Origin of the sequence: Sphingobacterium sp. HSC-15S19 (genome assembly GCF_050433745.1) — a bacterium.
Taxonomy (GTDB): domain Bacteria; phylum Bacteroidota; class Bacteroidia; order Sphingobacteriales; family Sphingobacteriaceae; genus Sphingobacterium; species Sphingobacterium siyangense.
Window position 1 is genome coordinate 57,672 of the sequence record NZ_JBNPWQ010000021.1, and the last position, 57,252, is coordinate 114,923.

At 39.4% G+C, this 57,252-nt stretch carries 51 protein-coding genes (1 of these 51 cut by a window edge); 32 read left to right on the forward strand and 19 right to left on the reverse strand.

Annotated features, from left to right (window positions below; all coding sequences use genetic code 11):
* The 13 genes from rsmH to L1283_RS17440 all read left to right on the forward strand — a co-directional run.
* Positions 1-481, forward strand: partial view of a 16S rRNA (cytosine(1402)-N(4))-methyltransferase RsmH gene (gene rsmH, locus L1283_RS17380; protein WP_145328209.1) — the 3' portion only. The gene continues 434 nt to the left of window position 1, outside the view; the window shows 481 of its 915 coding nt (coding positions 435-915); the start codon falls outside the window, past its left edge; the stop codon is at positions 479-481.
* Positions 482-496: 15 nt separating this feature from the next.
* The gene (locus L1283_RS17385; protein ID WP_075991280.1) at positions 497-910 is read left to right on the forward strand and encodes an FtsL-like putative cell division protein; all 414 of its coding nucleotides are present in this window, start codon (positions 497-499) and stop codon (positions 908-910) included.
* Positions 911-918: 8 nt separating this feature from the next.
* Positions 919-3,036, forward strand: coding sequence for a penicillin-binding protein (locus L1283_RS17390; RefSeq protein WP_286710334.1), 2,118 nt, complete (start codon positions 919-921; stop codon positions 3,034-3,036).
* A complete protein-coding gene (locus L1283_RS17395; protein ID WP_088160417.1) occupies positions 3,036-4,496 on the forward strand; it encodes a UDP-N-acetylmuramoyl-L-alanyl-D-glutamate--2,6-diaminopimelate ligase in 1,461 nt (486 codons plus the stop codon). Before L1283_RS17390 ends, L1283_RS17395 begins: the two co-directional genes overlap by 1 nt.
* Before the next feature lie 4 nt (positions 4,497-4,500).
* Positions 4,501-5,745 carry a phospho-N-acetylmuramoyl-pentapeptide-transferase gene (gene mraY, locus L1283_RS17400; RefSeq protein ID WP_201665954.1) on the forward strand — a complete coding sequence of 415 codons (1,245 nt, stop codon included), beginning with the start codon at positions 4,501-4,503 and terminating at the stop codon, positions 5,743-5,745.
* Positions 5,746-5,747: 2 nt separating this feature from the next.
* Positions 5,748-7,121 carry a UDP-N-acetylmuramoyl-L-alanine--D-glutamate ligase gene (gene murD / locus L1283_RS17405; RefSeq protein WP_286710369.1) on the forward strand — a complete coding sequence of 458 codons (1,374 nt, stop codon included), beginning with the start codon at positions 5,748-5,750 and terminating at the stop codon, positions 7,119-7,121.
* Between the two features lie 30 nt (positions 7,122-7,151).
* Positions 7,152-8,357, forward strand: coding sequence for an FtsW/RodA/SpoVE family cell cycle protein (locus L1283_RS17410; protein WP_145328211.1), 1,206 nt, complete (start codon positions 7,152-7,154; stop codon positions 8,355-8,357).
* Positions 8,358-8,370: 13 nt separating this feature from the next.
* A complete protein-coding gene (gene murG / locus L1283_RS17415; RefSeq protein ID WP_145328212.1) occupies positions 8,371-9,474 on the forward strand; it encodes an undecaprenyldiphospho-muramoylpentapeptide beta-N-acetylglucosaminyltransferase in 1,104 nt (367 codons plus the stop codon).
* A 7-nt stretch (positions 9,475-9,481) separates the two neighbouring features.
* Entirely contained in the window at positions 9,482-10,837 is a 1,356-nt protein-coding gene (gene murC / locus L1283_RS17420) for a UDP-N-acetylmuramate--L-alanine ligase (protein ID WP_286735916.1), read from the forward strand.
* A complete protein-coding gene (locus tag L1283_RS17425; protein WP_120335351.1) occupies positions 10,830-11,666 on the forward strand; it encodes a cell division protein FtsQ/DivIB in 837 nt (278 codons plus the stop codon). The genes murC and L1283_RS17425 overlap by 8 nt, the downstream gene beginning before the upstream one ends.
* Before the next feature lie 25 nt (positions 11,667-11,691).
* Positions 11,692-13,068, forward strand: a complete 1,377-nt coding sequence (ftsA, locus tag L1283_RS17430; protein WP_070564959.1) for a cell division protein FtsA — start codon at positions 11,692-11,694, stop codon at positions 13,066-13,068.
* 140 nt (positions 13,069-13,208) lie between these two features.
* Entirely contained in the window at positions 13,209-14,906 is a 1,698-nt protein-coding gene (gene ftsZ / locus L1283_RS17435) for a cell division protein FtsZ (RefSeq protein WP_088160422.1), read from the forward strand.
* Between the two features lie 88 nt (positions 14,907-14,994).
* Positions 14,995-16,137, forward strand: a complete 1,143-nt coding sequence (locus L1283_RS17440) for a sugar phosphate isomerase/epimerase family protein (RefSeq protein WP_248933074.1) — start codon at positions 14,995-14,997, stop codon at positions 16,135-16,137.
* Between the two features lie 29 nt (positions 16,138-16,166).
* Here L1283_RS17440 and L1283_RS17445 read toward each other — a convergent pair whose 3' ends face one another.
* Positions 16,167-16,808 (reverse strand): response regulator transcription factor, encoded by a 642-nt coding sequence (locus tag L1283_RS17445; protein WP_120335355.1) that lies wholly within the window; start codon positions 16,806-16,808, stop codon positions 16,167-16,169.
* A 277-nt stretch (positions 16,809-17,085) separates the two neighbouring features.
* Here L1283_RS17445 and mscL point away from each other — a divergent pair, with 277 nt between their 5' ends.
* The 5 genes from mscL (at position 17,086) to tsaB (ending at position 19,307) form a co-directional block, all read left to right on the forward strand.
* Positions 17,086-17,493, forward strand: a complete 408-nt coding sequence (mscL, locus tag L1283_RS17450) for a large-conductance mechanosensitive channel protein MscL (RefSeq protein WP_046673978.1) — start codon at positions 17,086-17,088, stop codon at positions 17,491-17,493.
* Between the two features lie 239 nt (positions 17,494-17,732).
* Positions 17,733-17,891, forward strand: a complete 159-nt coding sequence (gene rpmH, locus L1283_RS17455) for a 50S ribosomal protein L34 (RefSeq protein WP_075991291.1) — start codon at positions 17,733-17,735, stop codon at positions 17,889-17,891.
* Positions 17,892-17,951: 60 nt separating this feature from the next.
* Positions 17,952-18,368: a ribonuclease P protein component gene (locus L1283_RS17460; RefSeq protein ID WP_286710330.1), complete on the forward strand. Its 417-nt coding sequence runs from the start codon at positions 17,952-17,954 to the stop codon at positions 18,366-18,368.
* Positions 18,331-18,585: a membrane protein insertion efficiency factor YidD gene (gene yidD / locus L1283_RS17465; protein ID WP_075991293.1), complete on the forward strand. Its 255-nt coding sequence runs from the start codon at positions 18,331-18,333 to the stop codon at positions 18,583-18,585. Before L1283_RS17460 ends, yidD begins: the two co-directional genes overlap by 38 nt.
* 14 nt (positions 18,586-18,599) lie before the next feature.
* Positions 18,600-19,307, forward strand: coding sequence for a tRNA (adenosine(37)-N6)-threonylcarbamoyltransferase complex dimerization subunit type 1 TsaB (tsaB, locus tag L1283_RS17470; protein WP_145328215.1), 708 nt, complete (start codon positions 18,600-18,602; stop codon positions 19,305-19,307).
* Here the strand turns inward: tsaB and L1283_RS17475 are convergent.
* Both L1283_RS17475 and L1283_RS17480 read right to left on the reverse strand, forming a co-directional pair.
* The gene (locus tag L1283_RS17475; protein WP_088160427.1) at positions 19,302-20,207 is read right to left on the reverse strand and encodes a magnesium transporter CorA family protein; all 906 of its coding nucleotides are present in this window, start codon (positions 20,205-20,207) and stop codon (positions 19,302-19,304) included. The two genes, tsaB and L1283_RS17475, sit on opposite strands and share 6 nt — an antisense overlap.
* 88 nt (positions 20,208-20,295) lie before the next feature.
* The gene (locus L1283_RS17480; RefSeq protein ID WP_088160428.1) at positions 20,296-20,913 is read right to left on the reverse strand and encodes an OmpH family outer membrane protein; all 618 of its coding nucleotides are present in this window, start codon (positions 20,911-20,913) and stop codon (positions 20,296-20,298) included.
* 191 nt (positions 20,914-21,104) lie between these two features.
* Between L1283_RS17480 and gyrB the strand changes: the two genes are divergently transcribed.
* The 4 genes from gyrB (at position 21,105) to L1283_RS17500 (ending at position 29,237) form a co-directional block, all read left to right on the forward strand.
* Positions 21,105-23,063 (forward strand): DNA topoisomerase (ATP-hydrolyzing) subunit B, encoded by a 1,959-nt coding sequence (gene gyrB, locus L1283_RS17485; RefSeq protein ID WP_088160429.1) that lies wholly within the window; start codon positions 21,105-21,107, stop codon positions 23,061-23,063.
* 158 nt (positions 23,064-23,221) lie between these two features.
* Complete coding sequence (locus L1283_RS17490; protein WP_145328216.1) at positions 23,222-25,258, forward strand: helix-hairpin-helix domain-containing protein; 2,037 nt, start codon at positions 23,222-23,224, stop codon at positions 25,256-25,258.
* A gap of 95 nt (positions 25,259-25,353) precedes the next feature.
* Positions 25,354-27,339: a ComEC/Rec2 family competence protein gene (locus tag L1283_RS17495; RefSeq protein ID WP_158638879.1), complete on the forward strand. Its 1,986-nt coding sequence runs from the start codon at positions 25,354-25,356 to the stop codon at positions 27,337-27,339.
* Positions 27,336-29,237, forward strand: coding sequence for a RecQ family ATP-dependent DNA helicase (locus tag L1283_RS17500; protein ID WP_145328218.1), 1,902 nt, complete (start codon positions 27,336-27,338; stop codon positions 29,235-29,237). The genes L1283_RS17495 and L1283_RS17500 overlap by 4 nt, the downstream gene beginning before the upstream one ends.
* 1 nt (position 29,238) lies before the next feature.
* Here the strand turns inward: L1283_RS17500 and L1283_RS17505 are convergent, their stop codons facing one another.
* From L1283_RS17505 to L1283_RS17530, 6 genes are all read right to left on the reverse strand, one after another.
* Positions 29,239-30,078 carry a sulfurtransferase gene (locus L1283_RS17505; RefSeq protein WP_088160433.1) on the reverse strand — a complete coding sequence of 280 codons (840 nt, stop codon included), beginning with the start codon at positions 30,076-30,078 and terminating at the stop codon, positions 29,239-29,241.
* A 100-nt stretch (positions 30,079-30,178) separates the two neighbouring features.
* A complete protein-coding gene (gene rpsA, locus L1283_RS17510; protein ID WP_075991301.1) occupies positions 30,179-32,110 on the reverse strand; it encodes a 30S ribosomal protein S1 in 1,932 nt (643 codons plus the stop codon).
* Between the two features lie 228 nt (positions 32,111-32,338).
* A complete protein-coding gene (locus L1283_RS17515) occupies positions 32,339-33,304 on the reverse strand; it encodes a YihY/virulence factor BrkB family protein (protein ID WP_145330312.1) in 966 nt (321 codons plus the stop codon).
* 1 nt (position 33,305) lies between these two features.
* Entirely contained in the window at positions 33,306-33,713 is a 408-nt protein-coding gene (locus L1283_RS17520) for an acyl-CoA thioesterase (protein WP_075991303.1), read from the reverse strand.
* Positions 33,713-34,753: an endolytic transglycosylase MltG gene (gene mltG, locus L1283_RS17525; protein WP_088160436.1), complete on the reverse strand. Its 1,041-nt coding sequence runs from the start codon at positions 34,751-34,753 to the stop codon at positions 33,713-33,715. The genes L1283_RS17520 and mltG overlap by 1 nt, the downstream gene beginning before the upstream one ends.
* Before the next feature lie 143 nt (positions 34,754-34,896).
* The gene (locus L1283_RS17530) at positions 34,897-35,883 is read right to left on the reverse strand and encodes a PASTA domain-containing protein (RefSeq protein ID WP_075991305.1); all 987 of its coding nucleotides are present in this window, start codon (positions 35,881-35,883) and stop codon (positions 34,897-34,899) included.
* Between the two features lie 146 nt (positions 35,884-36,029).
* On the opposite strand from L1283_RS17530, the gene L1283_RS17535 reads away from it, so the two are divergent.
* Positions 36,030-37,037, forward strand: a complete 1,008-nt coding sequence (locus tag L1283_RS17535; RefSeq protein WP_145330310.1) for a D-alanine--D-alanine ligase family protein — start codon at positions 36,030-36,032, stop codon at positions 37,035-37,037.
* 116 nt (positions 37,038-37,153) lie between these two features.
* Here L1283_RS17535 and L1283_RS17540 read toward each other — a convergent pair whose 3' ends face one another.
* From L1283_RS17540 to L1283_RS17550, 3 genes are all read right to left on the reverse strand, one after another.
* Positions 37,154-38,362: a serine hydrolase gene (locus L1283_RS17540; protein WP_244294564.1), complete on the reverse strand. Its 1,209-nt coding sequence runs from the start codon at positions 38,360-38,362 to the stop codon at positions 37,154-37,156.
* A 168-nt stretch (positions 38,363-38,530) separates the two neighbouring features.
* The gene (locus tag L1283_RS17545) at positions 38,531-39,025 is read right to left on the reverse strand and encodes a dihydrofolate reductase (RefSeq protein ID WP_205399454.1); all 495 of its coding nucleotides are present in this window, start codon (positions 39,023-39,025) and stop codon (positions 38,531-38,533) included.
* Between the two features lie 65 nt (positions 39,026-39,090).
* Positions 39,091-39,912 carry a thymidylate synthase gene (locus L1283_RS17550; protein ID WP_088160441.1) on the reverse strand — a complete coding sequence of 274 codons (822 nt, stop codon included), beginning with the start codon at positions 39,910-39,912 and terminating at the stop codon, positions 39,091-39,093.
* 267 nt (positions 39,913-40,179) lie between these two features.
* On the opposite strand from L1283_RS17550, the gene mtaB reads away from it, so the two are divergent.
* Positions 40,180-41,502: a tRNA (N(6)-L-threonylcarbamoyladenosine(37)-C(2))-methylthiotransferase MtaB gene (gene mtaB / locus L1283_RS17555; RefSeq protein ID WP_075991309.1), complete on the forward strand. Its 1,323-nt coding sequence runs from the start codon at positions 40,180-40,182 to the stop codon at positions 41,500-41,502.
* 117 nt (positions 41,503-41,619) lie between these two features.
* On the opposite strand, the gene L1283_RS17560 is transcribed toward mtaB, so the two are convergent.
* Positions 41,620-42,516 carry an EamA family transporter gene (locus L1283_RS17560; protein WP_286709339.1) on the reverse strand — a complete coding sequence of 299 codons (897 nt, stop codon included), beginning with the start codon at positions 42,514-42,516 and terminating at the stop codon, positions 41,620-41,622.
* Between the two features lie 324 nt (positions 42,517-42,840).
* On the opposite strand from L1283_RS17560, the gene L1283_RS17565 reads away from it, so the two are divergent.
* The 3 genes from L1283_RS17565 to L1283_RS17575 all read left to right on the forward strand — a co-directional run bounded on the left by L1283_RS17565 (position 42,841) and on the right by L1283_RS17575 (position 45,909).
* Positions 42,841-43,413: a C40 family peptidase gene (locus L1283_RS17565; RefSeq protein ID WP_075991311.1), complete on the forward strand. Its 573-nt coding sequence runs from the start codon at positions 42,841-42,843 to the stop codon at positions 43,411-43,413.
* A 175-nt stretch (positions 43,414-43,588) separates the two neighbouring features.
* Entirely contained in the window at positions 43,589-44,008 is a 420-nt protein-coding gene (locus tag L1283_RS17570) for a hypothetical protein (RefSeq protein WP_075994657.1), read from the forward strand.
* Positions 44,009-44,349: 341 nt separating this feature from the next.
* The gene (locus L1283_RS17575; RefSeq protein ID WP_286709340.1) at positions 44,350-45,909 is read left to right on the forward strand and encodes a calcineurin-like phosphoesterase family protein; all 1,560 of its coding nucleotides are present in this window, start codon (positions 44,350-44,352) and stop codon (positions 45,907-45,909) included.
* Between the two features lie 386 nt (positions 45,910-46,295).
* Here the strand turns inward: L1283_RS17575 and L1283_RS17580 are convergent, their stop codons facing one another.
* The 5 genes from L1283_RS17580 to L1283_RS17600 all read right to left on the reverse strand — a co-directional run bounded on the left by L1283_RS17580 (position 46,296) and on the right by L1283_RS17600 (position 51,551).
* The gene (locus L1283_RS17580; RefSeq protein WP_201665904.1) at positions 46,296-47,621 is read right to left on the reverse strand and encodes a mechanosensitive ion channel family protein; all 1,326 of its coding nucleotides are present in this window, start codon (positions 47,619-47,621) and stop codon (positions 46,296-46,298) included.
* Positions 47,622-47,660: 39 nt separating this feature from the next.
* Positions 47,661-49,031 carry a nucleoside permease gene (locus tag L1283_RS17585; RefSeq protein WP_075991314.1) on the reverse strand — a complete coding sequence of 457 codons (1,371 nt, stop codon included), beginning with the start codon at positions 49,029-49,031 and terminating at the stop codon, positions 47,661-47,663.
* A gap of 45 nt (positions 49,032-49,076) precedes the next feature.
* Complete coding sequence (locus L1283_RS17590; protein ID WP_088160444.1) at positions 49,077-49,703, reverse strand: bifunctional nuclease domain-containing protein; 627 nt, start codon at positions 49,701-49,703, stop codon at positions 49,077-49,079.
* A 115-nt stretch (positions 49,704-49,818) separates the two neighbouring features.
* Entirely contained in the window at positions 49,819-50,793 is a 975-nt protein-coding gene (locus tag L1283_RS17595; protein ID WP_075991316.1) for an electron transfer flavoprotein subunit alpha/FixB family protein, read from the reverse strand.
* Positions 50,794-50,813: 20 nt separating this feature from the next.
* Positions 50,814-51,551, reverse strand: coding sequence for an electron transfer flavoprotein subunit beta/FixA family protein (locus L1283_RS17600; protein ID WP_286803116.1), 738 nt, complete (start codon positions 51,549-51,551; stop codon positions 50,814-50,816).
* Positions 51,552-51,952: 401 nt separating this feature from the next.
* Here L1283_RS17600 and L1283_RS17605 point away from each other — a divergent pair, with 401 nt between their 5' ends.
* From L1283_RS17605 to L1283_RS17615, 3 genes are all read left to right on the forward strand, one after another.
* Complete coding sequence (locus tag L1283_RS17605) at positions 51,953-52,285, forward strand: tetratricopeptide repeat protein (RefSeq protein ID WP_182982806.1); 333 nt, start codon at positions 51,953-51,955, stop codon at positions 52,283-52,285.
* An 84-nt stretch (positions 52,286-52,369) separates the two neighbouring features.
* Entirely contained in the window at positions 52,370-52,789 is a 420-nt protein-coding gene (locus tag L1283_RS17610) for a copper resistance protein NlpE (RefSeq protein WP_429626365.1), read from the forward strand.
* Positions 52,790-53,081: 292 nt separating this feature from the next.
* Positions 53,082-53,264, forward strand: coding sequence for a hypothetical protein (locus L1283_RS17615; RefSeq protein ID WP_157698375.1), 183 nt, complete (start codon positions 53,082-53,084; stop codon positions 53,262-53,264).
* Between the two features lie 94 nt (positions 53,265-53,358).
* Here the strand turns inward: L1283_RS17615 and L1283_RS17620 are convergent, their stop codons facing one another.
* Entirely contained in the window at positions 53,359-54,495 is a 1,137-nt protein-coding gene (locus L1283_RS17620) for a cysteine desulfurase family protein (RefSeq protein WP_429626366.1), read from the reverse strand.
* 981 nt (positions 54,496-55,476) lie between these two features.
* Here L1283_RS17620 and L1283_RS17625 point away from each other — a divergent pair.
* Both L1283_RS17625 and L1283_RS17630 read left to right on the forward strand, forming a co-directional pair.
* Entirely contained in the window at positions 55,477-55,674 is a 198-nt protein-coding gene (locus L1283_RS17625; protein WP_286735894.1) for a phage integrase SAM-like domain-containing protein, read from the forward strand.
* Positions 55,675-56,143: 469 nt separating this feature from the next.
* Entirely contained in the window at positions 56,144-56,809 is a 666-nt protein-coding gene (locus L1283_RS17630) for a hypothetical protein (RefSeq protein WP_286735893.1), read from the forward strand.
* Positions 56,810-57,252 lie beyond the last annotated feature (443 nt).

The window sequence follows — 57,252 nt, forward strand, 5'->3', positions numbered from 1 at the left end:
CCGCATTTTTGGGATGTATGGTGAAATCATGAATGCCAAGTCGCTTGCGAAAACAATTGTTACTGCACGTTTGGCACAGCCAATCCAGACTGTTGCCGAATTGAAAGAGGTGATTCAACGGATGGTTCCGAAAGGTAAAGAACATAAGTATCATGCGCAGGTATTTCAGGCGCTTCGTATAGAAGTGAATCGCGAGTTGGAAGCCTTACAGGAGTTTTTGTTGCAAACAGTTGATGTGTTACATGTTGAAGGTCGATTGGCGGTGATGTCCTATCATTCTCTGGAGGATCGTTTGGTCAAAAATTTTATGGCCAAAGGAAAGTTTAAAGGAGAAGTTGAAAAGGATTTTTTTGGAAATGAAATTAAGCCATTTCATGTGTTGAGCCGTAAAGCAATTACGGCATCTGCGCAAGAGTTGGCGTTAAATAATAGATCGCGCAGTGCGAAACTGCGTATTGCTGAAAAGTTGGATTTGTCTTAAAAATGGAGCGAGAGGATGAGCAGAAATACGATAAGACAGAAAGAATTGAGTGAAGAAGTTCAGGAGGAACTACAAGAAACTGTCGAAGAAAAGGCGGAACAAACAGAAGCGTTTATTAAAACGCTTTTTACCGTTGGAGACCTTTCGTTAAATAAAATATTGCAGTACTTGCCGTTTGGAGCTTTTATCGCCTTTCTGATGTTGTTGTATATTTCCAATCGTCATTTTGCAGAGCGAACTATTCGGAGTATCGATAAAGTGAGTAAAGAGGTGAAGGAGTTGGGCTGGGATCATAAATCGCTCTCCGCCGAACTGATGAAAATGTCTACACAGACAGAAATTGCCAAACGTGTAGATTCGCTGGGATTGAAAGAGCGTGTGGAGCCACCGATCAAAGTTGAAGTTATAGAGAATAAGGAAGATAAATAGGAAGAGTTATGAGTATCAGAAATACGATTCTTGTTCGTGTCTATTTTGCTTTTGGGCTTATCGTACTACTTGCGTTTTTGGTATTTGGAAAAATGACAAAGTTGCAGTATGTCGATGGAGAGCATTGGAAAGCTTTAGCGGATAGCCTTTCTATTCAGGAACGAGAGGTGGAGGCTGCTCGTGGTAATATCTATTCAAATGACGGAAGCTTGTTGGCTACATCAGTGCCTGAATATGAGCTTCGTTTTGATGCAATGGCTATTCCGGAAGAGGATGAAGAGTATTTCAATTTGAAAGTTGACTCCTTGGCTATTAAACTTGCTGATTTTTTTAAAGATAAATCATCGCGGCAGTATTTGACATTATTAAAACAGGCGCGCAATAAAAAACAACGCTACTTGTTGCTCAAACGTAATGTGTCACATCAGGATTTAAAACGGGTAAAACAATTTCCTTTACTTAAATCTGCTCGTGTCAACAAGGAACGTTTTCCAAGTTGTTTGATTACTGATAGGCAGAATAAGCGCATTTTACCTTTTGTCAATCTCGCTGCGAGGACCATCGGTTATAAAAATGTGAAAGAAGATATTCATGTTGGACTGGAAGGTGCGTATGGAGAATATATCGACGGAAAAAGCGGGAAGAGGTTAATGCAGCGTATTGCCGGTGGGGTATGGATTCCTGTCAACAAAGATATTGAGGTTGCTCCGGTTGATGGGTCTGATATTATCTCGACCATTGATGTGAATATGCAGGATATGGCGCAAAGGGCCCTGGAGAAGCAGATGATTACAAGTAACGCGGATGAGGGCTGTGTTGTGATGATGGAGGTGAAAACAGGAGAGGTGCGTGCGGTGGCCAATTTTATGCGTGATAAAGATGGGGTCTATCGTGAAAAGTTCAATCTTGCAATTGCGCAAAGTGCAGATCCAGGTTCAACATTTAAGTTGGCTTCTTATTTGGCTTTGATTGATGATAAGAAAATAGACTCGAGTACAACAGTGAATATTGGTAATGGTAATTGGCCAATTTACAAGCATACCATTCGTGATTCACATGCGCCTAAGAAGTCTATAATTTCTGCGAAAAGGGCCTTTGAGGAATCGTCGAATGTGGGTGTTACTAAGTTTGTTTATCAGGCTTATAAAGATAACCCAGATCAGTTTACATCAAAACTGCATTCTTTTGGTTTTGGAAAAACGCTAGATCTGCAGATTCCAGGCGAAGGAGTTCCCTTGGTGAAAACATCAAAAAGTAAAAGCTGGAGTGGGTTGTCGCTGGTACAGATGGCTTACGGCTATGAAATGAAAATTACGCCATTGCAAACGTTGACATTTTATAATGCTGTCGCAAATAATGGTAAGTTGATAGCGCCGCTATTTGTTAAAGAAATTCGGCATTTAGGAAATACAATTCAAACGTTTCAAGCGAAAGTCATTAATGAAAAGATCGCCTCGGATCATGCTTTAGCAGAGGTGCGGGGAATGATGGAAGGCGTTATGACTGAAGGGACAGGTAGAAGTGTTGCTAGCCCATTGTATAGCTCTGGTGGTAAAACAGGAACGGCACAGATGGCTGATGGCTCGAGAGGGTACGGTGCTAGACGATATCAATCTTCATTTGCTGGGTATTTTCCAGCTGAAGATCCAAAATATTCCATTATTGTCGTGATTCGTAATCCGAGAAATGGATATTATGGGGCATCGATTGCAGGTCCTGTATTTAAAGAGCTTGCAGACATGGTATATGCAAACGATATGGAGATGGAGGGAAAAAAGACGTTTAAAGCAGTTAATGTGGGCGGAAGAATGCCATTGACTTTGCAGGGGTCGAAGGAAGCTAGTAAAAAAGTGTACGATAAATTGGGGATTAATACCGTGAATTGGGATACGATTGCGCGGGGAGAGGTGGATACCTCGACACGAGGCGTACCATTCATAGATTTAAAATATAAAGAAGGAATCGTTCCAAATGTTGTCGGAATGGGATTGATGGATGCTTTATATGTTGTGGAGAATGCAGGATTTAAAGCGCACGTGACAGGAAAAGGAAGAGTTGGAATGCAGTCGTTAGCTGCAGGACAGAAACTGGCTTTTGGAACGGCGATAAATTTAGAACTTAAGTAATGATGGATTTAAAAAAAGTATTGCATGCTATTCCTGTACAGCAGGTTGTAGGGAACCTTGAAGAGGTCGATGTGCACTCTTTGTGCTTTGATTCCAGAAAAGTGGAGTTGGGAAGTTTGTTTATCGCAGTGCGAGGTGTTCAAACAGATGGTCATTTGTTTGTAGACAAGGCAATTACTTCGGGAGCAAGAGCAGTTATTGTAGAGGAGTTGCCAAAAGAGACGTTAGACTCTGTTGCCTATATTTTAGTAGCCGATTCGGCATATGCTTTGGGTGTGGCTGCCGCTAATTTTTACGGAAATCCTTCGGAACAGTTGAAGTTGGTCGGTGTGACCGGCACAAATGGTAAAACGACAGTAGCTACATTGTTGTTTCAGCTGTTTACTGAGTTGGGCTACCATGTAGGCTTATTATCTACGGTGCAAAACCAGATTGGAACGAAGATTATACCAGCAACACATACAACACCGGACCCTATTCAATTGAATAAATTGTTACGGGATATGGTTGATGATGGCTGTGACTATGCATTTATGGAGGTTAGTTCACATGCTGTCGTTCAGGAACGTATTGCAGGCTTGGTGTTTGCGGGTGCAATATTCACAAATATTACGCATGATCACCTTGATTTTCATAAAACTTTTGATAACTATATTAAAGCGAAAAAGAAGTTTTTTGATGATTTGGATGCGAATGCTTTTGCTTTGACGAATGCTGACGATAGAAATGGCCAGGTCATGCTTCAAAATACAGTGGCACATCGGAAAAGCTATGGCTTGCGTTCTGGTGCAGATTTTAAAGCAAAGGTGATCGAAAGCCATTTCGATGGTATGTTGATGAGTGTTGACGGACAGGAAGTATGGGTGAAATTGATCGGCGATTTCAATGCATATAACCTTTTGGCGGTTTATGCTGCCGCTATCTTGCTTGAGCAGGAAACGGTGAAAGTGTTGACCGCACTTAGTACCTTGAAAGGAGCAGAAGGACGATTTGAAACGATGAAATCGGCTTCGGGTGTTTTTGGAATTGTAGACTACGCGCATACACCTGATGCGGTTGAAAATGTGTTGAAGACTATAAGTTCATTGCGACGCCCAGAGCAAAAAATCATTACGGTGTTAGGATGCGGCGGCGATCGGGATAAGACCAAAAGACCTGAAATGGCAGAGGCGGCTCTGCGTTATAGTGACCGTTTTTTAATTACATCTGATAATCCGCGGACGGAAGATCCTTATCAGATTATTAGAGATATCGAAGCTGGTGTGGCAGCAGACCAAAAGGCGAAGACGCTTTCTATAGCGGATCGTAAAGAAGCCATACGCACAGCATATCAGCTGGCTAATCCGGGGGATATTATCCTAGTGGCAGGAAAAGGGCATGAGAAATATCAAGATGTAAATGGTGTGAAACATCATTTTGATGATAAAGAAGTTTTAGAGAATACATTTAACGAACAATAGAAATATGTTGTACCATCTTTTTACGTGGCTTAGCGAATATATTCATATACCTGGAGGAGGTTTGTTTCAATACATCTCCTTTCGGACATCTATGGCCGTAATCGCTTCATTGATTATTACCACGGTTTTTGGGGGAAAATTGATTCAATTCTTGCATAATAAGCAAGTCGGAGAGACAATTCGTGATTTGGGGCTTGAAGGAGAAAAAAAGAAAGCTGGTACGCCAACAATGGGTGGGATCATCATCATTGCAGGTATCCTTATCCCGACCTTATTATTTGCAAAATTGACGAATATCTATGTGATTATCATGATTGTGACAACACTTTGGATGGGCGCAATTGGATTTTTAGATGATTATATAAAGGTTTTTAGACATAATAAAGATGGATTGGCTGGTAAGTTTAAGGTTGTTGGACAAGTAGGTTTGGGAGCCATAATTGCTTGTACGATGTACTTTCATCCGGATATTGTTGTTCGAAAAGGCGTGGATAAACCAACCTCTACCAAGCCCGTTGAAGTGGTTATCAATGAAGGCACAGGTGAGAAGACCTATGCTGAAAACGTGAAATCATCTAAGACAAATATTCCGTTTTATAAAAATAACGAGTTTGATTATGCTAAGGTGTTTAAAATATTCGGACTACAGAGCGATTATCTGACTTTCGTCGTCTTTTTAGTTGTCGTTATTTTTATCGTTACGGCCGTTTCAAACGGTGCAAATATTACGGACGGTATCGATGGTTTAGCCACGAGTACATCCGCTATCATTGGTGTTACTTTAGCCATTTTGGCGTACGTGTCAGGTAACGTAATCTTTTCGGATTACCTCAATATTATGTATATCCCCAATTCCGGAGAACTCGTGATTTTCGCCGGGGCATTTGTGGGGGCTTGCGTAGGTTTCTTATGGTATAACACGTATCCTGCCCAAGTTTTTATGGGTGATACGGGAAGTTTGGCAATAGGAGGTATAATTGCTGCTTTTGCTATCCTGATTCGGAAAGAACTGTTGATTCCGATTTTATGTGGTGTATTTCTGTTGGAAAACCTGTCGGTTATTCTTCAAGTGTCGTATTTCAAATACACGAAGAAGAAATATGGTGAGGGTAGACGGATCTTTTTGATGTCGCCATTACATCACCATTTTCAGAAGAAGGGGTATCACGAAGCGAAAATTGTAACACGTTTTGTTATTGTAGGAATCATATTGGCCATTCTTACTATTGTAACATTGAAAATTAGATAATGATGTCAAACATTGCAACAATATATTATCCTCAATCTGGACGTTTGGTCATTTTAGGCGCCGGCGAAAGCGGTGTTGGAACGGCTATTCTTGGAAAAGAAAAGGGATTTGATGTATTTGTATCAGATAAAGGACTGATTGCGGACCACTATAAGGAACAATTGAAAGCCGAGGGAATAGCTTTTGAAGAAGGTAACCACGATGAAGAACGGATTTTGAATGCCGCTTTGGTTGTGAAGAGCCCCGGTATTCCAGAGACGGTGCCTTTGGTGGTCGCTCTGAAAGCAAAGAATATACCCGTGATTGCAGAAATTGAATTTGCGGCACAATATACCGATGCAAAGTTAATCTGTATTACAGGATCAAACGGAAAGTCTACGACGACGATGTTGACTTATGAAATGCTTAAGCATGGCGGTTTAAATGTTGGATTGGCCGGTAATATTGGAAAGAGCTTTGCGCTTCAGGTAGCTAAAGAACAGTTTGATTGCTATGTCTTGGAAATATCAAGCTTTATGCTGGACGATATGTACCATTTTAGAGCAGATGTTGCTGTTATATTGAATATTACGCCTGATCATTTGGATCGCTATGACCATAAAATGGAAAATTATGTGGATTCAAAATTCAGGATGATTCAGAATCAAACGGAGAACGATTATTTTATATACTGTCTGGACGATCCAGAAACAATTAAAGGATTGGAAAGACATCATAGTAAAGGGATCTATTTGCCTTTTACACAGGAACAACTTGTTGAATTGGGCGCTTATTTAAATGCCAATAAAACAATAATTATTAATACACCAAATAACGATACATTCACTATGAGAGCTGAGGAATTGTCATTGCAGGGGAAGCATAATATTTATAATAGCATGGCTTCTGGGTTAATTGCGAAAGTGCAGGAATTGAGAAATCAAGTGATGAAAGAGAGCATGGGCTCGTATGTGAATATTCCACATCGCCTGGAACATGTCGCCTGTATCGGCGGTGTAAATTACATTAACGATTCAAAGGCAACGAATGTAAATTCGGTATGGTATGCTTTGGAAAGTTTCTCTACACCAATCGTATTGTTATTAGGAGGTGTAGATAAAGGAAATGATTACAGTATGCTTGCTGATTTGGTCAAAGACAAAGTGCGCGCTATTGTTTGTTTGGGAAAAGATACGGCTGCAATTCATAAAGCATTTGAACAAGATGTGGAGATCATTGTCAACAGTACCTCCATGCAAGATGCCGTGGTATTGTCTTCACACCTGGCCCAAAAAGGTGATACCGTCTTATTGTCTCCTGCTTGTGCTAGTTTTGATTGGTTCAAAAACTATGAAGATCGTGGCGATAAATTTAAAGCGGCTGTAATGGAATTATAAATGGTGTAACCCAATAAGAGGAGGAAGGATATGCTACAGAATATAATGTCTAAATTGAAGGGTGATCGATGGATATGGATCATTGTGATTATCTTATCGGGATGGTCACTCTTGGCTGTATACAGTTCGGTGGGTACGTTGGCGTATAAAGAAGGGAAGGGAACAGAAATGTATTTGTTAAAGCACTTCTCTATTATCGCTATTGGCTTTGTCCTCATGTATCTTTCTCACAAGTTGGATTATCGGTATTATGCAGGGATTTCCAAAATCTTAATGGGAATTACAATTCCCTTATTGCTATTCACCTTAGCTTTTGGAAGTAGCGTAAACCAGGCCAGTCGTTGGTTGACCATACCAGGTATTGGGATGACATTCCAAACGTCAGATTTAGCAAAACTGTCATTGATTGTTTTTCTTGCACGGATGTTATCCCGGAAACAGGAGGAGATCAAAGATGTGAAAAAGTCATTTTTGCCCATCATGGGGTCCGTATGTGGGGTTTTCGTGTTGATTGCATGGGCCAACATGTCCACTGCGATTATGCTATTTGGAGTGAGTGTTTTATTGCTTTTGATCGGGAGGATATCCTTTAAACAGATTGCTATTGTATCTGCTGGGGTTGTTTTGCTAGGAATTATAGTCGTTTCTATTGGTCCTCGGCGTGCAACCTATTATAGTCGTGTGAAGTCTTTTTTTGGTGTAGAGAAGAAAGATGAAACGACGCCGGTATCCTTCCAGGATGATAAAAATTATCAGGCAAACAATGCGAAAATTGCGATAGCAACGGGTGGGCTTTTTGGAAAAGGACCTGGAAATAGCGTGCAGCGTAATGTGTTGCCGCATCCTTACTCAGATTTTATATATGCTATTATTATAGAGGAGTACGGGACAGTCGGTGGGGTAATCCTGCTATTTCTATATCTGGCCTTTATGTATCGATGTATACGTATTGTCACGATGAGTCCCAAAGCTTTCGGTACTTTTCTGGCAGCGGGTTTGGGATTTAGTTTGACGATTCAGGCCCTAGCAAATATGGCTGTTGCTGTAGGCTTAGGACCAGTTACGGGGGTTCCGCTTCCACTCGTGAGTATGGGAGGAACATCTATTTTATTTACGAGTGTCGCTTTAGGAATTATCCTGAGTGTGAGCAGAAATATTGAAGAATTAAAAGGTAAAGAAGAGCTGGATGAAAAGCCTAAACCGAAAAAAGTGGTTATAGGATCAATTCCAGCATAATAAAAAATTGAGCATGGCAATTCGTGTAATTATTAGTGGTGGTGGAACCGGAGGACATATCTTTCCGGCGATTTCAATTGCAAATGCACTGAAGGCAATGGATCCTGCAAATGAAATTCTATTTGTGGGTGCCAATGGCCGGATGGAAATGGATAAAGTGCCAGCTGCCGGTTATCAAATTATTGGACTTGATATCCAGGGGATCAATAGAAAACAGCTGTGGAAAAATATCTTCTTGCCATTTAAGCTTATGAAAAGCTTGAATATGGCAAAAAGTGTAATTAAGGATTTTAGACCGGATGTGGCTGTAGGTGTAGGGGGCTTTGCCTCCGGACCTTTGTTAATGATGGCGAATAAATTGGGCGTGCCAACCGTTGTACAGGAACAAAATTCCTATGCAGGTGTGACCAATAAAAAAGTTGGGGCAAAGGCAGCAAAAATATGTGTCGCCTATGAGGGGATGGAGCAATTTTTTCCTGCGGAGAAGCTGTTACTCACAGGGAATCCAATAAGACGTGAGTCTATAGCGATTGCAGGGAAAAGAGAAGAAGCTTTAACGTTCTTTGGGTTAGATCCACACAAAAAGACAATTTTGGTGCTCGGTGGAAGTTTGGGGGCTAAAACATTAAATGAAAGTGTGCTTGCTTACCTAAATGAATTAAAGGGAGAGGATGTGCAAGTAATCTGGCAATGCGGTAGTTTCTATGTCGAAAAGTTGCAGGAAGAGTTAGCGGGGAAATTGCCACAGAATATTAAGATGTTGGCCTTTTTACAACGTATGGACTATGCTTATGCAGCGGCAGATTTAATTATTAGCCGCGCCGGAGCGGGTACGATTTCTGAGCTCTGTGTAGTCGGTAAGCCTGTTATCCTTGTGCCTTCGCCCAATGTGGCCGAAGACCATCAGACCAAAAATGCAATGGCATTGGTCAATAAGGGGGCTGCATTGTTGGTTAAGGATAGTGATGCAAAAAAAGACCTGGTGCCTGCTGCTTTAACTTTATTAAAAGACGCAGATCATGTCGCACAATTAAGTGAAAATATTAAAAAACTCGGTAAGTTGAATGCTGACGTGCAGATTGCCGAGGAGGTGTATAAATTGGTAAATAAAAAATAGACGAAGTATGAATCTAGATGCAATAAAACAAGTTTACTTGATCGGAATAGGTGGTATAGGCATGAGTGGTCTTGCGCGCTATTTTAAGCATTTGGGCTGTGAGGTGAATGGATATGACCGTACAGAAACTGAGCTGACTAAAACCTTAGTCAAGGAAGGAATCGCGATCTCATATCAGGATGATATCAATACGATTGATGCTATTTTTCACGTACCTACAGCGGAGACATTAGTCATTTTTACACCAGCCATTCCTAAAGATTCGAAGATTAAAGCTTTTTTGGAATCTCAAGGACATATACTATATAAGAGATCGCAGGTTTTGGGGATCATTAGTGAGAGTAGATTTACGGTCGCTGTTGCCGGTACACATGGTAAAACGACAACTTCTACAATGGTGGCACATGTATTGAAAGATTCGGGTTACGACTGTTCTGCCTTTTTGGGTGGAATCAGTTCTAATTACGGTACCAATGTGCTTTATGGAAATAATAATACAGTTGTGGTTGAGGCTGATGAGTTTGATCGCTCATTTCTGACGCTTCACCCCAATATCGCAATAGTAACTTCTTCTGATGCGGATCATTTGGACATTTATGGAGATCGCAGCCATCTGCTCGAATCATTCCAATTGTTCTTGGATAAAGTAGTTGAAGGAGGTACACGTATTATAAAAAAAGGCCTCGAGTTTGCTGGACAAATAAGTTATTCAGGCCATGAAATCGCTGATGCATATGCTTCCAATGTGCATGTACGCGACGGAGAGTTCTTTTTTGACTACCAAGATACCAACGGGCGGATAGATGATATCCATTTAGGTATTCCTGGTACCCACAATGTTGAAAATGCGGTAGCCGCGATTGCAGTAGCCCGTTTACTTGGGATTGAAAATGAAGCGATCAAGAAGGCATTGACAACATTCAAAGGAGTAAAAAGAAGGTTTGAATATATTGTCCGTAAACCTGGAACGGTGTATATCGATGACTATGCGCACCATCCAGAGGAACTGCGTGCATTTTTAACTTCGATGCGTAAATTGTATCCTACAAAAAAACTAAATGTGGTCTTTCAGCCGCATTTATTTTCCCGTACACGGGATTTTGTGGATGGTTTCGCAGAGGTACTGTCCATGGCAGACAATCTGTTGTTAATGGAAATTTATCCAGCTCGGGAACTTCCAATTGAAGGGATCAATTCGAGTTGGTTATTGGATAAAATTACGGCAGAGAAAAAACAGCTTGTAACTGCAGAAGAAGTCTTGGAATTCGCACGCGATGAAAAGCCGGAACTGATTGTTACAGTTGGGGCAGGTGATATTGATAAATTGGTTAAACCGTTACAGGAAATTTTAGGGCATGCTTAAAAAATTACGTAACATACAATGGAATCGTGTACTCTACTTTACGCTGTTTTTTATCGGCGTAATAGTTGTCGTCGTGATTATGACTATTGTGGGGAAACGTGATGAGCAGCAGGTTTGTAAAGATATTAAAATTGTCATTGAAGGCACAGAAGCTTTTATTGATCAGGCTGATATCTCCAAACTGATAGAACAAAACTATGGTAGTTTTGCGGGAAAGAAAGTCAATGGAATTCCCTTTCAAAAGGTTGAAAAAACCTTGCGCAAATTACCTTATGTTTCCGATGCCAGTATACATGCCGATATGGATGGTACGATCAGAATTAATATTAGTCAGCGCGAGGCTGTCATGCGGGTCATCAACAAAAATGGAAAGGAATTTTATGTGGACCCCAATGGGTTGAAGATACCGACAACGTTGAAGTATATACCGCATATCATGGTTGCAACGGGTAACATCGCAGAAGGATATAATGAAGCACTGGATACCATATCAACGCCCTTGGTTAAAGATTTGGTAAAGGTTATTGAGTTTATCAAAAACGATGAATTATGGAGTAATCAAGTTGTGCAGATCTATGTCAACGGGGATAAGGATATTGAACTTGTGCCTCGTATAGGGACACAGCAGTTGATTGTTGGATCGGCAGATTCATTGGAACAAAAATTTGAATTATTAAAGACCTTTTATACGCAGATCATGCCAAAAGTGGGTATAAATGCTTACGGTGTTGTCAACGTAAAATATGGAGGTCAGATTATCTGTGAAAAGAGGGGAAACTGGAGTTTTTCAGATGATCAAACAAAAAAAGTAGCAAATAATACATTATAGTAATACAGCAACAATACAGGAAATTATGAACTCAAAGGCAGCAGAAATTGAAAGAGAAAACCCAATTATCGTGGGACTCGATATTGGTACTACCAAAATTTGTGTTACGGTTGGGAGACGTAGCTCAGGAAACAAAATTGAATTATTAGGTGTGGGCAAAGCTGACTCTGCAGGTGTAAGCAGAGGGGTGGTTGCTAATATCCAGAAAACTGTGGGAAGCATTTTAGAGGCTGTCGAGATAGCCGAAGCACAGTCCAATGTGGATATTAAAGTGGTGAATGTGGGAATTGCTGGCCAACACATCAAAAGTATTCAACACCGTGGAATATTTACCAAAACTGATGGTGATGATGAAATCATTCGACGCGATATCGAACGACTGATTTCGGATATGTATAAACTGGTACTGCCTCCAGGAGAAGAAATTATACATGTTTTACCACAAGAGTTTACGGTAGATAACGAACCCGGAATTCGCGAACCAATCGGTATGGCTGGTCGTCGTATTGAAGCAAATTTTCATATTATATCGGGACGTGTAACGGATATTAAAAATATCAAGAAATGTATTGATAATTCCAATCTGGAAGTTGCTGAATTAATTCTCGAGCCTTTAGCGTCTTCCGAAGCTGTATTGGATGAAGACGAAAAAAATGCTGGCGTTGTATTAGTGGATATCGGTGGTGGAACCACGGATGTTGCCATCTTCCATGAAGGAATTATTCGTCACACTGCTGTGATTCCTTTAGGCGGTAATATTGTAACGGAAGATATCCGTCAAGGATGTTCTGTTTTGCGTTCTCAGGCTGAATTGTTGAAAACTCGTTTCGGATCGGCTCTAGCTGATGAAAATAAAGAAAATGAGGTGATTTGTGTGCCAGGATTGAAAGGTCGTGAACCGAAGGAAATTTCCGTTAAAAATTTGGCTTATATTATTCAAGCTAGGATGGAAGAAATTATTGAGCACGTATACTATGAAATCAAATCTTCTGGATATGAAAATAAACTGATCGGTGGTATTGTTATTACCGGTGGTGGTGCTCAATTAAAACATTTGGTACAACTTGTTGAGTATATTACTGGAATAGATTGTCGTATCGGATTTCCGAATGAATATCTTTCTAAAAATGAGGTTTTACCAAAACCGTTGTTCGAAGAATTGAAAAGCCCTTTGTATGCAACAAGTATTGGCTTGTTGATTAAGGGAATTCAATCCCATGAGGAAGAAGAAGATAGCCGTAGAGAAATGCACGCCCCATCGAAAAAAGTGCAGGCTGCTACGGTGACAACAAAAGAGGTTTCTGAACAACAACAAAAAGAGCAAGGATTATTGTCATGGTTCAAACGTTTTATCAAAGACGGTAACGAAATCGATGACGCAAGTTTTTTAGATAAGAAGTAAGTTTTCCACAATAGTTGAAGTTTTCCACAATTTAACAAATGTGGAAAACTTTTGTTGAAATTATATTATTATTACATTACATATAGTGGGTTTGATTCGTTCTGATATCATCTTCATTGTAAGTTAAATAGGGATAAGTTATGTCAATACAGTTTGAAATGTTAAAAGAACAATCTTCAATAATCAAGGTTATTGGGGTTGGTGGTGGTGGCGGCAATGCCGTAAACCACATGTATAAACAAGGAATTAGTGGGGTAGATTTTATCGTGTGTAATACTGATGCGCAAGCATTGGAATTGAGCCCGATCCCAAATAAGGTTCAATTGGGAATAAGTCTAACCGAAGGTATGGGAGCAGGAGCAGATCCTGATGTAGGTGAAAATTCAGCAATCGAAAGTATTGAAGATATCAAACGTATGTTGGGTACCAATACCAAGATGTTGTTTATTACAGCTGGTATGGGCGGTGGTACTGGTACTGGTGCTAGCCCGGTATTGGCGAAAGCTGCCAAAGAATTGGGTATTTTAACTGTTGCGATTATTACGACACCATTTACATTTGAAGGTAAACGCCGTCGTTCTCAAGCGGAGGAAGGGCTTTCGGAATTACGTAAATATGTAGACTCTTATCTTGTTATTTCTAACGATCGTTTGCGTGAAATCTTCGGGAATCTAACGATGACAGCTGCTTTCGCGAAAGCGGATGATATTTTAACTACCGCTGCGAAAGGTATTGCCGAAATTATTACGATCCCTGGTTATGTAAACGTCGATTTTAAAGATGTACGTACCGTCATGAATGATAGCGGTGTTGCTATTATGGGTAACGCAATAGCTGAAGGTGAAGACCGTGCATTACGCGCTGTAGAAGGTGCTTTGGCTTCGCCTTTATTGAAAGACAATGAGATCGAAGGCGCTCGCTATATTTTATTGAATATTACTTCTGGAACAAAAGAAGTAACAATGGATGAGGTGGCAATCATTACGGATTACATTCAGGAAAAAGCTGGTTTGTCAGCTGATTTGATCTGGGGTAACTGTATTGACGAGAACTTTGAAGATGAGTTGTCAGTAACAATTATTGCTACCGGTTTTCAAACATCTGAAGAACGCGATAAAGAACGTGAAAATACAAAGGTGTCTATGCCCTTAACTGCTGAACCGGCTAATTCTTTTATCAAACCTGTTTCTCAGGTAGCACCAAGAGAAGTTCCAGCTACGAATAGTTTCGTAACTCCGGTTCAACGTGTGGATACACCAGTCCCTTCTTCAAATACGCCAACTCCAAATAATTTGCAATCTGATTTGTTCACTTCACCAAGAAATGCTGTGCAACAACAGGTGGCTGTTGAGGAACCTCAAGTTATACGTCATGATTTAGGTTTTGATGGTGGTTATGAAGAGGAGACTTCATTTGGAGACAATGATTTTCAATTGAAAACTTCGCCATCTGTGTTTCAATTCCAGATGCCAACAGTCTTCGATTCTTATACAGCACCTTCAGCTTCAGCATATGAGGAGAAACCTACTTTTTCATCAAGTACAACAAATGAACAAGTAGAAGTCCCGCAAGTGGAAGAAGAACAGGTGTCGTTTGAAGATCAGCTCGTTCGTACGAAAGAGCGTATTTTGCGTCTTAAAGAATTAAGCATGAAATTAAAATCTTCTAATGGTCTACATGAGTTGGAAAATGAGCCAGCTTATAAGAGAAAACAAATGTCATTGGAAGATACACCGCATTCTTCACAATCTCAGGTGTCTCGTTTTACACTTTCTTTTGAAGATGGAAATACTGAAATCAGACCGAACAATTCTTTTCTACATGACAATGTAGACTAGTTGATTCACCATAAAATAACAAAAAGCCATCCAATCGGATGGCTTTTTTAGTATCTTTAAATACCGAAATAAGACAATTATACAAGCTATGACGACAAAATTAAATAACCCTGTATGGGTAATGAGTTCTGCATTTGATAAATTATCCTTACCGGAGTTGATTCAGACGACCAAAAGAATCGGGGCGGGGGGGATAGACCTCTGTGTGTTTAGAAAAGATGGTACCCGAGAAGATCATACTGCAACACATTTGGATTATGATGATTTTACTCCTGCAAAAGCGAGGGAAATAATTGAGCTGTTCAATCAGGCTGATTTAAAACTTTCGCTTGGTGCTTTTGAAAATATGATTGGTGGTGATCCTGAGCAACGTGTGAAGAATCAAAATCATTTATTGAAATTGATCCGTATTGCACATTTGCTTGGTGGTGATGCAAATAACGTCAAGGTAGGAACATTCGTTGGATATAATCACGAATTGGGCAATCAAATTGATGGATTTCAAAAAAATCTTGAAGAATACAAACGTGTATTTGCTCCCATTGTTAATTATGCAGAGAGTTTAGGTGTAACCATCCTCTATGAGAACTGCCCAATGGAAGGATGGCGCTCTTCACGTTATAGCTCTACCTATAACAATCTTCCCGCTGTGCTGGCTGCTCGTAAATTAATGTATGCGATGATTCCGAGTAAAGCTCATGGTGAGATTTATGATCCTTCACATGATGTTTGGCAAAATACAAATCCGATTGAGGTTATTCGTAATACAGACATCAGCCGCTTACAACGTATACATGTGAAGACTACACGTAATTTACAGACCGCTGCACGTATTGATTGGGGGGGAATGTACCCTATGCAGCATGTTGATGCTGAATTGGCTAAAAAGGCCAACGTAAGTATTCCTGGGCATGACTGGGATAGACATCACTATGAGGCAATGTTACCTGGCTTTGGTGGATCCGATAGTATGGATTGGCGAGGCTTTGTTGACTTATTGCAAGAACGTGGTTTCAGTGGTCCCTTTGAGATCGAAAACGAAGCTAAGAATTCGAAAGATACAGGTGATTTTTCTGCAACGGTTCAAGGATTTACGACCTGCCTCAACTTTTTAGCACCGATGTTATGGGATTTAGAAGCAGAGGTGGGGTATTCTTATAAGAAATCTCAGCCTTTAGAAGACCTGAACGTAAAAGATGTTCCAGTTGTTACGATGGATGAGTTAATTTAGTAGGATAAAAATGCACTCCAACAAAATGACTAGTTGTTGGAGTGTATTCTGAAAAGTTCAATAAGTTCAGGAATATTAGAAACATTGAGTTTTTCAAAGATTCTGCTTTTATACGTGCTCACTGTTGAAGGGCTTAACTCCAACAAGCTAGATACTTCAATAATCCCCAGTCCCTTTATTAATTGTTTAGCAACGTCCACCTCTCTATTTGACAGACGTGCCAACGGATTTAGCTTCGTCAGTTCAGACTTGCTCTGTGTTAATTTCTGAATATATAGATCCTGTACATTGCTCGACATATACTTCCCTCTATCCTGAATAGCCAGAATGGCATTGGAAAGTTCAGCCATTGCTGTTGTTTTGTTGAGGTAGCCTACCGCTCCTGCTTCGATATAGCGTAGCGCATATAGTGATTCGTCATAAGACGAGAAAATCAAAATTTTGATGCTTGGTCGAATTTGAAGGATCTCCTCAACGACCCGTATATTATTTCCTCCCGGCATATTAATGTCCAACAATAACAGGTCGAAATCCTCTACCTTTATTTTTTCAAGAACCTCGTCAAAGGTTTCAGCTTGGAATATTTCTGCCTTTTGAAGAGTTTCTTTAATAATAACGGAGGCTCCTAACCGTACAATACCGTGGTCGTCTGCTATAAGAATCTTTTTCATAGATATGCTATCTGATGCTGGGCTTTAATTACCGTATGAAATAAAGTACTAACAATATACAATATATCTTGATATTTTACTAGTTAACGCGCAAATATAAGAAATTAAGTTAATAAAAATTGGGGCGGTGCGAGTTGCGTGTCTTTTCATATAAACAGGACATAGGGTAGAAAATATAGCACAATATGAGTTTAACGATAAAAAGTTGGCATATTTTAATTAGATTTATGTGACAATTACTAGTTTTGTCATAATTTATGGACTAAAAAATTTAAATATGGGATTTTTAAAAGAGTTTAAAGAGTTTGCAATGCGCGGCAGCGTGGTCGATCTAGCTGTCGGTGTTGTTATCGGTGGAGCCTTTGGTAAAATTGTCACCTCATTGGTTGACGATATTATCATGCCGCCCATTGGTTATTTAACAGGCGGTGTTGATTTTTCATCCAAAAAATTGATTCTGAAGGCCGCTGATGAGGCTACTAAACAAGCCGAAGTATCCATTAATTATGGAAACTTTATTAATGTGGTTATTCAATTTTTAATTGTAGCATTCTGTATTTTTTGTGTTATCAAAGCTTTAAATTCATTGAAACGTAAAGAGGAAGCAGCTCCTGCGGCACCTGCAGCACCGACGAAAGAAGAAACACTTTTGACTGAGATCAGGGATATTCTGAAAAATAAATAGTGTAAGGTATATACTTCATTTATAAAAATCAGCACAGTCAAACTGTGCTGATTTTTATTTTATGGTAGTTGAAAAATTGTTTTTTGAAGCTGTAGCTGAATAAATTAGCTTGTCTGCTTCACATTAACTTTAAATGTTCGTAATATTGTTTGTTTTTGTCTAAAATAAACTTTACTTTTGCATTCCTCTTGGGGAGTTTTGTATTAATTGAAGTAAGAACAAATTAGCATAATAGCGTCATGAAAAGAACATTTCAGCCATCGCAAAGAAAAAGAAGAAACAAACACGGTTTTAGAGAGCGTATGAGCTCTGCAAACGGTAGAAGAGTATTAGCTTCACGTAGAGCTAAAGGTAGAAAACGTCTTACAGTGTCTGACGAATACCGTCACAAAGGTTAATCTTTGACAAGGATCGGTGGCCACTTATAAGAGCTTTTTCTAGTAAGATTAAGTCATCGTATGAAAAATACATTTACAAAAGAAGAACGGTTATGTGCGAAAAGGCGTATTGATGCGCTTTTTAAAAGCGGTTCTTCTTTTGTTTTGTATCCGTTTAGGGTTGTTTTTATCTTCGAGAAAAACAACTTGACTGACCATATTCCCTCCAGTCAGTCTATCATTTCCGTATCCAAACGTAGGTTCAAAAGAGCAGTTGATCGCAATTCGATTAAGCGAATGATGCGTGAGAGTTACCGTTTACAAAAATCGAATGATTTGATTCCGTTTTTGTTGAAACATAATGTAACTTTGTATTTAGCTATTCAATATGTAGGCAAGCAGATCTTAGCGTATGATGTGTTTAGCACCGCAATGAAAAAAATGCTGAAAAAATTGCAGGATGAATGTGCTGAAGCTTATTTGGAAAAAGGGGATTAGACCCTTGTTTAGTTTTATTTTCTTGGCTATTATTCGTTTCTACCAAGTTTTTATCTCACCATTTTTAGGCGCCAATTGTAGATATACACCTACCTGTTCTCAGTACGGTAAGGAAGCTATTTTGAAATATGGTCCTTTTAAAGGTGGCTGGATGGCTTTGAAACGAATCGCACGTTGCAACCCTTGGGGTGGCCATGGGCATGATCCTGTACCTTGATTTCTATAACGACGATGAATAATTTAATTTTACAAATTGATACATCAACCGCTGTATGTTCGGTTGCCTTGAGTGAAAATGGTCAAACGTTGCAAGTCATCGATCTCGATGAACCAAATGCTCATGCGGCTAAATTGACTATTTTGATTGAGGAAATTCTTAAACAGACAGGCCGAAAGATGCAGGATTTGAACGCTGTTGCGGTGAGTATGGGGCCAGGCTCGTATACAGGCTTGCGGATAGGGGTGTCTACGGCCAAAGGTCTCTGTTATGCCTTAGATGTACCTTTAATCGCTATTAACACGTTAGAAGCGTTGTTTTTAGGCTATAAAGGGCAATTCGGTTTAACAGAAGATGAAGCTTACCTTCCTATGCTCGATGCCCGTCGGATGGAAGTCTATACAGCAGTTTATAATCATAACGCTATATTGGAGAGAGCGACATCTGCGGAAATCATCGATGTTGAGTATTTCAATGAATTATTGCTGAACTACCATCGTGTCCATTTATTTGGTTCGGGAGCCGATAAATTCCAGGATTTGTTCAGTGCAACGGATCGCGTGGATGTGCTGAGCGGATTTAATGTTTCCGCGGCTTTTCTATCGCTGTTGGCCTTTGATAAATTTCAGCGGAAAGAGTTTGAGGATGTTGCTTATTTCGAGCCATTCTATCTTAAAGATTTTGTGGTTACCCCTGCAAAGAAAAAGGTTGGCTTATTATAGCCAACCTTTTCTTTTGAACCACAAATAAATCGCAAGGGATATGGCAACCATGATTCCCATGGCCACTGGATATCCATAGTACCATTCTAATTCGGGCATATTTTTAAAATTCATTCCATAAATTCCTGCCACAAAAGTGATTGGCATAAAAAATACGGAGAAAATCGTCAGGATGCGCATAATCTCATTGGTGTGATTAGACGAGATGTTGAAATATACATTCAGTAGCTGTGCTACATTTTCCGATAAGTTTTCGTACAAGGTTGATGTCCGGACCTGGAGATCTTTTAAATCGCGGGTATAGACATCTTTTTTCGACGAGGAATGAAAATGCTCAACGACCTCTCTGTAGAGAAAGATGACCTTTCGTGCAACATCAATCTGCCTTTTGATAAAATAGAGGTTTTTCAGTATTGGCTGTTGTTTCATGCGTTTGAGGAAAATCAATTCTTCGTATGCATCGATGCGTGTTGAAAGTTGCTCTAAGGTTTGACTAAAGGTGAATACAGCCGCAGTCGTGATAAATACAGCCAGTTTACGGCTATTTTTTGTCTTGATGGACGTGAATTCAATATTCTTAAGTTTTTCTAAAAACTCGATACGACGTTTGTGTACAGTAATCACAAAATCACTTCCGTAGAAGATGGTCAGGCGATCGGTGATTTCCCCGATGCTGTCTGAATTTTCCTTGAAATTGTCCGACATGACACGGAGAATAACAAAGGTATAATTCTCAAATTCTTCAATTTTCGGTAGATGTTCTGGTTCTTTGGAATCCTTGATCGAAGCTTCATTCAAATTGAAGCGCTCTTTGATAAAGGTGAAGTCTTCTGAGGTTGGCTCAGCTATATCTATCCATTCGTAGTTTGCGATTTCCTTTTCAACAATCGTTCTGACCATAAATCCAATTTTAGTAAGGACAAGATAAGAAAGAAAATAAAAAAAGCCATCAACTCAGTTGATGGCTTTCCTAAATTATTATAACCTTCTATTTGTTTGAAGATTTATATTCTTCGTTTAACTGTTTGATTACCTCATTCGTGATTTCCAGAGATGGGTCAGCATACAATACAGTTGGGTTGCTTTTTGAATAGGTCAGCACCAGTTTGTAGCCATTTTCTGCTGCATGTTTTTTCAGGAATTCGGTAATTTTATTATAAACATTGTTGAATTCTTCAGACTCGTCTTTTGCAATAGAGGAAGAAGCTGTTTGATCTAAACGTGCAAGCTCATCTTGTTTACGTGCTAGTTTTTGTTCAGTAGCTTGTCTATCAGGGGCAGACATTGTAGCTGCATTTTTTTGATATTCGGCAACTTCCCGTTGGAATGCAGTGCTTTTAGATTGCAGATCCGTTTGTGCTTTCTTTACTTTGTTTTCAAGCTTTGATTTAATGTCCTTAAAATATTGATATTTTTCAGAAAGTGAATCCGAGTTTAAATAGACGATTTTATCTTTGTTACTTCCCTGGCTCTCCTTGCTTACCGTATTGGAATCATTTTTTGCAGGTTCGTTTGTTGTTTTTGCACCTTGGTTACATGATGCAATAGTTCCAACCAATAAAAGGCCAAAGGAAACTTTCGATACAATTGAAAATATAGTGTTCATTTTTTTGTTATTTGCAAATTATTACTGAAAACAAACCTAACATAAAAAAATCGAAATTCTAGTTTTTAGTAATAAAAAAGTAAAATTATCCTATGTATTATAATTCGGAATATAGGTTCAATACTTGTTCACGGACTTGATAAATCGGCCAAAATTTCGTATTTTTGAATATTACATTTAAGAGGTTTTCAATGAGCGAAGAAAATAAAAATGCATCCACCTATTCGGCCGATAATATTCAGGTATTAGAGGGTTTAGAGGCGGTTCGTAAGCGTCCATCCATGTATATTGGTGACACCGGTGTAAAAGGATTGCACCATTTGGTATACGAGGTTGTTGACAATTCAATCGATGAAGCTGTAGCAGGATATTGTACAGATATCTTTGTTACTATCCATAAAGATAATTCGATTTCTGTCCGGGATAACGGTCGTGGTATTCCTACAGGAATCAACAAAAAAGAGAATAAATCAGCCTTAGAGCTTGTAATGACTGTATTGCACGCCGGAGGTAAATTTGATAAAGATACATACAAGGTTTCTGGTGGTCTGCATGGTGTCGGTGTTTCCTGTGTGAATGCACTATCTACCCTTTTGAAGGCTGAGGTTCATCGCGATGGAAAGATTTTCCAGCAAGAATACCAAATTGGTAAGCCCTTGTATGATGTGAAAGAAGTTGGTGTTTCGGATAAGACGGGTACGATTGTAACCTTCCATCCAGATGCGACAATTTTCACGCAGACTACTGTTTATAATTACGATACATTGGCAAATCGTCTTCGTGAACTTGCATTTTTAAATAAAGGTGTGAGTTTGACGTTGAATGATGAGCGGGAGACTAATGAAGACGGTTCTGAAAAGAAAGAAACATTCTATTCAGAGGGTGGTCTGAAAGAGTTTGTGAAATTTTTAGATGGTAACCGTCAGTCGTTGATTCCTGAACCAATTTATGTTGAAGGCGTGAAACAAGGTATCCCTGTTGAACTGGCTTTACAATATAACGATACGTATTCGGAGAATGTCCATTCTTATGTGAATAACATCAATACGATTGAAGGTGGTTCTCACGTTGCGGGTTTCCGTCGTGGTTTGACACGTACTTTGAAAGCATATGCGGACAAGTCAGGTTTGCTTAAAAACTTAAAAGTGGAAATTACCGGTGATGACTTCCGTGAGGGATTGACAGCTGTAATTTCGGTGAAGGTTGCAGAACCTCAATTTGAGGGACAAACGAAGACGAAATTAGGTAACTCCGAGGTGATGGGGGCTGTAGATGTTGCTGTTGGTGAGATCTTAGGTGTTTATCTGGAAGAGAATCCACGTGAGGCAAAATCTATTGTTCAAAAGGTTGTCATTGCAGCTCAAGCACGTGCTGCTGCACGTAAGGCCCGTGATTTGGTCCAACGTAAAACCGTTATGGGGGGCTCCGGACTTCCTGGTAAATTAGCCGACTGTCAAGACAACGATCCTACCAAATGTGAGATTTATTTTGTCGAGGGGGATTCTGCGGGTGGTACTGCCAAGTCTGGTCGTGATAGAAAGCATCAGGCGATCATGCCTTTACGTGGTAAGATCCTGAACGTTGAAAAAGCGATGGAACATAAGATCTACGAAAATGAGGAGATCAAAAATATGTTTACAGCTTTGGGCGTGAGTGTAGGTACTGCCGAAGATGCTAAGGCATTGAATATTGAAAAATTACGTTATCACCGCATCATCATCATGACCGATGCCGATGTGGATGGGTCCCACATTACAACATTGATCTTGACGTTCTATTTCAGATACATGAAGGAATTGATCGAAAGAGGATATGTATATATCGCTACACCGCCGCTATACTTGGTGAAAAAAGGGAAAGAGCATGAGTACGCTTGGAATGAAGACCAACGTATCAATGCAATTCAACGTTTGAAAGGAAGTGGTAAAGAGGATAGCGTACACGTACAACGTTATAAAGGTCTTGGAGAGATGAATGCAGAACAGTTATGGGATACAACCATGAATCCTGAAACGCGTACTTTAAGACAAGTAACTATTGAAAACGCGGCAGAATGTGACCGTATCTTCTCGATGTTGATGGGTGATGAAGTTGCTCCGCGTCGTGAATTTATCGAAAAAAATGCACGTTATGCTAAAATTGATATTTAATTGATCTGATCATAAAAGAATAAAAAAAGCCTGATGAAAAATTTCATCAGGCTTTTTTTATTCTTTTATATTTCCTAATTTCATACCAGTGAACCGTTTTTCTGCCGGGATAAAATGTTCATCGCCTAGCATTTAGCCAATATTAATTAAAACCTATTATGAAATATTGTAGCAAAATTTTGCTCTTTATAGGTTGTTTTATTGGACTAACCTGTACGGCGCAAACAAATGAAAAAATCGATCTCCAAGATTTATTTGAAAGCTTATCGGAAGAGCTTCCTGAGGATGCTGATTTGAGTGAATTCACTGAAAAGTGGTCTCATTATCTCAAACACCCGATCGATCTCAACAAAACTGATGGTAGAGAACTCACTGAATTACAATTTTTGAACCCTTTATTAATCGAGCACCTATTGGCCCATAGGACCATTTCAGGGAATTTTATCAACGTACTCGAACTACAGTCCATTGAAGGATTTAATGAGCGGATAGTCAGTTTGTTGTTACCCTTCGTAAGGGTAGGTCCGGGATCTCCCCTTGAAACCCTGAAATCGAGAAATTTTAAACAGGAATTTATAATACGGTACGCCCGGATACTCGAAAAAGCAAAGGGATACCGTATAGTCGATACGACGAAATCCCATTATCTTGGCGATGCCAATCGCTATGCTGTTAGGTATAGAGCCCAGTTAAACGATGGGTTTCATCTCGCAGTTAATATGGAGAAAGATGCGGGGGAACCATTTTTTAGAGACAGGCAAAAAATGGGATTTGATTTCTATAGCTTAAGTATATCAATAAAGTCTTTAGGCCGTTTCAAAAATATCGTGATCGGCGATTACGCGTTGCAATTTGGCCAGGGACTCAGTATGTGGAATGGTCTGAATTTTGGAAAAGGGGGATTGGTACAGCATACTGCAAGACAAGGGATCGGTGTAAAGTCATATACGTCATTAAATGAGGCTAATTTTATGCGTGGCATTGCAGGAACATTACAGATTAGGCACATTGAAATTACACCTTATTTCTCCTACCAATCCATAGATGGAAAAGTTAACCGTACAACTTCTCCGCCTACGATTTCAACGATCGCAAGCTCAGGCTTGCATCGGACTGCAACCGAACAGCAATACCGTCATGCCGCATCTCAACTGGCCTATGGATTGAATCTGTTGTGGCGCTATAAGCGGTTCAAAATGGGTGTTCATTTCAATCAGACACAATTAAATGTCTTTAAAACAAAAGGCAATGGTATACGGCAAAAGGCGGACTTTGAAGGTGATTTTTTGCGAAATATAAGTCTATATGGAAACTATACGATTCGGAATGCTTATTTATTTGGTGAGTATGCAAGCAGCATGGATGGCGGTTCAGCACTGTTAGCAGGATCTATGATAAGTTTGCATCCACGTTTATCATCGGTTGTATTGCTGCGGGACTATAAAAAGAATTTTCATACTTTTTATGGACAGGGATTTGGTGAATCGGATAACACCTCCAACGAGCAGGGGGCTTATTTGGGACTAACGTATCAATTGGGTAGAAAATTGCTCTGGTCCAATTATGCGGATATATTTCGTTTCCCGGGAGCAAAGTATCAGGCTGATACGCTATCTACAGGCGCTGATTTTTTTAGCCAGCTGAGTTACATGTGGTACAAAAAAGGCCAACTTTCATTGCGCTATCGTAACCGATTTAAACAAGTTAATTACCAGGGAGAGGGACAAACCGAGCACGGGCTTGTAAATACCAGCAAACAGCAGTTCAGGGTAGAATTTCATTACCGCCTAAGTTCAATATGGACGATTCGCTCCCGTGTAGAAGCTAATTTATTCCAAAAAGAGTATCAGGAAAATAGTTTCGGTTATATGCTTTATCAAGATTTGCTCTGGAAGTCTAGCGCGGGAAAATTTCAGTCGAATATACGCGTTGCGTATTTCGATGCGGCAAGTTATGATAATCGGATCTATGCTTATGAGCAGGATGTATTATATGCATCTGGTTTTGGAATGTACAATACAAGGGGATGGAGAATGTATTTCAATCTGCAGTATCGGTTAAGCCGCCATCTTCAGGTATGGACCAAATATGCGGTCTATTATTATCCGGGGCGAGAGAGTATTGGGACTGGACTGGACCAAATTGAGGGTAATAGAAAGTCAGAGGTTAAGATACAGTTGCGGTGGCAGTTATGAAAGAGCTTAGTTTTATACAAAGATTAGAGCGGCTGCCTACTCTTAAGATAGCGATCCTATATATTGTGACGCTTCTTTTCGCCCCTAAATTACCTATGTCGTTCCACATTTTCCAATGCGTTCAGCAGCTATTGGTTGTGCTGGTTTTGATAACGTTTTGTTGTTATTTATTAAAGGGAAGAATCCGCCAGTATGGCTACATCTACGGGTATTATGTGTCTGTTGTATTATTTGGGATTTTCCAATTTTGGCGCGAAGCCCCTTTGGTTACAATCAGTCATTTCTCCCATATAGTGACCGATAGTTATGTAGTCAAAATTATTGAAGAGCCCAAGGTGAAGCGGGATATCATTCGTTTTTCGGCGGAAGTAGTAGGGGCTTACCAAAAAGGTGAATTTGTTGAAACTACAGGTCGACTGATGTTATCTTTAAAATCCAGCCAGAAGAACCCACTGCAGTTTGGTGATCTATTGTGGTTAAAAGGTCAAGTAAAGGAAATAGCTCCGCCATTCAATCCAATGGAATTTGACTATAGACAGTATTTGAAAAGACAGCATATCTATCATGAAATTTTCGCAGTCTTTGGTCGGTATAAGCTGATCAGTAGGAAAGAAACAACGGCTTTTTCATTAACTGGGCTCGCTTTACAAACGAGGAGATATTTTTTGGTTAAGCTTCGTCCCCATATCAAAAAGGATGAGCACTTTGCTATTGCTTCAGCTTTATTATATGGTTCCCGGAGCGATATCAGTGCCGAAAGCATCCAGGCCTTCACCAATACGGGAACGATACACGTACTAAGTGTTTCGGGAATGCATGTTGCTGTTTTATTCAGTTTTTTATCCCTTATTTTCAAGCGAATTGCCTGGCCTTTCTATCTCAGATGGCTGCCACTAATTTTGTTATGGAGTATGATCTGGATATATGCTTTTATTGCAGGGCTTGATCCGCCGATTACGCGGGCAGCTATTATGATTAGTTTTGTGCTGTGTGCACAGCATTTTAAACGAAGCTTTTCAACACTGAATTCGCTTATTATTGCCGCATTATTGATTTTACTGGCCGTTCCCCGGGCTGTTGCTGATGTGGGTTTTCAGCTGTCTTTTTTAGCCGTTTTGGGTATGACGATATGTTCGCCGCTTGTCGAAGGATTCCTTCCGGTTAAAAGACCGATATTACGGCTTTTGAGAGATGCATTGGCTGTTTCTATTGCTGCGCAGCTATTGACAACGCCACTGAGCCTTTATTATTTTGGACAATTTCCAACTTATTTTCTGGTAGCCAATGTATTAGTCGATTTCCCTTCAACATTAGCGATGTATCTCGGTTTTATTATGACAATCAATCCAATGCAGGGGCTCAACGATTTATTGGGCTTTCTTTTGGAGCATCTCATCGCTTTCATCTTATACTGCTTGAAATTTATTGACCATTTGGCTTTTTCAACAATAAAAGTTGAACCTATGGGGCTGGAGCTTCTATTTTTGACCTATTTTGCACTATTTTCTTTTTTATATGCTTTTCAATGGAAAGATAAAAAATACGTTTGGCTAGGGGGATGCTGTGCAATTGGAATACTATTGATCACTGCGCAAAAATACCTGGAAAATAAAGATGTAGAACGGTTTCGGGTCTATAATACGAAACATGAGCTGACGATCGGCTATTTCAAAGGTGGGCGCAGTATCGTTTACAGCACATTTGATTCTTTGCAATCCCGAGGCTTGCAATATGCATGTGGAAGAGAAATCCAATTACTGACGAGGGAAAAAGTTCAGTTTGTAGCTTTGAATGGTCGGGAGCGGAAAAACTATCTTGTTACGCTCCCTTTAGGTAGAATTGCTATTTTATCGCATGCAGGGGGAACAATGACACCTGCCGACCTTGTCATTGTCAGAAAAAATTTACTAAATGGTTTACCTCGTTTATTGAAGCAAATTAGACCAAAACTTGTTATACTGGATGGATCCAATTCAATGGAGAAATCCAAGCATACAAAACGTATGTTGGATAGTTTGGGAATACAGAATTATCTCATGAAAGATAATTTTGCGTATGTTTGGGATAAGGAGAACTTATGACGCAAGATAGTATATCAATCTTAAGGCAATACTGGGGTTTCGATTCATTTAGACCCCTGCAGGAAGAAATTATTCAATCGGTCATTTCAGGTAAAGATACACTGGCTTTATTGCCGACTGGCGGCGGAAAGTCGATTTGTTTTCAGGTACCTGCCTTGATGCGAGAAGGGATTTGTATTGTCGTTACACCGCTTATAGCATTGATGAAAGATCAGGTTGAGCATTTGAAAAAAAATGGAATTCAAGCGGTCGCGATTTATGCTGGAATGCGGAAGAGGGAGGTGGATATTACGTTGGACAATTGCGTCTATGGGCAAATAAAATTTCTCTATCTTTCTCCTGAAAGATTATACAATGATATCGTAAGGGAGCGCATACGATTTATGAATGTAAATCTTTTTGCGATAGACGAAGCACATTGTATTTCTCAATGGGGGTATGATTTCAGACCTCCCTATTTAGAACTCGCTAAGTTACGGGAACTGCATCCCAAGGTTCCTTTTCTGGCCCTTACAGCGACAGCAACTGAGCGTGTCATTAGCGATATACAGCAGAAGCTGAATTTTCCAAAAGAAAATGTATTTGTCAAAAGCTTTCTCCGCGACAATTTGGCTTATATGGCCATTGAGGAAGAGGATAAGATGGGACGTATGGTCCGCATCATACACAAGTTGGGTGGATCCGGTATTGTTTATGTCAGAAACCGGCGGGAAACACAGGAGATAGCCCGTATTTTAGTCAATAATGGCATTTCGGCAGATTATTACCATGCCGGGCTCACGGGGCAGGAACGGGATCAGAAACAGCAAGGGTGGATGACAAATGTTGTTCGCGTTATTGTAGCTACAAATGCGTTTGGGATGGGAATTGATAAACCCGATGTACGGTTTGTCATTCATCTCGATTTGCCCGATTCGCTGGAGGCCTATTATCAAGAAGCCGGTAGGGCAGGAAGAGATGGCAAGAAGGCCTATCCCGTTATTCTTTATCAAAAGGCAGATGAGCGGAAACTTGTCGATAATTTGCAAGCTAGCTTTCCTGATATTCCATTTATTCAACAGACCTATCATTACCTTTGTAATCATTTTCAGATTCCCTATGGTTCTGGAGAAGGAGTGACTGTAGATTTTGATGTTGTTGCATTTGCAAAAAAATATCAGCTACCGTTGGTTCCTGTTATGAATGCGCTGAAGTTTCTGGAGCGGGACACTTGGTTGGTTTTGTCAGAAGCTGTTACAATACCTTCACGCTTTAAGTTTGAAATTGATAGCGCCGAATTGTATAAAGTTCAGGTGCAGTATGTCAAATATGATAAGCTTATTAAGGCTATTTTGCGCAGCTATGGTGGTGTATTTGAAAACTATATCCTCATCAATGAATATGAATTTGCACGTAAGTTAGATCTGCCTTATGATCGTGTTGTCGAGCTGTTGAAGTCGTTGGAGACACTGGAAATAGCGAGCTATCTGCCTTCTACAGATGCGCCACAATTGACCTTTTTGCAGAACCGAGTCGATTACAAACACCTGCATATCGATCATATTTTTATTCGCGATCGCCATCAGGTGAAGGAAGAGGAAGTCAATGGCATGATCGGTTATATTGAACAGAGCAATTGCCGCAGTCAATCGCTGTTGTTATATTTTGGAGAGAAAAATGCGGGATTCTGTGAAGTATGCGATTTATGTCTGATCCGCAATCATCAGGAAAAGCAGCGGGCAAATATAAAAGCAGAAATCAAAAGCAGTTTACTTGCTGAAGCCAAAAACATTCATGATTTGGTGGCGAGTTTGACGATAGGCACAGAAAAGAAAAGAATAGAGATCATCCGTAATCTCCTAGATGCCGAAAAAATCCGCTTGGAGGATAATCTCTATTCTTGGAATACCTTGTTTTAAACTATTTCTCGATGGGTAGATTGAGCTCTTCACGGCCCCACTCTGACCAAGAACCATCGTATACACGGATTTGCTCATGACCAGCGAGATGACAAGCAAATGCTAAGACTGAGGCCGTGATACCCGATCCACAGGAGAATACATATTCATTTCCGGTCGCATTAAAATGATCAAATTGCTGTTTCAATTCATCAACGGGTTTATAAACGATTCCGTCAAATAATTCTTCGAAAGGGAGATTTTTGGAATGGGGGATATGCCCACCATGAAGGCCTTTCCGGGGTTCAGCTACTAAACCACTAAATCGACCTTTACTTCTGGCGTCAAAAATATTCACTTGAGTATCCCGATAATGTGTTAAGATATACTCTTTATCGGCATAAAGGTTTGCTTGAAATTGGGCTTTAAAATTACCGGGACTTGCAGCGGTTGTATACTGGTCTACGACGGGCAGTTTGTTATTTTTCCAAGCAGGAACACCGCCATTTAAAATAAAGACCTGTTCAAATCCCATGACCTTAAACATCCACCAGGCCCTTGGGCTTGAATAAACGCCCCATCTGTCATATAATACGACCGTACTATCCTGATTTATTCCCAGGCTTTGCATTTCCCTTTCGAATACCGCTGCAGAAACGAGGGTATGCGGTAATTTGGAAGTAGCATCCGAAAGTTTCCCTTCGATGTCAAAAAATTGAGAATGGGGAAGAACTTCGAACTTGGTATCCTTGATGGATTGACCAACTTTGTCGATGGTGCAATCGAGGAGGACAATGTCTGTATGCTGTCCCAGTGATTCCTGAAGTTCGGTGGGGTTAATTAAGGCTGATTTGAATGACATAACAATAACGTTTATTGATACAAAATTACAAAAGCATCCCTATAAAAACAAAGCGGCTGTCCTTTTGGAACAGCCGCTTTTTATGGATTGAAATTGCTAATTACTTAGCGTTTTTATCATTTTCCATTTGCTCTTTCAATTGAGCTAATACGTCTAAGTCGCCTAAAGTAGATTTTTCAACAGAATCTTTTACTTTTTTCACAGCTGAAGACTCAGCTTTAGCGTCTTTTTTACGGTTGTTAGACTCTTCTTTGCGAGCTTCTTCTTTCTCTTCTTCCCAGATACGAGAGTGAGAAATTACCAAACGTTTGTTCTCTTTGTTGAACTCGATGATTTTGAATGAAGTAACTTCATCAACTTTCAATGAAGAACCGTCTTCTTTAACAGAGTGTTTAGAAGGACAGAAACCTTCAACACCGTATTGTAAAGCTACGATATCACCTTTGTCACCAACTTTGATCACAGTACCTTCGTGGATAGAACCTTCAGTAAAGATCGTTTCGAAAGTATCCCAAGGGTTTTCTTCCAATTGTTTGTGACCTAAAGATAATTTGCGGTTTTCTTCATCTAATTCTAAAACAACTACGTCTAATGTTTCACCAACTTTAGTGAATTCGTTAGGGTGGTTGATTTTTTTAGACCAAGATAAATCAGAGATGTGGATCAAACCGTCGATACCTTCTTCTAACTCAACAAATACACCGAAGTTAGTCATGTTTTTAACAACAGCTGTTTGTTTAGAACCTACAGGGTAACGCTCAGTGATGTTTTTCCAAGGATCTGGAGTCAATTGTTTGATACCTAAGCTCATTTTACGCTCATCGCGATCTAATGTTAAGATTTGCGCTTCGATCTCATCACCAACTTTCAAGAACTCTTGTGGAGAACGTAAGTTTTGTGACCAAGACATTTCAGAAACGTGGATCAAACCTTCAACACCAGGGATGATTTCTAAGAAAGCACCGTAATCAGCAACTGTTACGATTTTACCTTTAACTTTAGAACCAACTTCTAATGCAGTATCTAAAGATTCCCAAGGATGCTCAGATAATTGTTTCAAGCCTAAAGCGATACGTTTTTTCTCATCATCAAAGTCTAATACAACAACGTTGATTGTTTGATCTAGCGATAAAACTTCTTTTGGATGCTCGATACGACCCCAAGAGATATCTGTGATATGCAATAAACCGTCAACACCACCTAAGTCGATGAACACACCGAAGTCAGTGATATTTTTAACTGTTCCTTCTAATACTTGACCTTTTTCTAATTTAGCAACGATTTCAGATTTTTGGTTTTCTAAGTCGTTTTCAATTAATACTTTGTGTGATACGACAACGTTTTTGAATTCGTGGTTGATTTTCACAACTTTGAATTCCATTGTTTTACCTACGTATACATCGTAGTCACGGATAGGTTTGATATCGATTTGAGATCCAGGTAAGAATGCTTCAACACCTTTGATATCAACGATAAGACCACCTTTAGTACGGCTCTTAACGAAACCAGTAATGATTGCATCATTTTCCAATGCCTCATTGATAGCTTCCCAAGATTTTTGAGTTTTAGCACGTTTGCGAGAAAGTACTAATTGACCGTTAGCATCTTCTTGAGATTCAACGAATACGTCAACTTTGTCACCAACTTTTAATTCTGGTAAGTCACGGAATTCTGATAAAGAAACTAAACCGTCAGATTTGAAACCAACATTTAAGACTACGTCTTTGTTGTTGATAGAAACTACAGTACCTTCAATAATTTCACCTTGGTTAACTTGGTTGAAAGTATCTGCGTATTGTGCTTCAAGTTTAGCGCGTTCAGCATCGCTATAATTTCCGAAACCTTTATCATTTGCATCCCAGTCAAATTCACCTTCTGGTGTGATCCAAGTGTTTGATTTGATTTCGTCGATTAAGTTTGAATCAGCTTCTGATTCAATTTTTTCAGTGTCTTTCACTACTTTAGTGTCAGCACCTTGTAGCTCTGCGTTTTTCGCTGCTAATTCTTTTTCTGCTTCTTGTTTTTTTGCCATTAATTAATTTTCTCCTTTTTCCTACTTTGTAGGAGTTGCAAAGGTACAAAAAAACTTTAAATGCAAAATTTTATTTTTCTTATTTTATTGAAAGACTTTCAGTTATAGGGGACTTTTTACATGCCAACCCTGCAAGGGATGGTATTTGAATTGTACTATTGCTAATTCTCGACTTTATTTGCGGAAATCCTTTTCCGATAAAATAGATTTTAAGTGGCTTAAGACACCTTAGTCTTCTCTCTTAAAAGAGTTGAAAATGCGTGGCTTGGCAATAACAATGGTTTGTTTGGACAGCGCTATTGCCGCATTAAGCTCATAGCCCAATAATAAAATAAGTGTATTCAGGTAAATCCAGAGCATGATGACGATCAATGTCCCAATGGATCCATACAGTTTGTTATATGCACCAAAATGATTGATATAAAAAGTAAATATTGAAAATGTCAATATCGCTAGAATGGTAGCCATAGAAGCTCCTGGACTGAAGAGTTTCCATTTGTTGGAGTTGGAAGGGCCAAATTTGTAAATACAGCTTACCGTGAAAAAATAAATAGCGAATATAATCAGCCAACGGGCTATTTTAAGTAGAATCGCCCAGAAGCTCGATTTAATACCTGTCGTCTCTTTGAGGTAGTCTATCGTAATGCCAGCTATGGTAAATATCGTCATCCCCGCTGTTAAAGCAAAAATAATCAGAAAAGCTAAGGCTAAAGCAAGCAGTCGTTTTCTGATCCAAGGTCTTCTCTCCGTCATCAGGGAAGCTTTATTGAAGGCATTCATTAGGGAGGCCATGCCATTGGTCGCAAAATAGGCCGCAAACACAAAACCAAAAGACAGCAATCCGCCATTTTGGTTTTTGATAATATCCTCCAATGTCGTTTCAACAACGAGAAATGCATTTTTAGGAATTACTACTGCAAGGAAATCCAACAACTGTTCCTGAAAATTATTAATCGGAATATAAGGGATTAATGTAAATAGAAAAATGATTCCTGGAAAAATGGCCAATAGAAAGCTATAGGAAAGGGAAGAAGCCTTGCTGACGATGGAATCTCTGGAAAGCTCCTGAAAGAAAAATACCGCCACAGTATAAAGTGGTAGTGAGCCAAAGCCAGGTAGTACGACACGTTTACTCCATTCGATTAATCTAAAATAAGGTTTAAAATTTAATAGCCATTGGTGGATTTTCCCCATATCAATTAAAATATTTACTCATCTTATCCAGAAAAACCTGTGGCGGCATACAAGGTCTATTTTTCTCCATATTGACAAAGACCAAGGTTGTCTCTCCCTGGTTGAGTAGTTCCCCATTTTCATTGAAAAGCTCATATTCGAAAATGATGCGAACGGCAGGTTTCTGGCGGATTGTTACCCGTATCGTGATCAAGTCATCGTATTTGCCTGGTTTCAGATATTTGGTCTTCATCTCCGTAACGGGGAGCATGACACCCATTTCTTCCAGCTCCTTATACGATATCCCCGTGCTCCGCAGCATTTCAGTTCTCGCTATTTCATAAAACGCAGCATAGTTTCCATAATAGACATAGCCCATTTGGTCTGTTTCTGCATAGCGGACGCGAATCTGGTGGTCAAATACAAACATTATTTTTTAATATTTCTAGCGTCCAGAGCCTGTTGGAATTTACGTGCATTGATCAAATGCTCAGCCTCTGTTTTTGCAAAATTATGGTAACCAGAAAAATCATCTTTGGCACACATGTAAATATAATCATGTTGCTTAAAGTTTAAAACCGCATCAATTGCAGCGATGCTTGGAATTGATATAGGGCCTGGAGGCAATCCTCTATAGATGTAAGTATTGTAAGGATTGTCTGTTCTGAGGTGCTTGTTCAATACCCTTCTAATGGTAAAGTCATTATTAGCAAAGATCACCGTAGGATCTGCTTGCAATAACATACCTTTTTTGAGACGGTTTAAATATAAGCCGGCTATCATGGGCATTTCATCCTGGTGTAAAGCTTCACCTTTCACAATCGACGCCAATGTGCTAACCTGTTGTGGTGTCAGATTAAGTGCTTTTGCTTTTGCCGTGCGATCCGTATTCCAAAACTTTTTCCATTCATCATCAAAACGAGCAATTACTTTTTCCGGATTGGTGTTCCAGTAAATTTCGTAGGTATTAGGGATGAACATTGAAATGAGATTTTCTTTTGTAAATCCATATTTCTGTGCGGTAGCCTCATCATTCAGTACAGCAATAAATTGGGCAGAATCTGCCTCAAAACTTTTTCCAAGAAGTGCGGCCATATTTTCTTTCAGTCGCACATTGGAAAATCTGAATTTTACAGGTTCTTGGTAACCGCCAATCAAATTGCCGACTAAGCGTCTATTGTTCATCCCTGGGGTTAACAGATAACGTCCGGGTTTTACACTTTCTTCATATTTTTTATATTGTGCTGCACGCTCAAAGGAAGCGATATCATCCACTAGATTTGAATCCTTGATTGATTTCAGTACATCCTCATATTTTTCACCCTCGTGTATGTACAGGTACTTTTTCTCTCCCGATACATTCGAAGCATAAAATGCTTTATAAAATGTCCAGGCAAAATAACCTCCAACAACGATAACGATTAGCGCAATAATTTTTAACCAACTTGGTATTCCTTTTTTATTTTCCATTCTAAAATTTTTTATTCATCTGTTGTTCGCTATTCATGGCGTTTATATAACCCTTAGCGATCAGTGGTTGATGAATCTGCCAAGAACTCTAATCTATTACGATGGAGATCATTCGACGCAGCTTCATTTTTGAGTAAATAAACTTAAAATCCTAAACTATTCCCTTTATTTTCCTTTTCCTTTTTTTGCCCTGCTGCAGGATTTGTCGTTGTCGGTTTAGCTGCAGGGGTATTTGTTGTGTTACTTTTTGCTGGAGCAACAGGCTTTGACTGAACCGGAGGTTTTGCCGCTGGCGGAGTAACCTGTGTTTGGTTTGCCTGTGGTTTAGGTGTTGTTGTACCTCCAGTCGGAGCACCTGTTGTTGCTGTTGGTGCCGTGAGTGAAAGTGTTACGTCAATTTTAGCCCCTAAACTGGTCAGGCCCTTTTCTATTCCTGGTGACTGCACACTGATTACTGCAGTGGCTGTATCCGTTACGCTTGGATCGTAGGTTACAGTACCTAGACCTAAGCCAGCTCCAGACAAGGCGAACTTTGCTTCGTTTAATGGAAGCCCAACTAAATTAGGTATCTCCACCTCATTTGCTCCCAATCCATTTCCCAAAACCAGATCTATACGTGAACCTTTAGGAATCATGCGTCCGTTGCGGATAGATTGTCCCGCAAATTGAGCATCCAATACGATATCCCTGGCGATGTCAGCGACATAAGAAGTGTCACCGATTCGAAGGTTATGGTTTTTCAAGATGGCTGTTGCTTCAATCAATGTTTTATCTTTTATATTCGGAAAAGCAACTTCAGGTGCAACCTGTGTGATAATGGTCAAATAAATAGTCCGACCCGATTTTACATGAAATCCTTGTTCGGGATCCTGCTCTATGACCATGCCAGGTTTGGCATCCATCTGATAGACGGAGTCAATTTGATATTCCAGCCCGGCGTCCTCCAAAGCTTGGATGGCAGCACTGATATGAAGGCCTTTCACTTTAGGAACGGCGATAGATTCATCATGTTTGGTATATATTTTCAGTCCAATATAAACGAAAAGGAATAGACATACTATCGCGATAACAGCGGCAATAAGATTTTTCCTAAAAGTGGGGGTCTGAAGATATTGTACGACTTTGGACATTTCTCTGTTTGATAAAAATTAATTCTGCATAGAACCGCAATATTAAAGCCAAGTTTGCAGAATGATTAAATAAAATTATTCCTCACAAAATTATTCGTTTTTCCGTGTATAGCAAATTATATTTGCTATTCGAATCGCTAAAATTTATGAAAGCAAAAATAGCATTAATAACTGGAGGTTATACAGGAGAAGCTGAAGTTTCTTTTAAAAGTTCTGCCTTCGTCAATTCTCAACTTGATCACGACAAATACGATATATATTTGATTACAGTGACCAAAGAAGCATGGTACTATGAAGATTTAGACGGAAAGCGTCATCCGATTTCAAAAGCTGATTTTACCCTTCCATTGCATGGGGATATCTTGACTTTTGACTTAGCTTTTATTATGGTGCATGGTGTGCCTGGAGAAGATGGAAGACTTCAGAGCTATTTTGATTTGTTAGATATTCCATATACCTCATGTGATGCTTTGACGTCCGCATTAACTATGAATAAAGGGTATACAAAAGCGATCTTATCGGATATTCCCGAGTTGCATTTGGCAAAATCGGTCCTACTGTTTGAATCGCAACGCCCGGAGGCACTCAAAATCGTCGAAAGTAATCTTTCACTCCCTTATTTTGTGAAACCTAATGCCGGTGGAAGCAGTATCGGAATGACCAAAGTAAAGGAATCTGCACAACTGCAGGAAGCGATTGACAAAGCTTTTGATGCGGAAAATACAGGAAAACAGGTTATTGTTGAAGAATTTGTGACTGGACGCGAATTTTCCGAGGGAATTTTTCGGAATTCAAAAGGCGAGCTTGTTGTTTTGCCCGCTACAGAAGTTCGGACTACACGCGAATTTTTTGATTATGAAGCCAAGTATGTACCTGGATTAACCGAGGAGATTACGCCGGCAGACCTGACGGTCGAACAGCAGGAGCGTGCTGCGCGTATTTTAAGAGAAATCTATGTTAGATTGAACTGTAAAGGTATGGTTCGCGTGGACTTCTTTTTGGAAAACGATACCGATAAATTTTATTTTATCGAAATTAATACCATTCCCGGGCAGACTCCACAAAGCTTTATTCCGCAGCAGGTACGGGCTTTTGGAATGAAGGAGGGGGATTTTTACGGCGAGTTGATCGAAACAGCCTTACAATCGAAATAGTTCTATTTCAAAAATACCTTGAAGCAAGCAGCCTTCTGCCCAAAGTAGATAAAAATATGCCGCAATAGCGACACACAAAAACGGCTTTCATACATTGAAAGCCGTTTTTGTGTGTTTTATTTTCTGAAATCAAATTTGGATAGATCGGGTTTAAACTTCTTAACCCTTTTCAATTCCTCCTGATAAATTACCTGCCCGATATTCTTTAAAAAGGGGTAGGTTACTGTGTCGTATTCATAGCGTCCATCGTTGTAGATGCCATTTTCATTGGACTGCACAACAACGGCGAGCATAAATTCTACCCCATGTTCAAAGTCGACGATATAAGCATTATCAATATTATAGCCATAAGAATCTCCATACTTGTTGAAGATCCGGATGTTGGGATTTAAGGTCGCATTTTTTTCACGGCCATAAAAAAGGAGCTTGCTATACGTTGGCCAAAATTCTGTTGGATCATATTTCGGGAAATCCGATTCAAAGGGATAGCGCGACATATAGTCATAGAGTAGGTCATAATCCTCCTTTTTTAGATTAAATCGTTCTTTAGGCTGAAATGCTTCCGGAAAGAGTAATTTCTTCAATATGAACTGTTGATCTTCTAGTGCGTAGACATTAAGCCCCTCAAAACTCCAGGGCTCATGAATAAGTTCATCTTTATCGTTCATATAACCTTTCCCCTGAAGTGTATTGGCCAGCTTCAGGGTATAGTCTTTTGGGTCGAATTGGGCCGCTTGTTGGTAGATGATATCTTTTCCATTGTAAAAGGTAATGGGATTGGTGTGTTTGGCCCATATTCCTTTGTCGCCAATGGCAAGACGGTTGACGATACGGCTGTATTTGGTGCCGTATTTTTTTAGTTTTGCATTCAGTTCAGCACGGCCAATAAATTCAAACAGTCTATTTTGTGCATCATTGTCGCTGGTCAACAGTATTTTTTTTACGTATTGTGCAACAGAGGGAAGACCATTGGCTGCCGACTCGTCCACAAGAACCTTAGTCTGCTTTTCAAATGCAGAATCAATGCGGAGGGGAGTATCTTTGGTTAAACCGGCTAGATGGAGGTCGTTGATTTTTTCTAAGGCCAGAATTGCTGTCGGCAACTTTACTGTACTTGCGGGATAAAAATACCAGTTCGGATTCAGTCGATAGCTATAAGATCTGAAATGTGGCCTATTGGATTTGTCACGATCAATTTGTGTATACAGAATCTGCACCTCATTTTTCGTCGGATGACTTAATATGTTTTGAAATAGATCAGGATGACTTTGGAGTAATTTTTCCAGGTAAACAGTATCTATCTGCTGAGCGTATGCGTCTGACATGAATAGGGTGAAAATTAAGATGAAGTATTTGTGCATGTGCTTTAGATCAAAGTGTTGCGCTTGTTTAGTCCTGTAGATTAAGCTCTTCTATAGCTTTCAATATCAAAGCGCAATATCATGGAGCTTTTTGCCCCATGATATTGCGCTTTGATATTCGTAAACATGGAATTATTTTCTCGAATAAACTTCAAAGGTATAAGCAAATGCATGTTTCTCATCTGCCTGATGCGAATCTGAGGAAATTAATTCCCATTCTTCGGAAGGCAATTCAGGGAAGAAAGCATCTCCTTTTAGGGTTGTGTGTACTCGTGTCAAAAGCACTTTGTTTGCCAAGGGTAGCGCTTGCTGATAAATGTTTGCGCCACCAATGATAAACACTTCGCGTTCATCCCGGCAATATAAAAGTGCCTCTTGAATACTATTGGCTACATCAATATCTTCTCCCTGGAAATTCGCATTACGCGTGATGACAATATTCCTTCTGTCCGGTAAAGCTTTGCCTATGGCCTCAAAAGTCTTTCTGCCCATTAGGACAGAATGCGCAATGGTATTTTTCTTAAAATATTTAAAGTCGTTGGGTAAATGCCAAGGCATCTGGTTGTCGATTCCGATGGCATTGTTTTCCGACGCTGCTACGATTAATGTGATCGTTGGGTTGCTCATTTTTGATATAATGTGATTATTCGTCCGCTAAAATAATGTTGTTACAAAATTAGGTGCCTTCATTGTTAAACGGCAACCGGAGCTTTGATATGTGGATGTGATTCGTAGTTTAACAATTCAAAATCTTCAAACTTGAACTCAAAGATATCTTTTACTTCAGGGTTTATCTTCATCTGTGGTAGCGCTTTTGGCTCGCGGCTCAATTGGAGCTCCGTTTGCTCGAAGTGATTACTGTAGATGTGTGCATCGCCCAGAGTATGGATAAACGCTGCGGCTTCCATGTCGCAAACCTGTGCGACCATCATCGTTAACAAAGCATAAGAGGCAATGTTGAAAGGTACGCCAAGGAATATATCCGCACTGCGTTGATACAGTTGACAGGACAATTGTGGTTTCATGATGCCTTTTTCGGGCTGTGCTGGCGCCACATAAAATTGGAAAAAAGCATGGCAAGGAGGGAGTGCCATATGCTCTATTTCCGCAACATTCCATGCCGATACAATAATGCGGCGTGAATCCGGTGAATTTTTTAGTTGGTTGATCACCTGTGTGATCTGGTCGATATGGCGGCCATCAGGTGTTGGCCAGGAGCGCCATTGTGATCCGTATACAGGGCCTAAATTTCCTTGTTCGTCAGCCCACTCGTCCCAAATGCTTACGCCATTTTCTTTGAGATACTGAATATTGGTTTCACCTTTAAGGAACCAGATCAGCTCATGTATAATGGATCGCAAGTGTAATTTCTTCGTCGTTACCAAAGGGAAACCTTCCCGAAGGTTGAAACGCATCTGATATCCAAAGACACTTTTGGTACCTGTGCCAGTACGATCTGTCTTTACAACACCATTCGTATATACATGTCTGAGTAAATCTAAATATTGTTTCATCTGTAAAAAAGTAATTATTAAATACTAAATATCAAGGCTATAATCGAACTGGATAGGGACGAATAGCGCTATTTTATGTGTCTGATTCTCAATCGGGGAATATTTGAATACATCATGTCCGGACTAATTTCGTTTGCCTGTAATAAGCCGCCGGTGCATTCAGCCTTTCAAGATAGTCAAAACTAAGGAAAATCCTTATAACGAGAAAGTCAAAACTTAAAATGATAAGAGCGGTTACTGAAAAAAAATGTAATTTTGCAAAATATTATGGAGAATAAAAAAGTAGCTTTTTATACACTTGGATGTAAACTGAATTATTCGGAGACATCATCCATTGGTCGTTTATTTAAAGATGCGGGCTATGATACTACAGCGTTCAATAGCCGTGCAGACGTTTATGTAATCAATACATGTTCGGTAACGGATAATGCTGACAAGAAGTGTAGAAAAGTAGTGAAGGAAGCATTAAAGCACTCTCCCAACGCCTATATTACGATTGTTGGCTGTTATGCGCAGCTAAAACCAAAAGAGATTGCAGAGATTCCCGGAGTGGATATGGTCTTAGGTGCAGCTGAAAAGTTTAATATAATTGAGCATATCAATGATTTGACGAAACAGGAAAAAACGATCGTTTATAATGGTCCAATCGATGAGACCAATCAATTTGTCTCGGCTTATTCGATTGGCGATCGTACGCGTACCTTCCTAAAAGTACAGGACGGGTGCGATTATTCATGTACATTTTGTACGATTCCTTTGGCACGTGGCGGAAGCCGCTCGGGTAAGATCGAAGATATTGTGCGTCAAGCGGAAGAAATTGCAGCTTCAGGCGTAAAAGAAATTGTGTTAACGGGAGTTAATATTGGTGATTTTGGTATTCGGGATGGTAAGCGTGAAGACCGATTCTTGGATTTGGTAAAGGCTTTGGATGAAGTCGAAGGTATCGACAGGATTCGGATTTCTTCGATAGAACCTAATCTTCTTTCCAATGATATTATTGAGTTTGTGGCGCAATCAAAACGTTTTGTTCCACATTTTCATATGCCACTGCAGTCTGGAAGCAATAAAATTCTGAGTTTAATGCGCAGAAGGTACAAAAGAGAACTTTACACAGAGCGCGTCGCATTTATCAAGTCATTGATGCCTAATTGTTGTATTGGTGTTGACGTTATTGTCGGATTTCCGGGAGAAACACGTGAAGACTTTATCGACACGTACAATTTCTTGAACGATTTGGATATTTCTTATCTGCATGTCTTTACCTATTCAGAAAGAGAGAATACGATTGCAGCTCAAATGGACGGTGCTGTACCGGGAGCTCAACGTAGTGACCGTAGCAAAATGTTGCATATCCTTTCGGAGAAGAAGCGCCGTGCTTTTTATGAGTCACAGCTTGGCGAGACTGGTGATGTCTTGTTTGAGGCCGATGAGAAAGATGGATATATGCATGGCTTTTCTAAAAACTATGTCAAAGTACGGACCTTATACGATCCATTATTGGTGAATGAGGTTGTGCCGGTTAAATTTATGGACGTAACGGATTCCTGTGAAGTGGAGGTAGAAGAAATTCCGGAGACACTGACACATTAATCTTTTTAAGGGGTATACCATATTAAGATTTATAACATATAAAAAAGGCAATCTTCTCTAGTAAGATTGCCTTTTTTCGTTAAAAGGAATTCCAAAATTTCCCTATTGATTGCCCTCCTAATGTGCACTGCTCTTTGCTGCGTTCAACCATATGACGGTACCCAAGATCAAAAGTACCCCGAGCCATTGTATCGTGGATACACTTTCATGAAGTATAAAAAATGACATACAGGTGGCTACAGGTAGCTCCGCCGAACTCAATATTCCGCCTAAGGAGAAGCCTGTTTTAGGTAAGCCGTAGGCAAACAATAAAGGCGGGATGACTGTGCCAAATAGAGAAAGGATCAAGCCGAAATAGAGGAAGTTTCCATCAAATTGACCATTCCATAAATAAGCAGGCGGAAATAAGGTAAAGACCATGATACAGGCCCCCGTTACCATAATAGCGCTTTTTTGAATGGGGTGATAGTCATTGCCGACACGGCCATTCACGATCATGAAGACCGAATAGGCGGTCGCCGCTAAAAGACCAAATAAGACACCTGTTAAGTTGAGCTGTTGTAAGCCTTTTTCAATAAGTCCAGTCGCTAATAATGTTGCAATGAGTACAATGCCGATGCCAATCAGGTTGTTTTTTGAAGGTTTTGCCTTGAAAAAGATAAATTCAATCAGCACACCGATCCAGATATACTGCATCAACAGTACAATGGCCAACGAAGCCGGAACAAGCTGTACACATTTGTAATAGAGGATACTCACCAAACCGGTAGAGGTACCACTGATTAATATCTTGATCCATGAAGATTTCTTGCTTGAAGAGTGAAATGACTTTGAAGAAAAGAGTTTGATGATAATATAGATAAGCCACAGTATAAGCATGCCAAATAAAACCTGAATTCCCGTTACCTCTCCTAAAGTCAACCCTTTACCATAAGCTTTTTTAACAAACGTTGATAGTATCCCAAAACTACTCGCACCTAAAAAGACAGCTAATGCACCTTTTAATTTTTCCATTCTCGAATAAATTAGGCGTCAAAGTTACGATTTCTGAACAATTCTTTTTCTTATCTGACGTTCTTATCAAGAAAAGCAATCTTCGGGGACAAGCTTAACAGTAAGGAGTAAATGCATCCAACAGGTGAAATTCATCGACTGGAAACATTGCTGTTCGTCGTAGCATGTTGCAGGGGACGGCTTTATAGCAGCGGTCATAGGGGTAAATTGTTTTTTAGCAGTGGGCAAATTTATTGGATATAAACAGCAATTTAATTAAGTTTGTTAGGCAAGTAAGTTTGTTAAGCAAGTAAGTTTGTTAAGCAAGAACGTAAATCGAACAGCATGAGTGTCAGATCTTATTTTATCTTCTTTTTAGGTGCAGTTCTATTTTTGAGCAGTTGTTCAACGAAGAAAAAGGTACTTAGCTCCAACACACATTCTTCCAATGGCGCGGTATTGACAGATGCGAGCTCAGCGCGCGGAAAAACCTTTTCCGGATCCCGACTGGACAATTATGCAGACTTACTCAATGTGAGTACAAAAAAACTAAATCCGCACCTTTATTCATTTATTGACGATTGGATGGGCATACCGCATCGTATGGGGGGACAGACCAAATCGGGGGTAGATTGTTCTGGGTTTGTTAATTTGCTCTATATTGAAGTATACAAAGGGAATTTGCCTCGGACTTCGCGTGACATGGAAGGAATAGTAAAGAGAAAAAAGGTCGATAAACTTGAAGAAGGAGATCTCGTGTTTTTTTCTTTCGGACGAAATGGGATAGATCATGTAGGTGTATACCTGCATAATAATAAGTTTGTTCATGTTTCGACACGGAAAGGCGTTATTATCTCTGATCTTTCTGACAGCTGGTATGCTAAGACCTTTGTTGATGCGGGCTCTCCAAATATCTAAATGCGTGAATTTCATGTAGGTTTTATGTCATATCTTGATATAAACTTTTATACCCTATATAAATCCTTATTTTTGTCAAAATTTTATAGAAATGACAATCAAGAGTAAGAAGATTTTTTTGGGCCTATGTATTATTGTGCCGTTTTTGATGTATTGTGTTTATTACTATAGTAATATGATCAAAAATGCCCCTTTTCGTTTTGCTGATTTTGAATCCATTGAATTCAAATACGGCGAGCCGAACCACATGGTCAACGAATACAATTCAAAAACACGCATCTATAAGTATTTAGACAAAAAAGATTCTTTAATTACCGATACTGTAAAATTTACAAAAGACGATTTATTGTACCTGCACCGCAAAGCAATGGAGCTCGGCTTTTGGAACTTGGATACCGATATGACTGGACCTGAATGGCAGCAGGATTCAACACATTCTAAAGTTCCACGTTTTTATTTAGAGTACAACTATAAAGATAAATCCAAGCATATTACTTTAGATGCAGATTTTGCAGGCAACCCGCGTATGCACGACGCAGCAAAATCAATGATCGATGAAGTCAACCGTATGTTGGCAACCGCGCAAGCCCGATAGTTAAGAGATAAACCAAAAGGGTAAAGAGAGAAATCAAGCAATTGGTTTCTCTTTTTTTGTGCCCAATATTCGTCTGGGAGCAAGGGTAAGAAGATGGATTTATCAGCTAACAACATACATACTAATAGGGGGGGATAGGGAGTTAATAGGGACCTGAAGGGGCCTCATTTGGATGAAACCCCATGAAAGATGTATGAAATCCCTGTGATTATACTGTTAAATATGGGTTAACTAATACACTGATGTTATATCGTTCTTTCTGTTTTTTGATGAATTCTTAATGTTCTCTTTATACTCGTTTAACCTGAATCGAATACTTTAGCGCCAAAACAAAATTTCATATGAAAGCATTTTTGGCATTAGCAATTTCCTGGGCATTCGTAAACGCGGTGCAGGCCCAAGATTTTGCGAAAGGAAAAGTTTATCTAGACATAAACAAAAACGGAAAATTGGATAAAAACGAAAGAGGCGTTGCTTCCGTTGCTGTTAGTAACGGGCGTGAGGTGACGACAACCGATAAAGATGGCAATTATCAGTTGCCTGTTGGAAATGACAACATCATTTTCGTGGTTAAACCGACAGGCTACGCTTTGCCTTTGGATGAAAATAACCATCCAAAATTTTATTATATCCATAAGTTAAATGGTAGTCCAGCTTCAAAATATCCTGCTGTTGCAGCTACAGGGAAAATTCCGGCTGCTGTAAATTTTGCATTGTACCAACAAGATGAAGATCCTAACTTTTCAGCTTTTGTTTTTGGTGATCCACAGGCTTACACAGTGGAAGAACTGGCCTATTTCAAAAATGGTGTGATCAATGAAATTTCAGATAAGACAATTGCGAAATTTGGAATAAGCTTAGGCGACTTAGTGGGAGATGATCTTTCACTACAGCCAAAGTATAAATCGGTCATTTCCACGATGGGATTGCCGTGGTATAATGTCATGGGAAACCACGATATGAACTATGATGCCAAAGAGGATAGCCTCTCCGATGAATCGTTCGAGCAGACTTTTGGTCCCAATAACTTTGCGTTCAATTATGGAAACACGCATTTTATCATTCTTGATAATATCCTTTACCCGAATCCACGGACAGGTAAAGGTTATTTAGGTGGATTCCGTAAAGATCAGCTTGATTTTGTGGAAAATGACTTAAAAAACGTAGCTAAAGATAAATTGATTGTATTGGCATTTCATATTCCTTTATATCATCAAAACTCGGATGTCTTTCGTAACGAAGATAGACAACGTCTGTTCGATATTTTGGCTCCATTTAAGCATACCTTATCTTTGTCCGCGCATACACACTTTCAGCGCCAATATTTTTATGGACAAAAGGACGGATGGAAACAAGAAAAGCCACATCACGAATATAATGTAGGTACAACCTCTGGTGACTGGTATTCGGGCGAGTTGAATGAAAAGGGAATTCCTGTTTCTACAATGCGGGACGGTACACCAAAAGGGTATGCCATTTTAAAAATAGAGGGCAACCAATACAGTTTTGATTATAAGGTTGTAGGTAAGCCGGCAACGTATCAGATCGATTTATACGGAGCTTCGGTCGTTCCAGAAAAATACACAAAGAGATATCCGATATACGCTAATTTTTTTATTGGAAAGGAAGGTGACAAGCTAACGTATAGAATCAATCAGGGCGAATGGAAGGAAATGGATTTTGTCAATGAAAACGATCCAGCATTTCTAAATTCTTTGGCTAAGTATGATACAGCAACTGAATTAAAGAATACGCGTAGACCTTCAAACCCTGAAAAATCCAGTCATCTGTGGACGGCTAATTTGCCCAAATTAAAAGCTGGTAAATATCATATTGAGGTTCAGGCTGTTGATCTTTTCAATAGAGTACACCTGGCAACGAAGACTATTGAAGTGAGATAAATAACCGGTTGTAGAGTTGTTTTAAGTTTAAAGATAGCTTAAGATGCACTTAACATAACCATCCTATATTTGTATAGAGTAATTTTTGATTCATAAAGAGTTAGGGTTAATGTGTAGATCTGTTGTGAAACACGTCTGAAAATTTAGTTTGTTTTTAAAGTGAAGGTAATCTCCCCAGATTACCTTTCACTGTTTTTAGACCTTTGACTTTAAATTATGCTGCCAAAATTTAAGTCCTTCTACTACGATCCATTTTTACACTTTATCCGGTTTGCAGCTACAAACTTTGTTAAGCTGTTAACCTGGTATATGAATGTTAGTGCGGTAGCTGCTTTTTTTCTGAAAGTGACTGATGTTGTTGGCGGGAAAGAACTTTCAGTTCGGTTTTACCGCTGTTGGTCTGCGAAGTCATGAAGGTTTTGTTGTCGGATAACTTGTCGGAAATCATCTGATGCCGGATTTTCAAAGATCTCCAGGTCGAAGTATTTTGTTGCAGCAAATAAGTGGTCGAATACATCCGAAACAATTCCTTCGTAATATTCCCAGCGGATATCATTTACAAAGAAATAAAGTTCGACCGGAACACCGTGTTCGGTTGAAGCAAGCTGACGTACCATCAAGGGCATGGTCTTGTGAATATTGGGATTTTGACGTAGATAGGTGAGTGTATAAGCTCTGAACATCCCTAAATTGGTCATTTTGCGGCCGTTTATGGGACTTGATTGATCTATCTGCTGTTCCGTGTTGAATTGGTCAATTGTCTTGGCACGCTCCTCGATATAAGGCCGCAGAATCTGTATATTTTTGAGCCTTTCAATTTCTTCATTTTCCAAAAAACGGATCGTGGAAATTTTGATGTTTATGGCTCGCTTTAAGCGCCTCCCGCCCGATTGCTGCATACCCCTGTAATTTTTGAAAGAATCCGACAATAGCGTATGCGTCGGTATCGTCGTAATAGTCTTATCAAAGTTCTGTACTTTCACATTATTGAGGTTAATCTCTTTGACAGTTCCATCGGCGCCATATTTAGGCATTTCTATCCAATCGCCTACGCGGATGGAGTCATTGGCCGAAACTTGTATACTGGCAACAAATCCCAATATAGTGTCTTTGAATACCAACATCAAGATTGCTGATGCGGCACCCAAGGATAATAAGAAGGACCAAGGGGATTTTCCTGTCAATATCGAAAAGCAGATCGTCCCACCGATAAATAATAGGATAATCTGGCACACCTGTAAATAACTTTCCAGGGGCTTGTCGGCAAAAGATTTTTTCATGCGCAGCATGTCCCGTAAACTTTTCAGAAGCGAATGGATAATCAGTAAGCTGACGACGGTCGTTGCTATGTCAAGTACTTTATTGCTGTTTTCTTTCCAGGTTGGAAAACCCATGAAGATAATGGGCATGATATATTGTGCCACTAATATCGGAACAAAATGAGCAATAAGTTTCAGCGTTTTATTGCGGATCAATAGATCATCAAAGCGATTTGTACTTCGTCTGATGGCTTTGATTGTTAACAGGAGTAAAGTTCTTTTGGTGAAATAGTCAATGACGATCAAAAACAGGATAACCAGTAAGAGTAAAAGGATCGAGTTCACAAAGTGGCTCCCCTGATTATCAAGACCAAGTTGTTTAATCCATTGAAATGTCCAGTTATAGATGTAGGATTGGGAATCTTTGAATAATTCCGTTGCTGTGCTTTGCATGTTACAAATATACAAAAAGCCGCAATTAGCGGCTTTCGGTTATTTTGAGTTTAGCGGTTCACGCTCGTGTTTATGTCTAAAGAATACAGCAAAGAAGATTGCTATAACCAAGGTGTAGATGGCAAATGCAAGCCAGATGTCATGCCAGTCTTTTAGCATGAGGTTACCGCTTAACATGCCGTCAGGTAATATGGAAATACTCTTTTCTTGCAGGAAATGTAGAAAATGGGTATTATCAATTGTTGTATCCAGGTATTGTGCGAGATCTTTGCTGTTTTGAAAACTTTTGGTAAAGTAGTGGTCAATGATCCAACCCGATGCAAAACTGCCTACAACGGCACCGAAACCGTTTGTCATCATCATAAATAAGCCTTGTGCCGAGCTGCGTATGCGTGATGTTGTGGAGGTTTCAACAAATAAAGAACCTGAGATATTAAAGAAGTCAAATGCCATACCATAGACGATACAGGATAATACAATCATCCAAAGTCCGCCTGCAGGGTCACCAAATGAGAATAATCCAAAACGTAATACCCAGGCAAACATCGAAATCAGCATGACCTTTTTTATACCGAATCTTTTGAGGAAAAATGGAATAGCAAGAATAAAAAGTGTCTCGGATATCTGTGAAATCGACATAATGATGGTCGAATATTTCACAACGAAAGATTCTGCAAATTTAGGGTAGAATTTAAATTCATCCAAAAACACATCACCGTAGGCATTGGTCAATTGGAGTGCGGCACCTAAGAACATGGAAAAAATAAAGAATAAAGCCATTTTATAATTTCCAAAAAGTTTAAATGCTTCCAAGCCTAATAGTTGTGTCCAGGAAGCATCTTCCTGTTGTAACTTCTTCGGTGGACATTTAGGTAATGTAAAAGCATAGAGACTTAAAGCCAAAGCTGCGGTTCCGGCGATATAAAATTGATAAGCTGTGGCCTTGTTGCCTGTTAAATTGGTGATCCACATGGCAACGATAAAGCCTATCGTTCCGAAAACCCGGATGGGGGGGAATGCCTTGACCAAATCGTAGTTATTTTCATTTAATGCCGTATATGCAATGGAGTTGGATAGGGCCAAAGTCGGCATATAAAAACACATTGCCGCAAGCATCGCATAAAAAAAGGTGTTTGGATCATTTACCTGAGGTAAATAGAATAAAACACCTGCATAACATAAGTGAAGAATAAAATATAATCTCTCGGCATTTATCCAACGATCGGCGATTATTCCCATCAGGGTAGGCATAAATAAAGAAGCGATCCCCATGGTTGCAAAAATAGCTCCAAATTGTGTACCATCCCATTGTTTTGTGCCAAACCAATAGTTTGCTATTGTAATCAACCATGCTCCCCAGACAAAAAACTGAAAGAAGCTCATAATGGTCAATCTTAATTTAATAGACATAAATCGATGTTATTTAAAATTTTTGTTTCGCTTTAATGAAAGGAGTTATTTTCTTTTGGAAATCTCATCCCTAATCAATGCAGCCTGCTCGTAGTTTTCTTCGGTCAATGCCTGATTAAGTGCTTGCTCCAGTTGCTCATCTGTCAACGTGGAGAAAGGATTTTGTGGGGATTTTGAAGGTGTTTTTTCTTCGATCTCAACAACACTTGGATCCTGAACTTTGTTGGACTTGTCTAGGTTTTCCAAAAATGCGAACTCATGTCCCTCAATGATAATTCCAGCAGAGGACATAATAAATTCGTAGGCATAGATCGGAGCTTCAAACCGTACAGCCAGTGCAACGGCATCGGATGTGCGGGCATCAATCTCGACAATCTTGTTGCCGTCGGAACAGATAATTTTAGCATAAAATATCCCTTCAATCAAATTATAGATCAGTACTTCAATGAGTTTAATACCAAAAGAATCTGCAAAAGATTGAAATAGGTCGTGTGTCAGCGGACGACTAGGAATCATTTTCTCTATCCGAATAGCAATAGCTTGAGCCTCGTGGCTGCCGATAATGATGGGCAATCTTCTGTTGCCCTCCACTTCTCCCAATACAAGAGCATAAGCCCCAGATTGCGTTTGACTATAGGATAAACCAACGATATCTAATCTGATTTTCTTCATTTTAATTCCAAAGCGGTCTACAAACTTAGATAAATTTGCTTTTATATGCAATTATAACAAATAAAAACTCCCCATTCATTTTGGATAAATGGGGAGAATATATCGGAAGAAAGCTTTAAATACCTTTGTAAGCCTTCAATGCCTGCGTTAATTTCGGAACGACGTCGAAAGCATCGCCTACAATTCCATAATCGGCCACTTTGAAAAAGGGCGCTTCTGGATCTTTGTTGATGACAACGATTGTTTTAGAAGAGCTTACTCCGGCCAAATGCTGTATTGCTCCGGAGATACCGATAGCAATGTAGAGATTGGGGCTAACAACAATACCTGTTTGGCCTACGTGCTCCGAATGCGGGCGCCAGCCTGCATCAGATACGGGTTTTGAACATGCTGTAGCTGCACCAAGGACGTCTGCAAGTTCTTCCACCATACCCCAGTTTTCAGGGCCTTTTAAACCACGGCCTGCGGAGACGACGATTTCAGCTTCGGGCAGGGAAACTTTGTCTGTTGCTCGAACAATCTCTTTGACCATCGTTGTAAAATCTGTTTGGTCAATATTGGGAGCAAAAGTTTCGACAGTTGCGCTACCACCGGTCTCTTTTGTTTCATATGCATTCGGGCTTAGTGCGATGACCTTTATATCCGAGGATAGTTCGAGCGTAGCGAACGCTTTATTGGAGAACGCTGTTTTTTTGACAGTCAGTTTGTCGCCATTGATTTTCGGCAATTCGAGCGCGCCATCGGCCAGACCAGCCTCCAATTTGGCTGCAATACGTGGAGCGAGTCCCTTACCTGAGAATGAGTTGGACAGCACAAGTATTTTTGAACCGGTACTTTTTACGGCCTCAGCAATGATGCTTGCATACGCTTGGTTTACAAAAGAAGCTAGTCGCTCATTGTCGACATTTAATACTTTGGAAGCACCGTACTTGCCCAAGCCAGCAAGTTCGTCTCCAGCGACATTTCCAATTGAAATCGCAACAAGATCAGTCTGTATGTTATCGGCGATGGATTTTGCATAAGAAACAACTTCAAAAGCAGATTTTTTGAATTTTCCATCGGTATTTTCTACATATACGAGTATAGACATGGTGTTTTAGCGTTTAAAGATTAAATAACTTTAGCTTCGTCGTGAAGAAGAGAAACTAATTTTTCTACCTCGGCAGCGTCAACAAGTTTGACCGAACCGCGCGGAGCAGGTGTCTCATAGCTGACAATGTGTTCAAGAACGTCTATAGTGGAAGGTTCCAGCACATCCAATGGTTTGGTCCGCGCACTCATAATACCACGCATATTAGGTATTTTTGGCTCGGCAACACCTTCTGCTGTACCAATGACGATTGGCAGCTTTGCTGTCAATACTTCTTTTCCGCCTTCAATCTCGCGCTCAACTGTGACTGCGTCGCCCGCAATATCAACTTTTTTGGCAATGGAAACAGAAGGGATATGCAGCAGTTCTCCTACGATTGCCCCCACTTGAGCACCGTTATAGTCGATGGATTCGCGGCCAGTTAAAATTAAGTCAAATGCATTGTCTTTGGCATACTTTGCTATCTGATTAGCAACAAACCAAGCATCGCGTGGAGCGGCGTTAATCCGTACAGCATTGTCTGCGCCAATTGCCAATGCTTTTCGAATGGTTGCATCTGTAGATGCATCGCCCACATTGATGACAGTTACGGTTCCTTTTCCACCTTCAGCCAACTCAACTGCTTTGGATAAAGCAATTTCATCATAAGGGTTTATAATGAATTGTACACCAGCTGTGTTAAATGCAGTGTTGTCATTTGTAAAAGTGATTTTGGATGTAGTGTCAGGGACATTACTTATACAAACTAATATTTTCATATACGATTGGTTTTACTCAAACTTACCATATTTTCTTTCAATTAAAAAGCGCTAAGGCGTTTTAAATTCTGTTAAAGAGTCGTCTTGTGATTTTGATGAATTTTTAATTTTACCAGTTATTTTCGTGTATTTTTTTTGATATGATATGATATTTAGGTGTTTTGTTGTCTTTTTTGTATTTTTTTATTTTAAATAGCCGATTCTTTATAATGGATTTATTGCGTCAGTAAATTGTCATTTTATATGCTAGCATAGTAATTTTAGAAAGCATAGCAGCTCATTCGGGGTTCCTGTTTATAAAAAGCTTTCGTGTGATATGGAGAGATGGGGAATTGTTTTAGGGGAAACACAATTAAATTGCATATAAAATGCAATTTGTCTAAGTTTGAAATAAAAAAGATATGTCGACACGATTGGATCAACTGAATGAATTTTTGAAAGAGAGCCCCGAAGATCCTTTTTTAAAATATGCAATTGCAGCTGAATACCTCAAGCAGGAAGATGAACAAGAGGCCATGCTAAGATTTGAGAATTTAGTACATACAAATCCGGATTATGTAGGAACTTACTATCATTTGGGTAAATTGTACGAAAAATTAAATAAACAGGAGTCCGCGATTGATACCTATAGATCCGGAATTGAGATCGCGCGCAAGACACGTAATTTCCATGCTTTGGGCGAGTTACAAGGTGCATTGTCATTCTTGACAGACGACGATGAAGATGATTTTTAATCTTTTCTAAATTTTTGGTATTTAATTTGTTATGAATTTATTGGTGTAACTGTTAGATGCTGATTTTTTTGAATTTGGAATGAGATGAAAAGGTTTATTTGGATTGTGGGTTTGTTGTTGACAATTGGAATGGTGGGATGTGATAATCCCAAACAAAGTGTTGCGGTCTATAAAGATAATTTACAGGACCTAAAAGGTAGGGATAAGGCGGAAGTAGTGATTGGTGAATACAAAGGTGTTATGCCTTGTGCGGATTGTGATGGTATAGAAACACTTATTTCATTGCATGCTGACAACACCTACCAATATTCATCTAAATACCTTAATAAAAGTGATGATGTGTTTACGCGTGAAGGAAAATGGAAATTGGATGGTAACATCATTACACTGGACGGCGTTGACTATAAGTTCAAATTAGGAAATCGGATACTCAGTCAGTTGGATCTTTCCGGAAATGACATTACGGGAGATATTTCCAAATATTATGTCTTGACAAAAAATTGAATCTAGCATAAAAGATGTATGAAGAATGAAAAAGCCGAATCTATTTTCGGCTTTTTTATTTTTTTGAAATTATTCACTTTTCCCAGTATTGCAATCCTTAATTGGGATTATATTGAAAGTTTTCTTCCCTTCTTCTCTTTAATTTTTAACCGTAGCAAGTTAGGATCAAATAGGCTCTTTTAACAGTGCTTGTTCAGTGATTGTTCAGTGCTCGTTCAGTGCTTGCTCAGTATGAACTGAATAAGCACTGACTGATCACTGTCTAAAAACTGATTGAAAACTGTTATTAGGAGTGAGTTGGTATGATGATGTATATGTTCGGGTAATTATGGTAGTTGTCGGAAATGGGGGTGTACGTATTCAGAACGGTTTAGCGAATACAAATATGCTGTGTAACTTGCTATTGGATGAGGAAGTCCTTTTACTCCAACTTGCTGCTGTGATAGCGTGCTGGAGCAAGATTAAACTGATCTAACTCAATGTAGCGCTAATTAAGAATTCTTGCTTAAATTTTTAATTAGCGCTACATTGAGCGATCTTATTCGTTGTCTGTTGTCAACTATAAAATATTAGTTGTTTTTAGCACAAAGTTCTTTTAACGTTCCTACGACGAAGTCAACTTCTTCTTTGGTGTTATGCTTGCAGAATGAAAAACGAACTGAAGGTCGTTCCGAGCTGGATTTTATTGCGCCCAATACATGCGAGCCTATATCTGTCCCTGAACTGCATGCACTGCCACCAGAGCAGGATATACCCGCAATATCCAGGTTGAATAAAAGCATGTCGGCAAGGTCACTGCAAGGGAAAGAAACATTCAGTACGGTATACAGTGATTTATCAGGTTCAATAACACCATTAAAATCAATCTCGGGGATTGCTTTCTGCAACTCGTCGATCATATAAGATTTGAGTCCTTGAATATAAGCGTGGTGTTCTTCCATGTGCTCATAGGCAAGTTCTAAAGCTTTGGCAAGCCCAGCTATTCCATAGACATTTTCTGTTCCACCACGCATGTTGCGTTCTTGTGCTCCACCATAGATTAAAGGTTTAATCTTGTTATTCGCATTGATGTAAAGAAAACCAACCCCTTTTGGGCCATGGAATTTATGGGCAGCCCCTGTTATAAAATCTATTTTGAGGCTACCAAGATCATGTGGGTAATGCCCCATTGTCTGTACCGTGTCCGAATGGAATATCGCATTATACTTTTGGCATAACTCGGAGATACGTTGAATATCGTTGAGATTTCCGATCTCATTATTGGCATGCATAATGGAAACAAACGTACGCGGATTGGTACTTAAAAGTTCTTCAAGCTGGTTGAGATTTAAATTACCTTTTTCGTCAACTTCCAATAAGTCGAGGTGCACCTTACCGGCTTTTTCAAGTTCTTCTAAGGTATGTAATACGGCATGGTGCTCAATAGGGGAGGTGATGGCATGGGTTATCCCAAAGTCGGCGATTGACCTAACGATGGCCATATTGTCGGCCTCGGTTCCACCCGATGTGAAGAAGATCTCTGCTGGAGATACATGAAGTAGATTGGCAATCGTTTTACGTGCTTTTTCTACAATTGTTTTTACTTGTCGTCCGTGACTATGGATAGAAGATGGATTTCCAAAGTTATTGTTCATCACATCCACCATTACTTTTATTACTTCAGGATCTAAGGCTGTAGTCGCTGCATTATCAAAATATACTTGCATGCTGCAAAATTACAAATCTCCAAAGTAAATTAAAGGTATTAAATGACTTATTTTTATCATTTTATTTTCCTAATTATGACGGATAGCTGTTTGAGTACCGTGGTTTCCTAGGAATTAGGTCCTTTTTGCCAGGGATAGTATAGGATTAGAAAATTTACGTTCTGATATAGAAAAATGGGGCTGTCTCCTTTTTTGGTATAAAGCAAATGTAGGAGATATTGTATATTTTATAGATTTGCGTTGTAGTGAAAAAATGAAGAGTCAAAGGCTGTCTTAGTAGTTTTTTTAGCATACTGTTTTTGAGAAATGACCTTCCTTTTTTTCGCTTCCTAAGGCAGAACAGAATGTAAAGCGGAATTGCAGTCCAGCTTGAATATCTAGGAGGACAAGTCCAAGGGAAGTTTCACTATAAATTTTACATTTTCAACCAAAAATTATTATGAACACACTCTAGCAGGTTGTTGTTATTGATTGATGTTGGGAGTAAGGAACTGGTCGTTTGTTTTGGACATATTTTCTCTAACTTAGATAAAAAGCTGTGCCATTACGGTAATCTTCGATACGGATAAAGGTCTGTTAAAGTTGCAGGGATGTGTACATGCCCATACGTCTGCAGAAAGTCCTCTTCGTTTTGTTATGGAGGCCACGGGCGTTTACCACGAGAAGTTTGCTTATTTTTTGGAATCCAAGAGATATAAGATTATTATTATCTTGTCTAATAAGATCAGTAATTACTTTCGTACACCGTAGGTTAAGGCAGTAACAGACACAAGCTGTTCGGAAGCTATCGCCCTATTCGGCCCAGAACGTCGGCTTGAGTTGTGGCACAGCCCAGATCCTAACTAAAAAAGGTTGAACCAGCTGACCCGTGAATGAGATCAGCTGATTCGGGAACGTACTGCTGTCAAGAACCATCTCCATGCAGAACAAACGGAGGCCTAATCCATTAAAAACTCCGTAGGAAGAATAAAAGAACGAGTATTGAGCATAGAAGATATTTACACTGGTGGCACCAAGATAGAAGCCATTGCTAATAAATACATACACAAGTCATTGGGTTACAATGGTGTGATGAAGCACTTCGAGGGGTTACATAAGCTGGTAAAAAAAGCTGTCACTATGGACTGGCTGGAAAAAGACACGTTTGCTAAATTCAAACTCCGTTTTAACAAGACCTAAAGAGGGTATCTCACAAAGGAGGGATTTAATTTACTTGCCCATAAGATGGTTTCCATCGAACGCCTACAATCGGTACTGGATATACTCCATTTTAGCAGTTATACAAGACTGACAAATATAGAACATGGGAAACCTCACGAGAGGCAACATTTTGAAAGGAATAGACGGTGGGGATTGGTTGGTAACCAATAGGAAGAAAATGGAAACGGTCGTCATTGCTCCGCTATTATCCCAGGCATCCGAACTCATAGAGAAGTATCATGACCACCCGAAACCATGCAACAGTAACATGCTGTTCTCTTTCATTTCTAACCAATGCATAATGCGTAGAAACCGAGCCTTTTCAGTCCATAAACTATATAAGTCTCAACTCTTTTATTCTAAAACTACGTTAATTAAGAGAAAAATGAAATTACTTTTTTCTTTTACAGTGAAATAGTTTATATTTATAGCGATAAATTACTTAATTATGAATATAATTATAAAATCACTTATTTTATTTACCGCCTTAATTTTATTTTTCTCCTGTTCAAAAGAATTAAACAAAAACGAAGTAGACAATCAAAAACTGTCAATAGATGTAAAAGAGTCAGCGAATTCATCAAAGCATCATTCGGATAAAGAAAGAGATCTATTCATTACAAATAGAATAAAATCCATACAAGAAGACCTTGATATCACAACTTCACAAATCATAACTGCAGAAACGCCTGCCTGCTCAGAAGTTTCTGATAATATCTCGTACGAAGTTATCCCTGTAATTTCAGATAATTCTACAAAGGGATATCTTTATATTTTTGAAAAAGACAAAAACTATGAATCTTTTTACCAAGAAATAAAATATAACAATGATGGAGTTGCACAAGGATTCGTAATATGGTCAGAAAAAAGCCAATACGTATACAGTACAAATGAATCTATGTACAAACCAAAAGATCCTTCAATGGATTATTCGGCATCCAATAATAAAGCTAAAGAGGAGGATTATTTAACTTGCGTTGCTAGAGTATTCCAACAAGCAAAGGCTGCGTGTGAAGCAGACCCTAAATGTAATTTGCTTTGTTATATAACGGGGCCAACATGTGAAGGATGTATGTTGGCAGCCGCAGCCGCAGCGTGCAAAATTTACAAGTAGAAAATATAAATCATTATAGATAAATATCATGGAAATATTATTTTTAATCGGTGGTATACTAATTCTCTTTACCTATCTACTTACAATATATAGGATAAGTAAATCTTCAGAAAGGATTCAACTTTGGAAATTATTATTGATAGTCTTTATCCCTTTTTGGGGATGCTTAGTCTATCTTCTGTCCAGTAATAATTTAAAACGTATTTAAAGAGAAATTCTCTTTTAAACAAAAGTTAAATAAGGTGAGGATCATTTACCACAAGAATGGGGAGTGTAACACCTGTGTCATTGGATAATTAACCAAAATCTAAAAGCCTCTATCAAGTTTGAGCCTATCCCAAAATTTAAGGGAGTGTAACTCAAACTGTGTCATTGGATAATTAACCAAAATCTAAAAGCCTCTATCAAGTTTGAGCCTATCCCCAAATTTAATGTAAAGTTGG

What these genes read in the sequence shown, in the direction of transcription:
- L1283_RS17530 (WP_075991305.1), bottom strand. Translation starts at nt 35,883, where the DNA reads ATGTCCAAAGTCGTACAATATCTTCAGACCCCCACTTTTAGGAAAAAT.
- L1283_RS17595 (WP_075991316.1), bottom strand. Translation starts at nt 50,793, where the DNA reads ATGTCTATACTCGTATATGTAGAAAATACCGATGGAAAATTCAAAAAA.
- L1283_RS17605 (WP_182982806.1), top strand. Translation starts at nt 51,953, where the DNA reads ATGTCGACACGATTGGATCAACTGAATGAATTTTTGAAAGAGAGCCCC.
- L1283_RS17445 (WP_120335355.1), bottom strand. Translation starts at nt 16,808, where the DNA reads ATGAAAAAGATTCTTATAGCAGACGACCACGGTATTGTACGGTTAGGA.
- L1283_RS17460 (WP_286710330.1), top strand. Translation starts at nt 17,952, where the DNA reads ATGAAAAATACATTTACAAAAGAAGAACGGTTATGTGCGAAAAGGCGT.
- L1283_RS17630 (WP_286735893.1), top strand. Translation starts at nt 56,144, where the DNA reads ATGAATATAATTATAAAATCACTTATTTTATTTACCGCCTTAATTTTA.
- L1283_RS17610 (WP_429626365.1), top strand. Translation starts at nt 52,370, where the DNA reads ATGAAAAGGTTTATTTGGATTGTGGGTTTGTTGTTGACAATTGGAATG.
- L1283_RS17500 (WP_145328218.1), top strand. Translation starts at nt 27,336, where the DNA reads ATGACGCAAGATAGTATATCAATCTTAAGGCAATACTGGGGTTTCGAT.
- murD (WP_286710369.1), top strand. Translation starts at nt 5,748, where the DNA reads ATGTCAAACATTGCAACAATATATTATCCTCAATCTGGACGTTTGGTC.
- L1283_RS17600 (WP_286803116.1), bottom strand. Translation starts at nt 51,551, where the DNA reads ATGAAAATATTAGTTTGTATAAGTAATGTCCCTGACACTACATCCAAA.
- tsaB (WP_145328215.1), top strand. Translation starts at nt 18,600, where the DNA reads ATGAATAATTTAATTTTACAAATTGATACATCAACCGCTGTATGTTCG.
- L1283_RS17585 (WP_075991314.1), bottom strand. Translation starts at nt 49,031, where the DNA reads ATGTCTATTAAATTAAGATTGACCATTATGAGCTTCTTTCAGTTTTTT.
- L1283_RS17620 (WP_429626366.1), bottom strand. Translation starts at nt 54,495, where the DNA reads ATGCAAGTATATTTTGATAATGCAGCGACTACAGCCTTAGATCCTGAA.
- L1283_RS17540 (WP_244294564.1), bottom strand. Translation starts at nt 38,362, where the DNA reads ATGTCAGACGCATACGCTCAGCAGATAGATACTGTTTACCTGGAAAAA.
- L1283_RS17410 (WP_145328211.1), top strand. Translation starts at nt 7,152, where the DNA reads ATGCTACAGAATATAATGTCTAAATTGAAGGGTGATCGATGGATATGG.
- L1283_RS17550 (WP_088160441.1), bottom strand. Translation starts at nt 39,912, where the DNA reads ATGAAACAATATTTAGATTTACTCAGACATGTATATACGAATGGTGTT.
- L1283_RS17390 (WP_286710334.1), top strand. Translation starts at nt 919, where the DNA reads ATGAGTATCAGAAATACGATTCTTGTTCGTGTCTATTTTGCTTTTGGG.
- L1283_RS17495 (WP_158638879.1), top strand. Translation starts at nt 25,354, where the DNA reads ATGTCGTTCCACATTTTCCAATGCGTTCAGCAGCTATTGGTTGTGCTG.
- L1283_RS17505 (WP_088160433.1), bottom strand. Translation starts at nt 30,078, where the DNA reads ATGTCATTCAAATCAGCCTTAATTAACCCCACCGAACTTCAGGAATCA.
- yidD (WP_075991293.1), top strand. Translation starts at nt 18,331, where the DNA reads ATGAATGTGCTGAAGCTTATTTGGAAAAAGGGGATTAGACCCTTGTTT.
- L1283_RS17520 (WP_075991303.1), bottom strand. Translation starts at nt 33,713, where the DNA reads ATGTTTGTATTTGACCACCAGATTCGCGTCCGCTATGCAGAAACAGAC.
- mltG (WP_088160436.1), bottom strand. Translation starts at nt 34,753, where the DNA reads ATGGAAAATAAAAAAGGAATACCAAGTTGGTTAAAAATTATTGCGCTA.
- mraY (WP_201665954.1), top strand. Translation starts at nt 4,501, where the DNA reads ATGTTGTACCATCTTTTTACGTGGCTTAGCGAATATATTCATATACCT.
- L1283_RS17425 (WP_120335351.1), top strand. Translation starts at nt 10,830, where the DNA reads ATGCTTAAAAAATTACGTAACATACAATGGAATCGTGTACTCTACTTT.
- L1283_RS17490 (WP_145328216.1), top strand. Translation starts at nt 23,222, where the DNA reads ATGAAATATTGTAGCAAAATTTTGCTCTTTATAGGTTGTTTTATTGGA.
- L1283_RS17535 (WP_145330310.1), top strand. Translation starts at nt 36,030, where the DNA reads ATGAAAGCAAAAATAGCATTAATAACTGGAGGTTATACAGGAGAAGCT.
- murC (WP_286735916.1), top strand. Translation starts at nt 9,482, where the DNA reads ATGAATCTAGATGCAATAAAACAAGTTTACTTGATCGGAATAGGTGGT.
- mscL (WP_046673978.1), top strand. Translation starts at nt 17,086, where the DNA reads ATGGGATTTTTAAAAGAGTTTAAAGAGTTTGCAATGCGCGGCAGCGTG.
- L1283_RS17590 (WP_088160444.1), bottom strand. Translation starts at nt 49,703, where the DNA reads ATGAAGAAAATCAGATTAGATATCGTTGGTTTATCCTATAGTCAAACG.
- L1283_RS17580 (WP_201665904.1), bottom strand. Translation starts at nt 47,621, where the DNA reads ATGCAAAGCACAGCAACGGAATTATTCAAAGATTCCCAATCCTACATC.
- L1283_RS17385 (WP_075991280.1), top strand. Translation starts at nt 497, where the DNA reads ATGAGCAGAAATACGATAAGACAGAAAGAATTGAGTGAAGAAGTTCAG.
- ftsZ (WP_088160422.1), top strand. Translation starts at nt 13,209, where the DNA reads ATGTCAATACAGTTTGAAATGTTAAAAGAACAATCTTCAATAATCAAG.
- rpsA (WP_075991301.1), bottom strand. Translation starts at nt 32,110, where the DNA reads ATGGCAAAAAAACAAGAAGCAGAAAAAGAATTAGCAGCGAAAAACGCA.
- L1283_RS17480 (WP_088160428.1), bottom strand. Translation starts at nt 20,913, where the DNA reads ATGAACACTATATTTTCAATTGTATCGAAAGTTTCCTTTGGCCTTTTA.
- L1283_RS17545 (WP_205399454.1), bottom strand. Translation starts at nt 39,025, where the DNA reads ATGAGCAACCCAACGATCACATTAATCGTAGCAGCGTCGGAAAACAAT.
- L1283_RS17395 (WP_088160417.1), top strand. Translation starts at nt 3,036, where the DNA reads ATGATGGATTTAAAAAAAGTATTGCATGCTATTCCTGTACAGCAGGTT.
- L1283_RS17475 (WP_088160427.1), bottom strand. Translation starts at nt 20,207, where the DNA reads ATGGTCAGAACGATTGTTGAAAAGGAAATCGCAAACTACGAATGGATA.
- ftsA (WP_070564959.1), top strand. Translation starts at nt 11,692, where the DNA reads ATGAACTCAAAGGCAGCAGAAATTGAAAGAGAAAACCCAATTATCGTG.
- murG (WP_145328212.1), top strand. Translation starts at nt 8,371, where the DNA reads ATGGCAATTCGTGTAATTATTAGTGGTGGTGGAACCGGAGGACATATC.
- L1283_RS17560 (WP_286709339.1), bottom strand. Translation starts at nt 42,516, where the DNA reads ATGGAAAAATTAAAAGGTGCATTAGCTGTCTTTTTAGGTGCGAGTAGT.
- L1283_RS17440 (WP_248933074.1), top strand. Translation starts at nt 14,995, where the DNA reads ATGACGACAAAATTAAATAACCCTGTATGGGTAATGAGTTCTGCATTT.
- gyrB (WP_088160429.1), top strand. Translation starts at nt 21,105, where the DNA reads ATGAGCGAAGAAAATAAAAATGCATCCACCTATTCGGCCGATAATATT.
- rpmH (WP_075991291.1), top strand. Translation starts at nt 17,733, where the DNA reads ATGAAAAGAACATTTCAGCCATCGCAAAGAAAAAGAAGAAACAAACAC.
- mtaB (WP_075991309.1), top strand. Translation starts at nt 40,180, where the DNA reads ATGGAGAATAAAAAAGTAGCTTTTTATACACTTGGATGTAAACTGAAT.
- L1283_RS17565 (WP_075991311.1), top strand. Translation starts at nt 42,841, where the DNA reads ATGAGTGTCAGATCTTATTTTATCTTCTTTTTAGGTGCAGTTCTATTT.
- L1283_RS17575 (WP_286709340.1), top strand. Translation starts at nt 44,350, where the DNA reads ATGAAAGCATTTTTGGCATTAGCAATTTCCTGGGCATTCGTAAACGCG.
- L1283_RS17515 (WP_145330312.1), bottom strand. Translation starts at nt 33,304, where the DNA reads ATGGGGAAAATCCACCAATGGCTATTAAATTTTAAACCTTATTTTAGA.
- L1283_RS17570 (WP_075994657.1), top strand. Translation starts at nt 43,589, where the DNA reads ATGATCAAAAATGCCCCTTTTCGTTTTGCTGATTTTGAATCCATTGAA.